Source organism: Pseudomonas sp. GL_091 (assembly GCF_057837725.1).
The window spans coordinates 2,487,501-2,543,918 of record NZ_CM174451.1 but is presented as its reverse complement, the minus strand read 5'-3'; the positions used below and the strand labels follow the sequence as shown (position 1 = coordinate 2,543,918).

Sequence of the window (56,418 nt, the reverse complement as noted above, 5' to 3'; positions counted from 1 at the left end):
CGCGTGCAAAAGCCATTTCATGAGTCACCAGGATCATGGTCCGGCCTTCTTCGGCGAGGGAGCGGATCACCCGCAGCACTTCCCCGACCAGTTCCGGGTCGAGTGCCGAGGTGGGTTCATCGAACAGCATGACCTTGGGCCGCATGGCCAAGGCTCGGGCGATGGCCACCCGTTGTTGCTGTCCCCCGGAGAGAAACGCCGGGTACTCGTTGCGCTTGGCCGCAAGCCCGACGCGTTCGAGCAGGGCTTCGGCCCGTTCAGTGGCCTCCGCACGGCTTTCACGCAGGACCTGGGTCGGCGCTTCGATGAGGTTTTCCAGCACCGTGCGATGGGGCCAGAGGTTGAAGTTCTGGAACACCATGCCCAGGCTGGACCTAATGCGCACAAGCTGTTTGGCGTCCGACACCAGCGGTGCGCCGGGGCGATTCTGGTTAAGGTGAATGCTTTCGCCATCGACCAGGATGCGTCCCTGGTCCGGCACTTCGAGCATGTTGATGCAGCGCAGCAAGGTACTTTTGCCCGAGCCGCTGGCACCGATCAGGGAAATCACGTCGCCCTCCCGGGCGGTCAGGGAAACGCCCTTGAGCACTTCGATATTGCCGAAGCGTTTGTGCAGGCCATCGACCTCGATCATGGTCTTGGCGGCGACCGGTTCGACGGTCGCGGTGCTGGTCACCGTGCCGATCACCGGCCTCGGCGCTTCACCGTTGAGTACCTGGACAAAGCCGCGAATACGCTGGCAGGCCTGGGCCAATCGCTCGTCACTGAGGGTGAACGACAGCCGTACAAACCCTTGGGCCGGTTCGCCGAATGCCGCCGCATCCAGCACCGAGACACCGGCTTCGCGCAGCAGGCGCCAGGCGAATTCCAGCGAGGTCAGGCCGGTGCCGCGCACGTCCACCAGCACGAACATGCCGGCATCGGGGTTGAGCACGCTGATGCCCGGGCAATCCGCCAGGCCGGACACCACCAGATCGCGGCGTCGACGATAGATCTCGCGCATGCCGTGGGTGACTTCGTCATGGGACTGCACGGCCTTGAGCGCCGCTTCCATGACAAACCCGGGCAAGCCGTACAGCATGCTCAGCACCAGGGTTTCGACATGATTGACCAGGGCTTCATTGGCCACGACCCAGCCGATGCGCCAACCGGTCATGGCATGGGACTTGGACAGGCTGCCGATCACCACGCAGCGCTCGGCCATGCCTGGCAACGCCGCCAGGCTTTGGTGTTCACGCTCGTAGGCGAGGCTCTCGTAGACCTCGTCCACCACCACCCACAGGTCATGGGCGATGGCGAGGTCAGCGATCGCTTGCAGCTCTTCGTGACCCAGCACCACGCCGGTGGGGTTGTTCGGATTGGAGAAGAAAATCGCCCGGGTGCGCGGGGTAATGGCCTTGGCCAACACGGCGGCATCGAGGCGGAAACCCGAGTCCGCCGCACAGGGCACCCGCACCAGCGTGGCGCCGGACGCCTTGAGCGTCGCTTCGTAGGTGACGTACATCGGATCGAAGGCAATCACTTCGTCGCCGGCACCGAGCAGGCACATCGAGGTGGCGAACAAGGCGTTCTGTGCACCGGCCGTGAGAATCACGTTCGACGCCTGCAGTTCGCGGTCGATCAGTTGGCTGTAGCGGCCGGCAATGGCCTCGCGCAAGGCCTGGCGGCCGGCGATTTCGGTGTAGTGGGTATCCCCTTCACGCAAGGCATGGATGGCGGCATCGGTAATGAAATCGGGGGTGGGGAAATCCGGGTCGCCGACGCTGAGGATGATCACGTCCTCGCCTTTGCGCTGTGCTGCGCTGGCCGCGTAGTGAATATCCCAGGCGGCAACGCCTTGGCCACTGATCCGTTCAACAAAGGGTGAAAACCGCATGCCAGTGCCTCGTTCGAATTGAAGAAACGCAAGCCCGCAACCAGCCGGGGGAAGGTGGCCCCCAACATAGTCCAGACTGAACACTCGTTCAATAGAAAACTCGCGAGGCTTCGCGTTCAGCGCAAACAGGTCGTTTTCACGACAGTCGCGCCGTTTTTCAGCACGGCGCGATCAAGCGACGTGAAACGATTTTGCTGACCGCTCCCAGCACCAGAGCTACGAGAATCAGCCCCGCAGCAACCGCAAACGTCAACCGCATCCCCTGCGCGATGGCCTCAGGTTGCGCCTGCAAAATATCGTCGCTGGCCGTGCCGAAGGCGAACACCGCGCCCATGACCGAGGCGCCGGTGATCAACCCGAGATTGCGCGACAACCCGAGCAAACCGGAAACCACACCACGCTGCTGCGACTCAATATCTGCCATCACGGCGGTATTGTTCGCCGCCTGGAACAGCGCATAACCGGCCGTGAGGACCACCAGCGGCGCGAGGTAGCCGAATACGCCGATGCTCATCGGCACGGCGGGAAGGATGCAAGCGCCGGTCAACATGGCAATCAGCCCGACCGTGCTCGAACGTTGTGCGCCCCATCGGTCGACCAGCCGCCCGGCGGGTACGCCGGCCAATGCCGCCACCAGCGGTCCGGCCGACATCACCAGCCCGACACTCACCGCGCTCAAACCCAGCGCAGCCGACAGATAGAACGGCCCGACCACCAAGGTGGCCATGACCACCGTGGTCACCAGGCTGCTCATGGCGAACCCTGCGCTGAGCAGCGGATTGCGCAACAACGCCAGTTTGACCAGCGGCGACGCGGCGGTTTGCTCGACGAACACGAACACCATCAAGCCGATTATCGCGACCAGCAGCAGCGCCGTATTGAGCGGGCCGAAGCTGCCGCGTCCAAGGGTCATTGCCAGTGCGTAAGCCAACAGGGTCAGGACCAATACCAGGGTGCCAAGCGCGTCGAAATCGGGTCGAGCGGACGCCATCTCGTGGCGATCTTCCGGCAAAAAGCGCCAGGCCAGTCCGATCGCCAAAACACCCAAGGGTAGGTTCAGCAGAAAAATCCCCTGCCAGCCCACTTGGGCAATCAACACGCCGCCGAGCGTCGGCCCCAGTGAGGTGCCAATCGCCGACATCGTGCCGAGCACACCCATCGCGCTGCCCATTTTTTCCTTGGGCACCGCCCCGCTCACCAGCGCCATGGTCAGCGCCATCATGATGGCCGCACCGACGCCCTGTAAGGCCCGGGCGCCAATCAGCAGACACAGATTGGGCGCCATGGCGCAGAGCAGCGAGGCGACGGTGAACAGCGCAATGCCGATCAGCAGCAATCGCCGCCGCCCCATGAGGTCGCCGAGCCGGCCGACGCTGACGATCAGCGCGGTGATGCTCAGCAAGTAGGCGAGGACCACCCACTGCACGGCCTGGAACGACGCTGAAAACGCCTCGGCCAGTGTCGGTAAACCCACGTTGGCAATGCTGGTGCCCAGGGACGACAGCAGCATGGATAACGACAGGCTGGCCAAGGCTCCCCGAATCGATATGGACTTCATTTTCTCGCGACTCCGCAAACAAGTTGTCCCGAGCCTAAGCCCGGCCATAACATGGCGGAAGACGCAGCATTTGCACTTTATACGTGCATATAACGCCATATCACCCACAAACCAGTGTGGGAGTGAGCCTGCTCGCGAAGAGGCCATCAGCTTCAACATTAACGTTGGCTGACACACCGTTTTCGCGAGCAGGCTCGCTCCCACAGGTACTTCCGATGCCCGATCTGAATCTGCTGATCACCCTGAACGTGTTGCTCGAAGAAGGCAGCGTGGCCCGCGCCGCGCAGCGTTTGCGCCTGAGCCCCTCAGCCATGAGCCGGGCGCTGGCGCGATTGCGCGAAACCACGGGAGATCCGCTGCTGGTGCGCGCCGGTCGCGGACTGGTTCCCACGCCCCGGGCGCTGGAGCTGCGTGAACGGGTCGGCGTGCTGGTGCAGGACGCCGAAGCCGTCCTGCGCCCCGCCGAGGTACTCGATCTCAATCAACTGGCGCGCACCTTCACCCTGCGCACCAGCGATGGCTTCGTGGAAAATTTCGGACCGCCACTGATCGCCCGTATCCACCAGGAGGCGCCCGGTGTCCGCCTGAATTTCGTGCAGAAGCTGAACAAGGACAGCACCCTGCTGCGCGAAGGCGCGGTGGATCTTGAAACCGGTGTGATCGGCGAATCCACCAGCCCGGAAGTGCGGACCCGGATGCTGTTTCGCGACCGGTTCGTGGGCGTTGTGCGCAAGGGCCATCCACTGGCTCGAGGCGAGATGACAGCGATTCGTTATGCCGCCGCCCGGCACATCCTGGTCTCGCGCCGGGGTCACGAAAAAGGCGTCATGGACGACGCCTTGAATGAACTGGGACTGAGGCGGGACATCGCCACCATTGTCGCCGGTTTCTCTTCGGCGATTGCATTGGCACGGGCTTCAGACCTGGTCGCCAGTGTACCGCAGCGGCACGTCGGCAACCTGTGCCAGGGGATGCACTGCTTTGCCCTGCCGTTCCCCACGCCGCCGATCACGGTTTCGATGCTGTGGCACCCGCGCATGGACGCCGACCCGGCGCATCGCTGGCTGCGTGGTTGTGTGTGGGAGGTTTGCAGCCGGCAATGACCCTCGCCTACTCCTTCAGGATCAGCAGCGGTTCGCCTTTTTTCACGATGTAGGTCGCCAGCTCCGAGGCCTTGCCCTGGCCCACGTTCTTCGCTACATGGGCGACGCCTTCGGGGATGTACAACGAATCGCCGGCCTTGAGCGTCACCGGTGCCCGCCCTTCCAGTTGATACTCAAAGGTGCCGCTGATCACGTGCGCCACCTCGACACCCGGGTGAGCATGTTTGGGCGACGTCACGCCCTGATCGAAGTCCACGAGCACCTGAAGGACTTCGCGATCGGCGGCGCCCAGGTCTTCGCGTACCAGGTCGGTGCGATGCAGGCCCTGCTGCCAGCTTTTCATTGCCGGGGCCGGCTGTGCTTCCTGGGCTTGGGAGAAGCTCGCTGCGGTGGCGAGCCCTGCGGCGGCCAGAACCAGACCAAGCTTGCCGAGGGTGTGACGGGGGTGGGTACGCAACATTGTCTTTCCTCCAGTTGAACCACGCCAGCCCGCGCCGAAAGTGGCGCGATGCCGGTGGTTCCATTTGAAGGCCGCCGTGTATCGCCCGTGTGTCGGGAAACGGCGGTTTTGTATGCCCGGGTAACGGCGGGCGTTGCGGATACCTGCTGATACAAACCCGTATCGGCGGGTATGCCATCGTGACCACCGGCATCGTGGTCAATGGCGAAGTGAAGTGACCGCGACCCGATCCCACTCAGGTCGCGGCAAGTTCAGGATTTTTGACTACGCCAGATCGAATCGGTCCAGGTTCATCATCTTGAAGGGCAACCCTGAGGGCCGCGCAGGCTGCGGTTTTCAGGCCCTCAAATATCCCTCTTTGGGGTCTGTATGGCTCAGTTTGGCTATGCAATGACAACGTTATGCCAGCCTGACATTCCCTCCCCGGCGATCTGTTGACCGCCAATCTCCCCGTTTTTTGATCGACCTTCTCTCCCCGTACCAGACCCGCAACCTTGAACGGGGGGAGTGCCCACAGGTCATAATTGATCAACAAGCGGCTGTGCTAATCACAGATTGGTTGATCCAAGTTTATGCACCGTCAAATATCTGTTGACCTGACTGATTCGTACCAACAAACTTTTCTTTTATTGTGTATTTCTAAAGGTTTGTCTGATGCGTAAATCATTCACTGTCGTTGCATTAAGCCTTCTTGTATCGCAGTACTCCCTCGCCGGCGAAGCCACCAACACAGCTATCGGTGGCGGTGTCGGTGGCGCCCTTGGAAGCGCGGTCGGTCAGGCTATGGGAGGTAGCACTGGCGCTGCGATCGGAGCCGGCGTAGGTGGCGCAGCTGGGGGCGCAATGACCGCGAAGAGTGGCAACAAGACCGAATCAGCCATTGGCGGGGGGCTCGGTGCAGCGGGCGGCCAGGTAATCGGCAACAGTGTTGGTGGTTCCACCGGTGGCCTGATCGGCGCTGGACTGGGCGGCGCAGCAGGTGGTGCTATCGGCAACAATCTGGCCAACGACAACGACAACGACAACGACAACGACAACGACCACCACTACGACCACAAGCATAAAAATAAGTACAAGAACAAACATAAACACAAGCATGACGACTGATCTCGGATTCCGAGATTGAGCAACTGGAAGCATTGTTTCAAAAGGGAGTGGACCCTCCTCACTGACACATTCATGACTTGCCCCGAACTGCTCCCCAGCTGCAGCTCGGGTTTTTTTCCTCCGGCGTTCTGCCGACTGAACACAATCCCCTCGTGCCCAATTTCTCGATGCTACGCTGAAATCTCCATGGAGAATTCGCGAGGCCAAACGCCGGACTGCTCCCTTCCCTACTATTCAAGCTCAATGAAAACCAACTCGCCCTCGAAGCGGCCATCATGGAGCTCTCCAACTGGGTCGAGCAGCGCGGCTCGGCCGATGTCGCCGATAACGTACGCGGCGCCTTGGAGGCGATCAACCGCAACGAGGAGTTCATCAAGATGACACTCTGACACTCGCGGTGATGATGACGCGGGAATGACTGCTCTCTCGAAAGCCGCTGCAGAGTTGTCTTTTAGAAGCCAACTTGTGAATAGGAATTCGAACTCCACCAGCCCACTCAGTCGGCCGCTGTAGACCGAATAAATACTCACAAATCGCTTTACTCCACAGACTGCAGCGGTCTATCGAGACCCAGTGCACTTTCCAACCTTACCGCCCTGATTAGTATTTAGCTTTAACCCCACCGGACATTGATCTGAGGCGTAAAGCCAGTCGCAACCACCTCTCTAATCCTGTCCGACTCTGTCCGGTTACTCAGCTCTAGAGCAGGGAAATAAATCTGCCCCCTTTTTGCTCGGGAGGTATTCGGCCCGTCCGCGCTGCTGGTGAAGGTCAGGGATGAAGATGAGCTGTTGCAGGTCGCGCGATCATTCAAGGGGCAACTCAGTGCGACTCTGCATCTGGAACAGGACGATTTGCCACTGGCCCGTCGCTTGCTGCCAATCCTGGAGCGACGCACCGGGCGCATCGTGGTCAATGCCTTCGCCCATCCGCAGGAAGTGTGTTTCGCCACCGTGCATGGCGGGCCGTTTCCGGCCACCTCGGACAGTCGCTTTACTTCGGTGGGTATGACCGCCATCGAGCGCTTCCTGCGTCCGGTGGCTTACCAAGGCTTTCCCGATGCCCTGCTGCCGGAGCCGTTGCGCGAGGGTAACCCTTTGGGGCTGCCGCGCGTTGTGGATGGTCAATAACGAAAAGTGCCTGGCCCGGTATGCCATTCCGGTGACTGTAGGAGCGAGCTTGCTCGCGATGGTCGTCAACGATAACGCGTGTGTCCTGACTAAACGCGGCGCTCTTGAGTCCATCGCGAGCAGGCTCGCTCCTACAACAACGGGTCATCCGGCGTTCTTTGCCAGCTTCGTTTCGCCGCTGTCCCAACCGCCGCCCAAGGATTTGTAGATCGCCACAATGGCGCGGTACTGATCGGTTTCACCCAATGCCTGGGCATCTTCGGCGTTCAGGCGCTCACGTTGCGCATCCAGCAACACCAGATAGTCCACCACCCCTTCCTTGTATTGCGTCGCCGCCAGATCGGCCGCTGCTCGACTCGACTCGCTTTGCTTGATCAACGACAGCAAGCGTTGCTGGCGTTTACCGTAGTCGCTGAAGGCGTTTTCCGATTCCTCCAGTGCGAGCAACACCTGTTGCTCATAGGTCGCCAACGCGCCCTCGGCGTCGGCGTTTGCGCCACGAATGCGCGCCCGCACACTGCCCAGGTCAAACGCGGCCCAGGTGATGCTCGGCCCCAGGCTCCAGGCGCGGGCGGCACTGGAACCGATTTGCGAACCACGCCCCGCCGTGAATCCCAGGAACCCACTCAAGCTCACCCGTGGAAACAGGTCGGCGGTGGCCACGCCGACATCGGCCGTTGAAGCCGCCAACCGGCGCTCTGCCGCGAGCACATCCGGGCGCCGACGCAACAGTTCGCCAGGATCGCCAATCGGCAATGCCTTGGCGATGGCCGGCAGGTCCTTTGGACTCAGATCGATGCTCAGCGTGTCCGGGCGTTCGCCCAGCAGCGTGGCGATGCGGTTTTTATGGCGCACCTGCTCCGCCTGCAGCTGCGGCACGCTCGCCTCGACCGCCGCCAACCGCGCATCGGCGCGCACCACGTCGAGTTCGTTGCCCACGCCAGCGTCACGCAGGCTCACCGTCACGGCGCGCGATTCACTTTGATTCTTCAGGTTGGCCAGGGCGATTTTTTCCCGCAGTTGCGCACCGCGCAGTTGACCATAGGCGTCCACCAACTCGGCGATCATGGTCACCCGCAGTTGGTACAGGTCCGCCGCCGTGGCGTCTTCCCGGGCATCACTGGATTCCAGTTCACGCTGGATGCGCCCGAACAGGTCGATCTCCCAGGCCATGTCCAGGCCCAGATCGTAGCGCTCGATGTTGACCCGATCCACGCTCTGCCCCGGTACTTGTGCCTTGCCCTGCTGGCTGCTGACGCGGCTGGTGACCACCGGCAGATTGTCGTTGCTGACGTCATCGCGGATGGCCCGGGCGGCTTTCCAGCGGGCGAAAGCCACGCGCAGATCACGGTTGCCATTGAGCGCTTTGCCAACCAACTGGTTCAGCGTGGGGTCGTCGAATTGTTGCCACCACACCGTTTCAAAACGCGATTGATCGTAGTGGGCCCCTTGCGCCGAGACGACATGGGCAGGCGCCGTGTCCGGGGTTTTGTAATCCGGCCCTACGGTGCAGGCGGCCAATGCCGCGACCAGGAGGCTGGGAAGGAAGAGCTTGAAAGCGTTCATCAGTGTGCCTCCGAATCAATAACGTTGAGCGAGTGAACCCGGGCCGCCTTGCGCGCGGCTTTACGTTCGATGTAGCGACGAATCAGGACGAAGAACACCGGCGTCAGCAGCAGCCCGAAGAAGGTCACCCCGAGCATCCCGGAGAACACGGCGACACCCATGGCGCGGCGCATTTCCGAACCGGCTCCGGTGGAAGTCACCAACGGAATCACCCCCATGATGAAAGCGATCGAGGTCATCAGGATCGGCCGCAAACGCATGCGGCAGGCGTCGAGCACGGCATCCAGTGGCGACAGGCCCTGGTCCTGCCGGTCCTTGGCGAACTCGACGATCAGGATCGCGTTCTTGCACGCCAGGCCCACCAGCACGATCAAGCCGATCTGGGTGAAGATGTTGTTGTCGCCCTTGGAAATGATCACCCCGGCAATCGCCGACAACAGGGTCATCGGTACGATCAGGATCACCGCCAGCGGCAGGCTCCAGCTTTCATACAGTGCAGCCAACACCAGGAACGCCAGCAGGACGCAGAGCGGGAACACCAGCAACGCGGTGTCGCCGGACAAGATCTGCTGGTAGGTCAGGTCGGTCCACTCGTAGGTCATACCGTTGGGCAGTTCTTCCTTGAGCAGTTTCTCGATGGCTTTCTGGGCCTGGCCGGAGCTGAAGCCGGGAGCCGCCGCACCGTTGATTTCCGCACTGATGAAGCCGTTGTAGTGCATGACCCTATCAGGCCCCGACGTCGGGCTGACCTTGATGAAGGTGGCGAGCGGGATCATTTCTCCATGGTCGTTGCGCACCTTCAACTGGCCGATCTGCTCCGGTTCCAGGCGGAACTGCTGGTCAGCCTGAACGTTGACCTGATAGGTGCGGCCGAAACGGTTGAAGTCGTTGGCATACAGCGAGCCCAGGTACACCTGCAACGTGTCGAAGATATCGCTGACGGCCACGCCGTGGGTCTTGGCTTTTTCCCGGTCGATCGCGGCATCGACCTGCGGCACGTTTACCGTGAAGCTGGTGAACAGATTGGCCAGTTCCGGAACGCTGCGGCTCTTGGCGATGACGTTCATGGTCTCTTTGTACAGGGCTTCATAGCCCAGGTTGCCGCGGTCTTCGATCTGCAGTTTGAAACCACCGATGGTGCCCAGGCCTTGAACGGGCGGTGGTGGGAACACGGCGATGTAGGCGTCCTGAATGCTGCCGAACTTGGCGTTCAGTGAAGCGGAAATCGCCTTCGCCGACAGGCTCGGGTCTTTGCGTTCATCGAAGGGCCGCAAGCCGATAAAGGCGATACCGGCGTTCGGGCTGTTGGTGAAGCCATTGATCGACAGACCGGGGAACGCCACCGCGCTGTCAAAGCCAGGCTCGTTCATGGCGATGCTGCTCATGCGCCGGATCACTGATTCCGAACGATCAAGGCTGGCGGCGTCCGGAAGTTGCGCGAAGGTCACCAGGTATTTTTTATCCTGGGTCGGCACAAAACCGGTCGGCGTGGTGCTGAAGCCCATGTAGGTCATGGCGATCAGCCCGGCATACACCAGCAAGGCCACGCTGCTGCCACGAATGACCTTGGCGACGGCAACCACATAGCCATGGCTGGCTTTTTCGAATACGCGGTTGAAGGGTTTGAACAGCCAGCCACCGAACAGGCGATCCAGAACTTTGGAGAAACGGTCTTTCGGCGCACCGTGAGCCTTGAGCAATACCGCGGCCAATGCCGGCGACAGGGTCAAGGAGTTGAACGCCGAGATCACCGTCGAGATGGCAATGGTCAGGGCGAATTGCTTGTAGAACTGGCCGGTCAATCCGGAGATAAATGCTGCCGGCACGAACACCGCGCACAACACCAACGCCGTGGCGATGATCGGGCCGGTCACCTCGCCCATGGCTTTCTTGGTTGCCTCGATCGGCTCCAGGCCCAACTCGATGTTGCGCTCGACGTTCTCCACCACCACGATCGCATCATCGACCACGATCCCGATGGCCAGCACTAGACCGAACAGCGACAGGGCATTGAGCGAGAAGCCGAACAGATGCATCACGGCAAAGGTGCCGATCAACGACACCGGTACGGCAACCAGTGGAATGATCGAGGCGCGCCAGGTTTGCAGGAACAGGATCACCACCAGCACCACCAGAATCAGTGCTTCGAACAGCGTGTGAACCACCGCTTCAATCGAACTGCGTACGAAGATGGTCGGGTCGTAGACGATCTCGTAGTCCATGCCCTCCGGGAAGTTCTTTTTCAGTTCGGCCATCTTCGCCCGCACCTGATCGGAGACGTCGATCGCATTGGAACCCGGGCGCTGGAAGATCGGCATCGCCACCGCTTCCTGGTTATTGAGCAAGGCGCGCAGGGCGTACTGGTTGGAACCGAGTTCAATCCGCGCTATGTCCTTGAGGCGAGTGATTTCGCCGTCCGGACCACTGCGGACAATCACGTTCTCGAATTCCTCCTCGGTGACCAGCCGCCCCTGGGAGTTGATCGACATCTGGAAGCTGGTGGCGTTGGGCGCAGGCGGTGCGCCCAGTTGGCCGGCAGCGACCTGACGGTTCTGTTCACGGACCGCATTGACCACGTCAGTCGCAGTCAGGTTGCGTGAAGCGGTCTTGTTCGGATCGAGCCAGATCCGCAGCGAGTAGTCGCCGATACCGAACATCTTCACGTCACCGATACCGTTCAGGCGCGACAGCTCATCCTTGACGTTGAGGATCGCGTAGTTGGACAGGTACAGCATGTCGTAGCGCTTGTCCGGCGAAGTCAGGTGCACCACCATCGTCAGCTCGGGCGACGCCTTGTCCACGGTGATGCCGATGCGCGTCACTTCTTCGGGAAGCTTTGGCTCGGTGCGCGTGACACGGTTCTGCACCTGCACCTGGGCGTTGTCCAGGTCAGTGCCGAGGGCGAAGGTCACCGTGAGGGTAAGCCTGCCATCGGCCGTGGACTGCGAATACATGTACAGCATGTTCTCGACGCCGGTGATCGCTTGTTCGAGAGGTGCAGCTACGGTTTCGCCAATCACCTTGGGGTTGGCACCCGGGTAGTTGGCGTGGATGACCACGGTCGGTGGCACTACCTCGGGGTATTCGCTGATCGGCAACTGGAACAGCGCGATGGCGCCGGCGATCAGGATCAGCAGCGACAACACCGCGGCGAAGATCGGCCGCGTGATAAAGAACCGGGAGAACTTCATGACAGTGTTCCTTTATCCGCGAGGTGAAACGGCAGCATCCGTTTTCACCAGTGCCGGGGACGGAGCGACGGGCTGATTACCCGCCTCGATGGCCTGGCGTTGACGGGCCAGGGTGGCGACGGTTTGCGCATCGGCCATCGGCGCGTCCTGCGGCGCGACCACCGCGCCGGGACGAACCCGTTGCAGACCGTTGATGACGATGCGGTCTTCTTTCTGCAAACCGCTGCGCACGATGCGCAAGCCTTCGAGCTTCGGTCCCAGATCGACGCTGCGGTACACGGCCTTGTTGTCCTGGTCGATCACCAAAACGAACCTCTTGCCCAGGTCGGTGCCCACCGCCTCGTCCTTGATCAGCAGGCCGGCGTAGGCTGCGCTGCCCACCAGTTTCAATCGGGCATACAGCCCCGGGGTGTATTGGCCATCGGCGTTGTCGAACACCGCGCGGCCACGAATGGTGCCGGTCTTGGGATTGACCTGGTTGTCGACGAAGTTCATCTGCCCCAGGTGGCTATTGCCCTCCTCGTTCGACAAGCCCATGTACACCGGCGTGGATTGACTGCGCTGGCCTTGACGGGAGAGCTGGCCGTACTTGAGGAACAGGCGCTCGTCGGCGTCGAAATAGGCGTAGACCTTGTCGGTGGAGACCACGCTGGTCAGCGCCGAGGTGTCGGCGGTGACGATGTTGCCGGCGGTGATTTCGGCTCGGCTGACCCGGCCGCTGATCGGCGCGGTGACGCGGGTGAAGCTCAGGTTCAGGCGTGCCAGATCGAGTTGCGCCTGCACGGCATCGACGGCGGCCTTGGCTTCCTGGGCGGTGGTATTACGCGTGTCGGCCAGTTCCGCAGAGATGGCATTGCTGCTCAGCAGGCGCTGGCCGCGTTGCGCTTCATTGCCAGTTCGAACCAGCGTGGCGCGAGCTTGTTGCAACTGTGCTTCGAGGCGATGCACTTCGTGTTCGAACGGGCGTGGATCGATCTGGAAGAGCAAATCCCCTTTCTTGACCGACTCGCCATCCGTGAAGGCGACACGATCGATCTGCCCCGAGACCCGCGGGCGAACCACAACGGTTTCCGGCGCTTCCAGACGGGCGGTGACTTCATCCCATTCGGTAATGGGTTGCTCGAGCACTTTGGCGACCGTGACAGGCGGCGCACCCGGAGCCTTGGCGGCATCGGGTGCGTGGCCGCAAGCAGTGATGGCCGCCAGGGTCAGGACAGCAAGGGGATAACGCAAAGGTTTGAGTGACTGTTCCATGGGTAGTGTCCGCCTGACGGTTTAGGGGTTGGAGAATTCTCGGCCGCACAGGGGGCAGCGACGAATTGAACGGAGTGAACTTGGCTATCATCATTAATGATGACTATCATGTATAAGCACAAAAAAAATTAATACTCAGATCAAGCCTTTGAATTAACCGGTTTTTTTACTGCAAGCCGTCAGACTGACGACCGAGCAAATGGAGTCCAGTGCGGGCCCAAGCGTTTGCGCCACCTGCAAGGCTCGAGTGGTCGGTTCCATTTTGTGGCCAATGCGCTTAAACAGAGGGTCGTTGAACAGCGTACGCAATCGACTCAATGCACCGCTGACCGCCGGCTGGCCCAGGGCAAGCTTTTCTGCGGCGCGGGAGACATTGCGCTCCTGTATGAGCGCCTCGAAAACCACCAGCAGATTGAGGTCGATACTGCGCAGATCATTACGTTTCATGGGTCAGCACCCTGTGAGATGTTTTGACTGGAGCCACGGGCCCGGAACCTGCAAAGCAATTGCCGCGAATTTATATTATGATCATCATAAATACCAGCCCCTCAGCAAAAATTTGCCAGGGCGCTCATCGGATGACAGGACCCACTCATGAAAGTGACGAAAGACCAGGCAGCAGCCAACAAGGAAGCGATCCTCGGCGCGGCCTCGAAGATGTACCGGGAAAAAGGCATTGATGGCATCGGTATCGGCGAACTTTCCCGCTCGGTGGGCCTGACCCACGGCGGCTTTTACGGACAGTTCCCCGGCGGCAAGGAGCAGTTGGCGTCAGAGGCGGTCAGCCGCACGTTCGAAACCAACATCGAAGACTGGCGAGCGGCTAAATCGATCCCTGAACTGCTCAAGGGTTACTTGAGCCAAAGCCACCTGAGCAACTGGACCGAAGGCTGCCCGATCCCCGCCCTGGGCGCCGATGTCGCGCGTAATGGCGGTGCCATCAGCCACTCGTTCACCCAAGGCGTGCAGACCCTGATCGAAACGCTGCTGCCATTGGTCGACGGCGAAACCGATGATGAAAAGCACGAGGAAGCCTTGCGTATCCTGTCCTCGATTACCGGGGCCATACTGATCGCCAGGGCCCTGGACAACCCTCGGTTGTCGGAGCAGTTTCTGCAATCGGTGATTAATGCCTGGCCTGCCAGCCCCGAGGCTTGATAAGCCTGGATGATTGCCAGAGCCCTGGGTGTCTCGGATAGACCGCACCTTGCTCTGCAAAAAACCAGAGATACAAGTCATAAATGAGGAGTCGCCATCAGCGCTCCAGGCAGCTTCAACAAGTCTGAACTAGCTTTACCTGCAAGTTTCGAGTGCCGGAGTTCTTCCTGCTAGCGATCCACTGCCTACCGGCAAGGAGTTGTGATGCGCGCCACAGCGTTTTCAGTCGGTGGACCTGCCCCTTGGTTCCAGTGCCGCACTCAACAAAGAGAGCGCTTTCATTTCGACACTATTGCCGGTCGGTATGTAGTGCTTTCTTTTTTTGGTTCTGCGGCTGATCCCGCATCAATTAAAGTTCTGGAAGGTGTTCGGGCCCATCGCCAGCGGTTCAATGACGATCACGTCTGCTTCTTCGGTGTTTCCGTAGATCCAGATGATGAAAAGCTCAAGCGGGTAGAAAGTTCGATACCTGGCATGCGCTTCATCTGGGACTTCGATCGGTCAGTCAGTAAGCTCTACGGTACATTGCAGATAGACGGCAGCATCAGGCAAATGACCTATGTGCTGGATCCTGCGTTACGTGTCCTGGCCATCGTCCCGATAGAGACGCCGGTTGATAACCATGTACCCTCTTTAATGCGTTTTCTGGATAGATTACCCGCACTGGCACCGCCACATGCCGCCACTCCACACGCACCAGTCCTGGTGATTCCCCGTATATTTGAGCCCAAGCTGTGTAAAGCACTAATAAGTTACTACGACGAACGTGGCGGAGAGGAATCCGGGTTTATGGTGGAGCAGTCGGGTAAAACCGTCCACATCACCGACCATGGCCACAAGCAACGTCGTGACTGCAATATTGAGGACGAGGCTCTATCCAAAGCATGTTCGTTGCGTATAGCCAGCCGTCTGCTTCCAGAGCTACATAAAGCGTTCCAGTTCAATGCCACTCGAATGGAGCGCTATCTGGTGGCCTGCTACAACAGCGATGAAGGCGGGCATTTCCGGCCCCATAGGGATAACACCACGAAGGGAACAGCGCATCGCCGTTTTGCCGTTTCCCTGTTTCTTAATACGGGAGAGTACGAAGGCGGTTTTCTGCATTTTCCAGAGTTTGGAAAAGCGCTTTACAGCGCTCCAACAGGAGGGGCTGTGGTGTTTTCGTGTTCACTTTTGCACGAAGCCACTCCTGTAACCCAAGGTCGCCGTTATATGTTTCTCCCGTTTCTATACGATGATGCTGCTCGCGTCGTTCGAAAAGAGAATCTCCCATTTCTTGACCGCTGACTCGTGCTCAACACAATTGTTCATGCGGTTGCGAATGGTCCAGGCCACGGCGATCTGGCCGGCCAGGGATTCGCCGCCGGCCTCGCCCCACAGCGTGTGGGCGAGGATTACAGCTGCTTGATCGGACGCCTCTTCGATAGTCTCGGCGTCAGTGACCGCTTTCGATTGCCTCCCAGTCGGGTTACCTGGTTGTCATAGGGGTTCTCTAATGCTTGAAATTGTGGCGGGTTGAGACTATCAGTGAGGTTCAATCCTTCGAGGGCAAAGCAATGCCAACGACTGAAGAAGCTGTGTACGCAGCAGCCAGGCTTCGCGCCCGCAATCGAGGAGAAAACGAAACTATGGCCGCAGTTAAGGCACTCGATGCGGTGGCGATACTTAAAGAAACTCTATCTGGAGATAAGTACCAAGAAGCGCTTGAGAAACTCTATCTTGAGTACTCAACACCTTGATTTATCTGTGCCGCATTCACCTGCGGCACACCTCGCCAGCGCAATCAGGCCCTGAGGGAGGCCCTCTGCCTTTGCGGCATTGACCACTTTGGCGATGGCTGCATCCAGATCCGCGAGAGCCTTGTTGATCTCGGCACTCATGGATAGCGCGTGGCGCAGGCAGGTTGCGTTCGTCATGCTGACTCCAATGTCGCGACACTTGCCATTGGGCGATGAACACCTGGAGCGCGCCTACACTGAGATGCACAACGATTGAGCGGACATGGAGCTCCTCGCATGCGGACTAGCGCAATTGTGATACTCCTTATCAGTTATGCCGTGCTGTTCGTGCTTTTTCTCAAGCTGAATGCTCGAAACAATCGACGCCGCCGAGAAGTTCTTTACGAAGCCTTTGAAACCACAATGCGACAGCATGGGATCAAGTCTTTCGAGATCCTCAAGGAAAGTATTTTTATCGGCAACAACTTTCGGCCATCAGAACTGTATCGGGTATTGTTAGTCGAATCCGGGCACTACTTTCTTTACCTGCACGCCAGCAATACACAGCCAATTTTCATGCCGCTGACCGAGGAGCGAGCGTTGCAAGCTGCACAGGGTGAGATAGGAATTCAGGCATAGTGAATCGCCACACCTATGCCTCGATGATGCTATCTGCTGGCGAGAATCCAATGTGGGTAGCCAGGCAACTCGGCCACAAGGACTGGACCATGATCGCCAAGGTTTATGGCCGCTGGACGCCCTCAGCAGTCGTTGGGGCCGGCACTCGTGCCGGCCCCAACGTTACGTCAACCTCTCCTATTTCAAGTCAAAGCGATCCAGGTTCATCACTTTGGTCCACGCAGCGACGAAGTCCTTGACGAATTTCTGCTGTGCATCGGCGCTGGCATAGAATTCGGCCAAGGCACGCAACTGCGCATTGGAACCAAAGACCAGGTCAACCCGGGTACCCGTCCACTTCACTGCACCGGTTTTGCGATCACGCCCTTCATACTCTTGCTGGGCATCCGATACCGGCTTCCACTCCACGCCCATATCCAGCAGGTTGGTGAAGAAGTCGTTGGTCAAGGTTTCCGGACGCGTGGTGAACACACCATGTCTGCTCTGGCCGACATTGGTGTTCAACACGCGCAAGCCGCCCAGTAACACCGTCATTTCCGGCGCGCTGAGCGTCAGCAGTTGCGCCTTGTCGATCAGCAATTTTTCGGCCGGCACACGGTACTGTTGCTTCAGGTAATTACGGAAGCCGTCGGCAATCGGTTCAAGGAATCCGAAGGAGTCGACATCGGTCTGTTCCTGGCTGGCGTCCATGCGCCCTGGGGTGAACGGCACCGTCACGCTATGACCGGCATTTTTCGCCGCCTGTTCCACGCCCACGCCACCGGCGAGCACGATCAGGTCGGCCAGGGAGATTTTCTTGCCGCCACTGTTGAACTCGCCCTGGATGCTTTCAAGTTTCGCCAGCACCGTCGCCAATTGCGCCGGCTGGTTGGCCTGCCAGGACTTCTGTGGCGCCAGGCGCAAGCGCCCACCGTTGGCACCGCCGCGTTTATCGGAGCCACGGAACGTCGACGCTGCCGCCCAGGCTGTAGATACAAGCTGCGAGACTGACAGCCCCGAGGCCGCAATTTTGCCCTTGAGCGCGGCGACATCGCTGTCGCTGACCAGCGGATGATCGACGGCAGGGATCGGGTCTTGCCACAGCAGCTCTTCGTTCGGCATTTCCGGGCCGAGGTAGCGTGAGAGCGGCCCCATGTCACGGTGAATCAGCTTGTACCAGGCGCGGGCGAAGGCGTCGGCCAACTGGTCTGGATTGGCCAGGAAGCGCCGCGAAATCGGCTCATAGATCGGGTCGAAGCGTAGCGACAGGTCCGTGGTCAGCATGGTCGGATCACGCCGTCTGGACGGATCATGGGCATCCGGAATGGTGCCGACGCCAGCGCCGCTTTTCGGCTTCCACTGGTTTGCCCCCGCCGGGCTCTTGGTCAGTTCCCATTCGTAACCGAACAGATTCTCCAGGTAGTTGTTGCTCCACTGGGTTGGCGTGGTCGTCCAGGTCACTTCCAGGCCGCTGGAGATGGTGTCGCCACCTTTACCGGTACCGAACGTGCTCTTCCAGCCCAGGCCCTGCAGTTCGAGGCCGGCGCCTTCGGGCTCAGGTCCGACATGGTCGACAGTACCGGCACCGTGGGTTTTGCCGAAGGCGTGACCGCCCGCGATCAGGGCGACGGTTTCCTCGTCATTCATGGCCATGCGCGCAAAGGTTTCACGGATGTCCTTCCCGGCGGCGACCGGATCAGAGTTGCCTTCAGGGCCTTCGGGGTTTACGTAAATCAGGCCCATCTGCACGGCTGCGAGGGGGGTTTCCAGATTGCGCTCTGCGGGAGCTTGCCCGGCATCTTTGCCATAACGCACGTCGCCACCCAGCCACGTGCTTTCCGAACCCCAATAGACATCTTCGTCCGGTTCCCAGACATCCGGGCGGCCACCGGAAAAACCAAAGGTCTTGAAGCCCATGGAATCCAGCGCAACGTTGCCGGCGAGGACGATCAGGTCAGCCCAGGAGATTTTGTTGCCGTACTTTTGCTTGATCGGCCAGAGCAGCCGACGGGCCTTGTCGAGGCTGACGTTGTCGGGCCAGCTGTTGAGCGGTGCAAAGCGTTGCTGGCCGGAGCCGGCGCCGCCCCGGCCATCACCGGTGCGATAGGTGCCTGCGGCGTGCCAGGACATGCGGATAAAGAAAGGCCCATAGTGACCGAAGTCCGCTGGCCACCAGTCCTGGGAATCGGTCATCAGCGCAGTCAGGTCTTTTTTCAGCGCCTGGAAGTCCAGGCTCTTGAAGGCTTCGGCGTAGTTGAAGTCGCCCCCCAACGGGTCAGACTTGGGCGAGTGTTGACTCAAGATCTTCAGGTTCAGTTGGTTCGGCCACCAGTCGCGGTTCGTCGTGCCACCGCCAGCGGCGTTATTGAACGGGCATTTCGATTCAGTTGACATGGCATCTCCTCTTGATTTTGTTTTCAGCTAACCATCCTTAAGCGTGGATCCGGATCACCGATTGAAGAAATAGCTTTTCGGTATGGGATCCATAGCCTTAAGGCTATGACGGCCCAGTGATCAGTCGCTCCAGAACATCCATTAAAGTACCGGTCCGGGAAACTGTCGCTTCATCTTGGGAGATAGCTGATAAACAGTTCAAATCAGCAAGGAAATGCAAGATCATGAACACCTGCCACAATGGATAGGTAGCCTTTGCTGCATGGACGCTGGCGATCGTAAGAATTGTTTGCCGCGAGAGGTTTCGCCATGCTCCTCAAAGCCATTGTCATCTGGTCAATGCTGTCGATCATCATCGCCGCCGTGTTCTGTCGCCTGATGCATAACGCCAAGGTCGCCGACCGGGCGCTCAAGATCGCCAGGCCGGATCATGAGACTCATGAACGAAACGTTGGCAATGCGTCCATGCCCCAGGACAAAAGTGGCAGCGACGACTCGGATTACCACGCGGCCTGAGCCATTCAGGGCGCTCCCGCACTCAATAAAAAACCGGCTATTCCAGGCTGTGTGAAAACACGCTGATGACGGTTCCAACAAACGCCCCGACTTGTTCAGGGCGTTTGCTTTTGTGCTCACAGCAGACGAAAAAAGGCCTTTCAGCCCATCAACGCCATCATCTGGCGCACGCCTAACACGTTAATCGCTCTTTTCAGGTTGTAGGCGTTCACTGCCAAGGCCATTTCAGCTCTCGCGCCTTCAAGCTGTCGCAGCAAGAAGCGAGCATTACCAAATAACCACTGTTTAAGGTTGCCGAAGGGATGTTCGACGATGGATCTGCGGTTGACCATCATGTCGGGATGCGCCTGCATTCGCTGCTCCATTCGCTCGAATGCCTTTTCGTGCAGATGGCGTGAGAGGTATCGGCGCTGGGCTTCGGTGCATTGCGCTTTTAACGGGCAGCTTGCACAGTCGCTGAGCGCCGACTGGTAGATCCGGCCTTTGTTGCTGATCTGTTTAAAGATCAGCCATTTTCCGGCAGGGCATTGATATCGATCTTGCGACGCATCGTAGGCAAATGCTGTTCGATCGAAAAGTGCCTGTTCCTTGCCGCAGGAGTTGAGTGATCGCGCCACAGGCACATAAGCGGTGATGTTCTCATCCTCACATGCCTGGAACTGCTTGCCATTGGAGTAGCCCGCATCTGCAGTGACCGTCAGTTCATCTTGCGAAAGTTGTTCCTTGGCGGCCTTGGCCATCGGTTCAAGTTGCTTGCGATCATCGCTGTCCTGAGTCACTTCATGGTGCACGATCATGCAGTTCTCAGCGTCCACGGCTGTCTGTACGTTGTACCCGACCCGAGGCCCTTTGTGCGTTCGCAGCATTCGCGCATCGCTTTCGTGGGTATTGAATTGCTCAAGCTCCATCGATTTCATCAGCGCCTGGCACGTCAAGTTATTGGAATGCCTGACTTCAAGTTGCGTCAAAGTCGTTCTGATCGCACTACGGTTAATCTTTTCGCCGGCTTCGGTTTTATCTGCCTCGTCCAGCTCTGCCAAATATTGGGCGATGCGCTTCTCCAGCTTCTGCTCTTGATGTTGGAGCCGCTTCAAATTCGTATGACGCCGTGAAGAGGCGACCGCCTGAAACTTGCTGCCATCAATGGCCACCAACTCGCCGGTTATCAAACCCGCCGTGCGGCAAAACTGGACGAAGGCCCGGCACGTCGCGATGAAAGCGGGTTTGTTGTCTTTACGAAAGTCGGCGATGGTCTTGAAATCGGGCTTGAGTCGATTGATCAGCCACATCACTTCGATATTGCGCTGACACTCGGCTTCGAGGCGCCGTGATGAACGGATCCGCTGGAAATAACCGTAGAGGTAGAGTTTTAGCTGATCGGCTGGATCGTAAGAGGGCCGGCCGGTACTTTTAGGAAGTGCTTTATCAAAGCCCAGTCGCGCCAGATCCAGCTTGGCGACGTAAAGGTCGATAACGCGAACGAGGTGATCCTCGGGGATCAACTCTTCCAGCGAGACCGGAAATAGGCTGGTCTGACTGCGGGACTGTCCCTGGATGTAGGCCATAACGAAAAATGCTCCGTATCTTTCGATACGAAGCATTTTCTTTGAGTGCCGCGCAGATTGCTAGGTTTTCACACAGCCTGATTCAGCCGGTTTTTTTATGTCACTCAACAGCACTTCGGTCCGGCTTTACTGCCGTAACGGGCCTCCTGGCGTTCGCGGAAGAACGCCTCGTAGTCCATCACCGGTTTGTCCGGGTGTTTGGTCTGCATATGCTCGACGTAGTTGTCGTAGTCGGGCATGCCGACCATCAGGCGCGCGGCCTGACCAAGGTATTTACCCAGGCGACTCAAGTCATTGAACATGATCAGGCATCCGGCAGCGCGTGGAATGGCGCTTCCTTGTCCGTACGCTCCTTGGTGCCCCAGGCGGCAATACCGACCTTGAGCGCAAAGAACAGGATGCTGAACACCACGAACAGGAACAGCGCGGTCAGCGTTGCGTTGGTGTAGGCATTGAAGATCACGTGTTGCATCTGGTCAATGGTCTTGGCCGGGGCCAGCACCTGACCGTTGGCCAGGGCATCGCTGTATTTCTTCGCCAGGGCGAGGAAGCCGATCGCCGGGTTGGCATCGAACAGCTTGATGAAACCTGCGGTGGTGGTGCAGATCAGCAACCAGACCGCCGGCAGCAAGGTGACCCAGACATAACGCTGGCGCTTCATCTTGATCAGCACCACGGTGCCGAGCATCAGCGCGATACCGGCCAGCATCTGGTTGGAGATACCGAACAACGGCCACAAGGTGTTGATGCCGCCCAGCGGATCGATCACGCCCTGGTACAGCAGATACCCCCACATGGCCACGCAACCGGCGGTGGCGATCAGGTTGGCGGTCCAGGACTCGGTGCGACGCAGGGCCGGCACGAACGAGCCGAGCAAATCCTGGAGCATGAAGCGCCCGGCACGGGTACCGGCGTCGACCGCCGTCAGGATGAACAGCGCTTCGAACAGGATCGCGAAGTGGTACCAGAACGCCATGGTGTTCTCGCCCGGCAACACGTGGTGCAGGATCTGCGCGATCCCCACCGCCAGGGTCGGCGCGCCACCGGCACGGGCCAGGATGGTGGTTTCACCGATGTCGTGGGCTACGGCTTGCAGGGCTTCAGGGGTAATGGCGAAGCCCCAGCTGCTGACGGTTTGTGCAACGGCCACCGCATCGGCACCGACTACAGCAGCCGGGCTGTTCATGGCGAAGTACACACCCGGATCGATCACGGAAGCCGCGACCATGGCCATGATCGCCACGAAGGATTCCATCAGCATGCCGCCATAACCGATGTAACGGGCATGCCCTTCACTGGCGAGCAGCTTCGGCGTGGTGCCGGAAGCGATCAGCGCATGGAAACCCGACACCGCGCCACAGGCGATGGTAATGAACAGGAACGGGAACAGACCGCCCTTCCACACCGGGCCGGTGCCGTCGATGAACTGGGTCAGGGCCGGCATTTTCAGCTCGGGCATGGTCACCAGGATGCCAATGGCCAGGGCGACGATGGTGCCGATCTTCAAGAAGGTGGAGAGGTAATCACGGGGCGCCAGGATCAGCCACACCGGCAACACGGCTGCGACAAAACCGTAACCGATCAGCATCCAGGTGATCTGAAGACCGGTAAAGGTAAAGGCCTTGGCCCACACCGGGTCAGCGGCAATCTGCCCGCCCAGCCAGATCGAACCGAGCAGCAACAGCACGCCGATCACCGAGATCTCACCGATGCGGCCCGGGCGGATGTAGCGCATGTAGATGCCCATGAACATCGCGATCGGGATGGTCGCCATCACCGTGAAAATCCCCCACGGGCTCTCGGCCAGGGCTTTCACCACGATCAGCGCCAGCACCGCGAGGATGATGATCATGATCAGGAAGCAGCCGAACAGCGCGATGGTCCCGGGAATGCGGCCCATTTCCTCGCGGACCATGTCGCCCAGGGAGCGGCCATTGCGGCGGGTGGACATGAACAGGACCATGAAGTCCTGCACCGCACCGGCCAGTACCACGCCGGCGATCAGCCACAGCGTGCCGGGCAGGTAGCCCATCTGCGCCGCCAGAACCGGGCCGACCAGCGGACCCGCGCCGGCAATGGCGGCGAAGTGGTGACCGAACAGCACGTGTTTGTTGGTCGGCACGTAGTCCAGACCATCGTTGTTGAGCACAGCCGGCGTGGCCCGATTGGGATCGAGCTGCATCACTTTATTGGCGATGAACAGGCTGTAGTAGCGGTAGGCAACAAGGTAGATGGCGACGGCTGCGACTACGATCCACAGGGCGTTGATCGCTTCGCCGCGGCGCAAGGCCACGACACTCAGCGCAATCGCTCCCAGGACAGCCACGGCAAACCAGGCGAGGTGTTTAGCCAGACGGGGCATAGCGTGTCTCCTGCCGACAGCCAGTGACTGCGGCGGTAATTTTTATAATTGTGTCCGCGGTGCGGAGCTGGCCCAATATCTGCGCATGCCGTCCACAAATAAATCCGCGTTACTACGTACGTGGTGTCTACGTAGTTCTACGTAGATGAGCCGTTCCGACCCTGAATTCCACCGGTCACTCCGTCCAGCAACGCTACTCGGCCAGCTTGTCTTTGGCCTATGATGCCGACCTTCGCCTGATGCCAGAAACCTGTAGGAGCGAGCTTGCTCCGGGCGGCGTTCCGACGATGGGCTCAGGAACACCGCGCCTATCCCGCGAACATGCGTTTTCGTTAACGACCATCGCGAGCAAGCTCGCTCCTACAGGCCTTCGTTTCCCATCAGTTCGGGCAGGAGTCAACATGCAGCTCAAACACAAGATCGTCGCCCTCGGGATTCTGCCGCTGGTGCTGGCCATTGCCGTCATCTGCGCGCTGGTGATTTCCCTCAACCGTCAATTGGGCGATCAACAGGCGCAGTTGATCGAAGACAGCATTCTGGCGAGCAAGCGCGCGGAACTTAAAAACTACGTGGAAATGGCCCAGAGCCTGATCGCGCCGCTGTACGACGACGGCCACGGTGATGTCCACGCCCAGCAACAAGTGCTGGAAGAACTGCGCAAGCTCAGCTTCGGCATCAACGGCTACTTCTTCGTCTACGACCACGAAGGCCGCAGCCTGATGCATGCGCGCCAATCGGAATTGGTGGGCCAATACCTGTGGGACATGAAAGACCCCCACGGCCTGCCGGTGATCCAGGCGCTGCTGCAAAGCGCGCAATCCGGCGAAGGTTTTCAACGCTACGCCTGGAACAAACCCTCCTCCGGCCAGGTGACCGACAAGCTCGCCTACGTGGTGATGCTCGATCGCTGGGGCTGGATGCTCGGCACCGGCATCTACCTCGAAGACGTCGAGCGCGCCACCCAACAAGCCCGTGCCGAAGTGGCCATGGGCATCCGCAAGACCATGATGGCGATTGCCGTGGTCGCCCTGGTCGCGGTGCTGTTCGTGTTCGCCACCGGCATGACCCTCAATGTCAGCGAACATCGGCTGGCGGACAAGAAACTGCAGCGCCTGACCCAGCGCATTGTCAGCCTGCAGGAGGAAGAACGATCCCGGGTGTCCCGTGAACTGCACGACGGCATCAGTCAGGTGCTGGTCTCGATCAAGTTTCAGTTCGAACTGGCCAGCCATCTGCTGGAACGCGGACAAGCCCACGACAAGGGCTTGAACACGCTGAAAGAAGCCACAGAGCGCTTGGGCGATGCCATCGGCGAAGTCCGCAGCCTCTCCCATGACCTGCGCTCATCCTTGCTCGACACTCTCGGCCTGCCGGCGGCCATCGGCCAATTGGCTGCCGAATTCGAGCAGCGCAGCGGGCTGACCGTGACCTATGACGAAAATGAATTCGACTGCCAACTGGTCGACGGCGCGGCTGTTTCGCTGTTCCGCATTGTCCAGGAAGGCCTGACCAATATCGAACGCCATGCGCAGGCGAAGAACGTATCCATTACCCTGCGCGGTTGCGACGAATCCGTGCGGCTGACGGTGGTCGATGACGGCATCGGTTTCAACGTCGCCCAGGTCGAACGTCGTCAGGCGGGCATTGGCTTGCGTAACATCCGCGAACGCGTCGAACATTTTGGCGGACGCTTCGATTTGATCTCGATGCCGGGCAGAAGTGAGCTGGACGTACGGCTGCCAATGAAACCTGACGCAAAACCCTGAGCCGGCCCAAAACTACAAGAGTGAAACCTCCCATGAACCTGCCCTCCCCGATCCGCGTTGCCCTGGTCGACGATCACTCCCTGGTCCGCGACGGCATCAAGGCGCTGCTGGCGGTGATGTCGCCTTTGGAAATGGTCGGCGAAGCGGAAAACGGCGCCGAGGCCATCGAGATGGTCGGACGCTGCCAGCCCGACCTGCTGCTGGTCGACATCAGCCTGCCGGACATGAACGGCCTGGAGCTGACCCGCGTGCTGCGCAGCCAGTACCCGTCGCTCAAGGTGCTGGTGCTGAGCATGTACGACAATTACGAATACGTCAGTGAATCGGTGCGCTCCGGCGCCAGCGGCTACGTGCTGAAGAACGCCCCGTCACGGGAAATCATCGCCGCCATCGAAGCCATCAGCAGCGGCGGAACCTTCTACAGCGCCGAAATCGCCCAACGGCTGATCGCCGACAGGAACACCGACAACGAACTGACCCCGAGGGAAAGCCAGGTACTGTCGAAGATGGCGCAAGGGTTGAACAACAAGGAAATGGCGCGGGAGTTGGACATCAGTGTGCGCACGGTCGAAACCCATCGCCTGAGCATCCGCCGTAAACTCAACATTGACAAACCCGCAGCGCTGGTCAAATACGCCATTGATCACGGGATTATTTCGCGGTGATGGGCAAACCAATAACAGGCGTGCTCACACGGCCGATTTGAATCCGTTGAGCGACGCAGCTACCAGTATCAACTCCAGATCCGGTAAAACGCTTGGGATCCTCTGCCCATCCGAGGTGACTGGCCAAAAATTAACTACATTTCACGAGGCCAATGTAGGTAGCATCGGCCAATTGCCGCTTTGCAATGGGGTGGAAGCTCAAATGAGCCGTGAACACAACGTGTTGGCACTGTTGCTGATTGTTCCGCTATCGGGCTGCTCCAATGCCCCTTCGATTCCAGTTCTGGGGGCCTACTTCCCCGATTGGCTGTTCTGCATTCTCGCCGGCATGCTGCTGGCCTTTGTGCTTCAGGCACTGCTTGCACGGTCAGGTTACGCAGCCTGGCTGGTGCCGTCAGTTCTGACCTATCCGGTTTTGACCGCGTTGTTGTCGATGAGCACCTGGCTGCTGTTTTTCCAGAATTGATCGGGGACTTGCATCATGAGCGAATCCGCTGTGAACAAACTGCCCCGACGCTTGATCGTTCTCGTATTGCTCGGGTTGACGCTGGTGATGCTGCTGTGGGTGGTCTGGCGGTTGGACACCACCCCACGTACCGATGATGCCTACGTGTATGCCGACACCATAAACGTCACCCCCGAAGTGAGCGGCAGCATCGAAGAACTGGCCGTGCGCGAGAACCAGCAGGTGAAACAGGGAGACGTACTCCTGCGCATCGACGCGCGGGTGTATCAGGACGTGCTGGACCAGGCTCAGGCCTCACTGCAAGCGCTGAACAAGGAAATCATTCTGAGCCAGCGTCAGGTTGATGCCCAACAGTTCAACTCCGAAGCGGTGACAGCCAGTGTCGAACGCGCCAAGGCTGCCGCCGCGCAGAGTGCCGACACGCTGCGGCGCATGGAGCCCTTGCTGAAGCCTGGTTATGTCTCCGCGGAACAGGTGGATCAGGCCCGCACCGCCGCCAAGAGCGCTCGTGCCGAATTGAATGCGGCGCTGTTACAGGCCAAACAGGCTGCCGCGGCTGTCAGCGGGGTCGATGCACTGGTGAGCAAGCGCGCAGTGATACAAGCGGAGATAGCCCGCGCCGAGCTGGACCTGGAACACAGCGTGGTGCGTGCGCCCTTCGACGGGCTCATCGTCGGTTTAACCACCTCCAACGGCCAGTTCGCTGCCGCCGGTCACCCCCTCTTCAGCCTGATCGACACGCGTCGCTGGTACGTGGTGGCGAACTTTCGCGAGACCGAACTGGACAAGATCCGCAATGGCAGCCGCAGCACCCTCTACCTGATGGGCAACAGCGGCCGCACCTTCAGCGGTACCGTCGATTCCATTGGTTTCGGCGTGTTCCCGGATGACGGCGGCGCCCAGGCCGCAGGGCTGCCGAAGGTCGCTCGGACCATCAACTGGGTGCGGGTGGCACAGCGTTTTCCGGTACGCATCCGCGTCGACCAACCCGATCCGAACCTGTTCCGCATCGGCGCATCGGCGCATCGGCTGTAGTCTTGATCCATGCGGGTCAAGATGGGGACTCGCCGCAATGAGTGCTGCGCTAACCTGGGAGCGACGCTTCTGGCGCTTCCTTGACGCAGAGCTTGCGCCCTTTCCAGGACGTGGCAACGCACTGTTGCGTAACGTGTTGGCCTGCGCGCTGGTGATCATCCTCTCCATGAGCCTGGAAGTGCCGCTGCTGGCGCTGTCGCTGATCCTGGTGTTTTTCGTCAGCCAAAGTAACCTGGTGCTGACGCGCATGGCCGGCATCCTGTTCATGGTCAGCGCGACCATCGCCATCGGCATCGCCATCCTCCTGCTCAAGTTCACCTACGGCTACCCGTTGCTGCGCATCCTCTGCGCGAGCGCGGTGTTCCTCGTCAGTGTGTTCGCCATGCGCGCAACACGCCTCGGCCCGCTGTTTTTCGTGGTGGCCATCGTCACCATTTACGTGCAGAGCCTGGTGGACCTCACTGCACAACCGGAACTGCTGTTGCGTGGTTGCCTATGGGTGTGGATGGCGGTGGTCTACCCGACCCTGGTGACTTTGCTGGTGAACACCGTGTTGTTGCCCAAAGAGCCCCAGCGGCAATTGCGCGAAACGATGCGCAGGCAACTGGCACAGGTCGATGCGCGCTTGGCCGCGCTGGGTGAAGGGCATATGGAAACGGCGCGGATCAGCGCGGTGGAAGTCCAGCAAGGGGTGCTCAGCCTGCACAAACTCCTGAAGTTCGCCAGCATGCGCGCCCCCGTGAAGGAAACCCGGGAGATCGAACAACTGGCGTTGATCACCTGTGTTTCTCGTTTGTATGCGGCAGCTGCCGCGCTGAAGTCCAATGGCGACGACACCGAGGCCCTTGTGGCGTTGCGCCAGGATTGCGCGGCTCTGGCCGCAGCCATCGACACCGATAACCTGTCGCAACCGCCAGTACTGAGCAGTGAAGCCTTGCAACGGTTACTGGCCCCCCCGGCACTGGAAGAAATGCGCGACGCCTTGCGCGCCTTGGCCACTGTCGAACATGCCACGCCCTCCGGTGCTCCGACCGCCAAGGACCCCTTGCTCGTACGCGATGCTTTCAGCAACCCCAATTACCTGCGCTTCGCCTTCAAGACCTGGCTGGCCACGCTGATCTGTTACGTGTTCTACAACGGCGTGGACTGGCCGGGCATCCACACAGTGATGCTGACCTGCGTCATCATCGCCTTGCCCAGCCTCGGCGCCTCGACCCAAAAGGGCTTGCTGCGGATCGGCGGCTGTCTGATGGGCAGCGCGCTGGCGCTGCTGTGTATCGTTTTCGTTGTTCCGCACATCGAGACGCTGGTCGGCCTGCTGGCGATGAGCCTGCCGGTAATCGCCCTCGGCGCATGGGTCGCCGCGGGCTCCGAGCGCATCAGCTATGCCGGTCTGCAGATCATGTTTTGCTTCGCGCTGGCCCTGCTCGAACAGTTTGGCCCGAGCAACGACCTCACGGAAGTCCGCGACCGGTTGGTGGGCATCCTGATCGGCGTGCTGGTCAGCACTCTGGTGCACGGCGTGCTTTGGCCGGAAAGCGAAGGCGACAGTCTGCGCCGACGCCTGGCGGATGCCCTGCACGAGATCGCCGCGCTGTTGCGCCCACCGGCATTGGCACCGGGAGACCCATCTGACCGCCTGCACGAGCAGAGCCTGCGCAGTTGGCGCCAGCTCGCCGAGTGCGAGGCCATGCTGGCGCGGGTAGCCCTGGAGCCCGGCTGGCATCAGGGTGAGCATGAGGAGCTGACGCTGTTCACCCAGACGCTGCTCGCCAAGGCGCGGGAGGTCCTCCTGCTGACTGACCAATTGCAGCGCAATCGGGTAGTGCTCGAAGCACAGCTCCCGGCACCAACGCAGCGCTGGCTGGACGAGCAGCAACAGGAAATGAGTGACTGGCTGGAGCAATATGCCTTGCACCTGCAAACCCGGGGCACAGCGCTTGAGGCCTTGCCTGCGCTCGACGTTACGATGGCGGGAGTTGGCGTGAACGCCGAAGCCCTGTTGCATGGCCTGCGCACGTTGCACCACCTGCTGGATTCGCTACCGGACTGGCAACGCTATGAGCAGGGTGCCCTCTCGGAGCCGAGCCCATGAACAGACACGCTCATTGTGCATGGCTGCTCGGCCTGTGCCTGTTACTGGGTGGCTGTGCACTGATCCGCGAAGAAGGCCACCTGGCAGCGCAACGGGACCCGACAGAACTCCGTCTGGCTGACGACCTGCACCTGGCCCGTGAGGGTTGGCCAGAGGCGAGTTGGTGGAAGCGATACAACGATCCGCAACTGAACCAACTGATTGAAATGGCCTTCGCCCAAGCCCCCGGCATCGCGATCGCCCGCAGCCATATCGACCAGGCTCGGGCCCAGGCCGACACCGTGAAATCCTTGACGGGCGTGCAGGTCCAATTAATCGCACTGGTCAACCGCCAACACGTCTCCGCCAACGGCTTCCTCGGACCCTTCGCCCAGAATGAGCCCGCCCTCGGGCTCACCGGCCCTTGGTACACCGAGGGTGTGGTGGGTCTCGGCGGAGCCTACCAACTGGATCTCTGGGGACGCCAACGAGCCCAGGTCGACGCCGCCCTGGGGGTTCACAATGCGCGTCAGGCTGAAGAGGCCTGGGTCGAACTGGAGGTCTCGAGCAATGTGGCCATGCTGTATTTCCAGATCCAGACCGCACAGCAGCTACTCGACGACTTGCAACACATGTCGGCCATCACTGCCGAGGTGGTGGCCGCCCATCAGGCACGTATCGAGCGTGGTCTGGAGTCGCAGCCGCTGAAACAGCAGGCGTTGAGCAACCAGGCACTGATCGATCGCCAGGTGGTCTCCCTGCGCAGCCAGGTATGGCAACTGCGCGAGGCCATGCGCGCACTGCTCGGCGTGGGGGCCGACGTCACCTTGCCGCTGGCACCGCGCACGTTACCGGAGCACATTTATGGGGTGCCCGATAGCCTGGGTTACGAACTGTTGGCCAGGCGACCTGACCTGCAGGCCTTGCGATGGCTGGTGCAGGCGTCCTATTCGAACATCGACGCGGCCAAGGCGGCCTTCTACCCCAGCTTCGACATCAAAGCCTTTTACGGCGCCGACGCCCTGCACATGGGCGATTTGTGGGCCCATGGCAGCCGGCAGATCAACCTCATACCGGGGCTGACCCTGCCGATCTTCGACGGCGGCCGCCTCAATGCCGAACTGGCCACCGCCCGTAGCTTGAGCAATGGCCTGGTGTATCAGTACAACCAGGCCGTACTCGACGCCGTACGCGATGTCGCCGTGGCCGGCAGCAAGCAGCAGGGGTTGGAGACGCAGGAGCAACTGCAGCAATCGCGCATCGGCAATATGCGCTTCAATCGCGACAGTGCCACGGCGCATTATCAGCGCGGCCTGCTGGACAGGGTGACAGCGCTTGAGTCGAACCTGCCGCTGTTGGCCGAGCATAGCGGCCTTGCCTTGTTGCAGGGGCAGCGGCTGGAAAGCGAGATTGCCCTGATCAAGGCGCTGGGAGGTGGGTATCACTCCAGCAACGTCATTGCAGCGGATCATTGACTACGTCGATAGTCACCATTGATTCAATGAAGTTCTCTTAAAAAATCTCCGGCGTAACATCTGCTCCATACCCACCCAATAAGACCCGGAGCACACCATCATGAAACGCCAAACCATCCTCAGTATCGCTTTCTCGGTTTTTGCAGTGAACGCTTTTGCCGCTACTTCTGCTCAGCCTGTAGTCGCTGAAGGCGGCTCGGATCGTCTGATTGAAAGCCGTGTGGCCGAGGGTGGTTCCGATCGCCTGATCGAGAATCGTGTAGCGGCTGATGGTTCCGACCGTCTGATCGAGAATCGTGTAGCGGCTGATGGTTCTGATCACCTGAACGGCAACCGCGTTGCAGCTGACGGCTCCGATCACCTGAATGGCAACCGCGTTGCCGCTGACGGCTCCGATCACCTGAATGGCAACCGCGTTGCCGCTGACGGCTCCGATCACCTGAATGGCAACCGCGTTGCCGCTGACGGCTCCGATCACCTGAATGGCAATCGCGTCGCCGAAGGTGGTTCCGATCACCTGATCCAGAACCGCACTGCCTGAATGCTTGGCTTGACTGCGGTACCCAACGAAAAACCCGGCCTCATCAGCCGGGTTTTTTTATAAGTTTTTTTGCCCCCCCTCCCTTTTCATCGCCATCCGACCAGAAACTCATCCGAGGGGCTTGCGTCATCGGTATTATGGTATACCATCAGACGCACAGACACCCAAACCTCTACGGAGCAGCTCATGAGTTTCGAAATCCGCAAGATCGTCAGCTATGTCGAAGAAACCTTTATTGAAGGCGGCAAAGCCACCGATAAGCCCGTGACCATGGTCGGTCTGGCCGTGGTGATGAAGAACCCCTGGCTGGGCAACGGTTTCGTCGAAGACCTGAAACCACAGATCCGCGCCAACTGCTCCGACCTCGGCGCGCTGATGGTCGAGCGCCTGGTGGGCATCATTGGCGGAGCCGAGAAAATCGAGGCTTACGGCAAGGCTGCGGTGGTCGGCGCCGACGGCGAAATCGAACACGCTTCGGCGGTGATCCACACCCTGCGCTTCGGCAACCATTACCGCGAAGCGGTCAAGGCCAAGAGCTACTTGAGCTTCACCAACAAGCGCGGCGGCCCGGGCACCTCGATCCAGATCCCGATGATGCACAAGGACGACGAAGGCCTGCGTTCGCACTACATCACCCTGGAAATGCAGATCGAAGACGCCCCGCGTGCCGACGAAATCGTCGTGGTCCTGGGTTGCGCCGACGGCGGCCGCCTGCACCCGCGCATCGGCAACCGCTACATCGACCTGGAAGAACTGGCAGCCGAAAAAGCCCAGTAACCGGCCAGCAGAACGACAACAAGAAGGCATTGCAGGAGCGCTCCATGATTCGGCTCACCGCTGAACTCACCCCGGCTGGCACCAGTTACCTGGCGACCGGCCAAGGCCAGCCCGTGGTCTTGATCCACGGCGTGGGCCTGAACAAAGAAATGTGGGGCGGCCAGATCGTTGGCCTGGCCACGCAGTACCGCGTCATCGCCTACGACATGCTCGGCCATGGCGCCAGCCCGCGCCCGGAAAGCGGCACGCCGCTGCTCGGCTATGCCGACCAGTTGCTGGAGTTGCTCGACCACCTGCAATTGCCCAAGGCAACGGTGATCGGCTTTTCCATGGGCGGGCTGGTGGCGCGGGCCTTTGCCCTGCACTACCCGCAACGCCTGGAAGGCCTGGTGGTGCTCAACAGTGTGTTCAACCGCAGCGCCGAACAGCGCGCGGGGGTCATCGCCCGCACCAGCCAGGCCGCCGAACACGGGCCGGACGCCAATGCCGAAGCGGCGCTGTCGCGCTGGTTCAGCCGCGAATACCAGGCGGCGAATCCGGCGCAGATCGCCGCGATTCGCCAGACCCTGGCCGGCAATGACCCGCAGGGTTACCTGACCACTTATGAACTGTTCGCCACCCAGGACATGTACCGCGCCGACGACCTGGCCAGCATCCAGGTGCCGACGCTGATCGCCACCGGCGAACTGGACCCCGGCTCGACCCCGGAAATGGCCAGACAACTGGCCGAACGCATTCCCGGTGCGACCGTTGCCGTGCTCGCCGAGCAACGGCATATGATGCCGGTAGAGTCGCCGCGCCTGGTCAACCAGCTGTTGCTGGAGTTTCTGCAGACCGCGCACTCCAAACAAAACCAGATCAAGGGGATCGTTGCATGACACTCGCACGCTTCCAGATGTGCATCGGCGGTGAATGGGTCGATGCCCTGTCCGGCAAGACCTTCGAAAGCCTCAACCCGGCGCTGGCCGAGCCTTGGGCCGAACTGCCCGATGCCGACGAAGCCGACGTCGAGCGCGCCGTACAAGCTGCGCAAACCGCTTTCGACAGCCCGGCATGGCGCGGTTTGACCGCCACCGCTCGCGGCAAATTGCTGCGACGCCTGGGCGACCTGATCGCCGAGAACAAAGAACAACTGGCGCAGCTGGAAAGCCGCGACAACGGCAAGCTGATCCGCGAAACCCGTGGCCAGGTTGGCTATCTGCCGGAGTTCTTCCACTACACCGCAGGCCTGGCGGACAAGCTCGAAGGCGGCACCCTGCCGCTGGACAAGCCGGACCTGTTTGCCTACACCGTGCACGAAGCCATGGGCGTGGTCGCCGCGATCATTCCGTGGAACAGCCCGCTGTACCTGACCGCGATCAAACTCGCCCCGGCCCTCGCGGCGGGCAACACCATCGTGATCAAGCCGTCGGAACACGCCTCGGCGACCATCCTCGAACTGGCGCGCCTGGCGCTGGAAGCCGGGATTCCGCCAGGGGTGGTCAACGTCGTCACCGGTTACGGCCCGAGCACCGGCGCCGCCCTCACCCGCCATCCGCTGATCCGCAAGATCGCCTTCACCGGCGGCGCGGCCACGGCGCGGCATGTGGTGCGCAGCAGCGCGGAGAACTTCGCCAAACTGTCGCTGGAACTGGGGGGTAAATCGCCGAACATCATCTTCGCCGACGCCGACCTCGACAGCGCGATCAACGGCGCCATCGCCGGGATCTATGCCGCCTCCGGGCAGAGCTGCGTGTCCGGTTCGCGCTTGCTGGTGCAGGACGAGATCTACGACGAGTTCGTCGGTCGTCTGGTGGAACGCGCCCAGCGCATCCGCATCGGCAACCCGCAGGACGACAGCAGCGAAATGGGCCCGATGGCCACCGCGCAGCAACTGGCCGTGGTCGAAGGCCTGGTGGCCGATGCCATCGCCGAAGGTGCGCGCCTGCGCCTGGGCGGCAAGCGTCCGGAGAATCTGGGCGATGGCTGGTTCTACGAACCGACGCTGTTCGAATGCGACCGCAATTCGATGAAGATCATGCAGGAAGAAGTCTTTGGCCCGGTGGCCTCGGTCATCCGTTTCAAGGACGAAGCCGAAGCGCTGGCGATTGCCAACGACTCGCAGTTCGGCCTCGCGGCCGGCATCTGGACCCGCGACCTGGGCCGCGCCCATCGCCTGGCCCGGGACGTGCGTTCGGGGATCATCTGGGTCAACACCTACCGCGCAGTCTCGGCCATGGCGCCGATCGGCGGTTTCAAGAACAGCGGCTATGGACGCGAAAGCGGCATCGATTCGGTGCTGGCCTACACCGAGCTGAAAACGGTGTGGATCAACCTGTCCCAGGCGCCTATGCCTGATCCCTTCGTGATGCGCTAGGAGTCCTGGAAAATGATCGAACCCGGCATTTACAAAGACGTGATGAGCTCGTTCCCGTCCGGGGTCACGGTGGTCACCACCCTCGACCCGGACGGCGGCATCGTCGGCATCACCGCCAGCGCCTTCAGTGCGTTGTCGATCGACCCGGCACTGGTGCTGTTCTGCCCCAACTACGGCTCCGACACCTACCCGGTACTGCGCGACAGCAAGCAGTTTGCGATTCATCTGCTGTCCGCCGACCAGACCGCCGAAGCCTATGCCTTCGCCGGTAAAGGCAAGGACAAGGCCAAAGGTATCGAGTGGCACCTGAGCGATCTGGGTAACCCGATCCTCGCCAAGGCCACGGCGATCATCGAGTGTGAACTGTGGCGCGAATACGACGGAGGTGATCACGCGATCATCGTCGGCGCGGTGAAGAACCTGATCCTGCCCGCGCAACCGGTCACGCCGATGATCTACCACAAAGGCAAGCTGGGGCCGCTGCCCACCCTGGCCTGATGCATAGTTTTTTGTAGGAGCGAGCTTGCTCCGGGCGGCGTTCCGACGATGGTCGTGAACGATAACGCGTGCTGACTGACAGCCCTTGGCGTTCTCGGTTTTTTCGCGAGCAAGCTCGCTCCTACAGGTAATCCCCCTTTTTTCAGGAGCCGGCATGAGCCCAGCAGCCTCGTTACTGTTCCGCCAGCAAGCCTTCATCAACGGCCAATGGCTGGACGCGCCGGATGGCGCCTGTCAGGACATTTTCAACCCGGCCACCGGAGAACTCATCGGCCGGGTGCCGAACCTCGGCGCCGAACACGCACGCCTGGCTATCGAGTCCGCCGACAAGGCCTGGCCGGCCTGGCGCGCACTGACCGCCAAGGAGCGCAGCAATACGCTCAAACGCTGGCATGCCTTGATGCTGGAGAATGCCGACGCCCTGGCACAAATCCTCACCCTCGAACAAGGCAAGCCACTGGCTGAAGCCAAAGGCGAAATCCTCTACGCCGCGAGCTTCATCGAGTGGTTCGCCGAAGAGGCCAAGCGCATCTACGGCGACACCATTCCCAGCCACAAGGGCGACGCACGCATCGTGGTCAGCAAGGAGCCGATTGGCGTCGTCGCCGCCATCACGCCGTGGAACTTCCCGGCGGCGATGATCACCCGCAAGGCCGGCCCGGCGCTGGCGGCCGGCTGCCCGTGCATCGTCAAACCGGCGCCGGAAACGCCGTTCTCGGCACTGGCCATGGCCGCACTGGCGGAACAGGCTGGCATACCAGCGGGCATTTTCAACGTGATTACCGGCGACGCCATCGCCATCGGTGGCGAGCTGACCAGCAGCAGCCTGGTGCGCAAACTGTCGTTCACCGGCTCCACCGCCATCGGCAAGCTGCTGATGGCCCAGTGCGCGCCGACCCTGAAAAAAGTCTCGCTGGAACTGGGCGGTAACGCGCCGTTCATTGTCTTCGATGACGCCGATCTGGAACGTGCCGTTGAAGGCGCGCTGATCGCCAAATTCCGCAACGCCGGGCAGACCTGCGTCTGCGTCAATCGCTTCCTGGTGCAGGACGGCATCCACGACGCCTTTGTCGCACGCCTGGCCGAGCGGGTTTCGCAACTCAAGGTCGGCAGCGGTTTCGATGATGGCGTCACCCAAGGGCCGCTGATCAACGAGCGTGCCGTGGCCAAGGTCGAAGACCACGTGCAAGACGCACTGGCCCAGGGTGCACGACTGCTGTGCGGCGGCGAACGCCATGCGTTGGGCAACGGCTTCTTTCAGCCAACCGTTTTGGCGGGCGTTACCACGCAAATGAAAGTCGCCCAAGAAGAAACCTTCGGCCCGCTGGCAGCGGTGTTCCGTTTCGACACCGAGGCCCAAGCCGTCGAGATGGCCAACGACACCGAATTCGGCCTCGCCGCCTACTGCTACACCCGCGACCTGGGCCGCGCCTGGCGCATGAGCGAGGCGCTGGAATACGGCATGGTCGGGATCAACGAAGGGCTGATTTCCACCGAAGTCGCGCCATTCGGCGGCATCAAGTCCTCAGGGCTGGGCCGTGAAGGGTCGAAATACGGCATCGAGGATTACCTGGAACTCAAATACACCTTGATGGGCGGCCTCTGAGCCCACGGGAGCTACGCAAATGAACAACGAAAAGTATGAAAAAGGCCTGAAGATCCGCACCCAGGTGCTGGGTGAGGCCTACGTCAATCGTTCCATCGAGAACGCCGACGACTTCACCCGACCGTTGCAGGAAATGGTCACCGAGTATTGTTGGGGTCATGTCTGGGGTCGTGAGGGTTTGTCGCTCAAGGAGCGCAGCATGATCAACCTGGCGATGATCTCGGCCCTCAACCGGCCCCATGAACTCAAGCTGCATGTGCGCGGCGCCTTGCGTAACGGCCTGAGTCGTGAGCAAATACGCGAAATACTGCTTCAGGTCGGCATTTATTGCGGTGTCCCCGCTGCCGTAGACAGTTTCCGGCTCGCCCGTGAAGCCTTCGCCGAAGCCGATGCCGAGGCCTCCAGTTAACCCTTGGCTGTTTGATCCGACCGAGCACATGGATTCCCGTAATCGAAGTGCTCTTTTTGCATGGACAGCCACAATCAGAGCGGACCCCATGAAACGCCTGCCACTCGACGACAGCTTCAAGGTCAATCGCAACCCCGTTACCCTGCGCGAAATCGTGCTGGATAAACTGCGAAGCGCCATCATGAACTTCCAGCTCCTGCCGGGAGACCGTCTGGTCGAACGCGATCTGTGCGATCGCCTGGGCGTCAGCCGTACTTCCGTGCGCGAAGCCTTGCGTCACCTGGAATCCGAAGGCCTGGTGGAATTCGCCGACGCCAAGGGCCCGCGTGTCGCGATCATCACCCTGGCCGATGCCGTGGACATCTACGAGCTGCGCTGCGTACTCGAAGGGCTGATCGTTCAACTGTTCACCCTGCGCGCCAAGGCCAAGGACATCAAGGCCCTGGAAAAAGCCCTCGAAGAAAACCGCAAGGCGTTGAAAGACGGCGAGCTGCAACAGGTCATCGACTCGGTGCAGGGTTTCTACGATGTGCTGCTCGAAGGCTCGGGCAACCATGTCGCGGCCACTCAGCTGCGCCAGTTGCAGGCACGCATCAGCTACCTGCGCGCGACCTCGGTGTCCCAGGAAAACCGTCGCGGCGCCAGCAACCAGGAAATGGAGCGTATGGTCGAGGCGATCAAGGGCGGTGACCCGCTGGCCGCCCACCAGGCGTGCGTCGACCACGTGCGTGCAGCCGCGGCCGTGGCCCTGGACTACCTCAAGCGCAAGCAGGAAGAAACCGGCGACATCCCGGCGATCACCCTGCCCATCGCGCTGAAAGAACCGCGCATAGGTCGCTGAAATGTTCAGCCCGAGCTTTTGCCCCAAGTGCGGCAGTGCTGACCTCAGTCAGCAGCTGCCGCCGGGCGATACGCACGAGCGCCTGATGTGCCGCGGTTGCGGCTACATCCATTACGTCAATCCGAAGATCATTGCCGGCTGCATCATCGAGCAGGACGGCAAGTACCTGTTGTGCCAACGCGCGATTCCGCCGCGCCCGGGCACCTGGACGCTGCCGGCGGGCTTCATGGAAAGCGGCGAGACCACCGAGCAGGCGGCCTTGCGCGAGGTCTGGGAAGAAAGCGGCGTGCGTGCGGAAATCGTCTCGCCCTATTCGATCTTCAGCGTGCCGCAGATCAGCGAGGTGTACATCATCTTCCGCGCCATCGCGCTGGAGATTACCGGGCAGTACGGGCCGGAAACCCTCGACTACAAGTTCTTCGCGCCTGAGGACATTCCTTGGGACAGCATCTATTATCCGGCGATCCGGCAGATCCTTGAGCGCTATATCGAGGAGCGTCAGGCTGGGGTGTATGGCATCTACATGGGCAATGACGACAGCGGGAAGATTCACTTTATTCGCTGATAGTCTTTGCTTTTGATCGTGTACATATCCGTTGCTGCGGTAACGGCCGCTTAGGGTTCCGCTCTTACAGCGGGTTACTTGGAAAAGCCCCAAGTAACCAAGGGCTCTTGCCCCTTACGTTCGGTGCCTCGCCAAGGCTCGGCATGCCCTCGCTCCGGTCCTGCTCCGTGGGCCTCACGAGGGGGCAAGAAGATCAAAAACCAAAACCAAAGCAAAAGCGAGGCGGCCTACCGGCCGGCCTGATTGTTGGGTTCGTTCGTCTGTGATGTACCTGGTCGACTGGCAGGCTGCCTTCGCGAGCAGGCTCGCTCCCACAGGAGGGCGGGGATGTACATGGATTTTGCGCCTGACACTGCTCAACTAATGAAATGGGAGCGGGCTTGCTCGCGAAGAGGCCGGCACATTCAACATTGATGTTGCCTGAAAAGCCGCATTCGCGAGCAAGTCGGATCGCCGCACCGCCGCTCCCACAGAAAAGCAAAGGCAGAGCGGCGTACACCCACGCTCTTCACCACTCAACAGGCCGAGCGTTAGCTCGCCTGCAGCTCTTGATCTTGATCCACCCGCCCCCTCGGCAGGCTGAGCGGAGGTGTTCATCCGGGGATTGGCGCGCAGCGCCGTTCGACGCAGTCGAACACATTGCATGTAGGTCGAGCGAAGCGGACCGGAGGGCAATGCCCCCGGATGAATGCCGGAGCGAAGGAACCCCGAGCCTAAGCGAGGGGCCGTACGTAAGGGGCGAGCGTTTTTTTGGTTACTTTTTTTAGGCGCTTGTAAAAAAAGTGACTCGCCGTAAGGGCCAGCCCTTTCAAGGTCTTCGTTTAGAATCCCCTAAAAACCAGTCAGGGTGACGAAAACGATGTGGGCAGAAGTTCTAGCGCGGTTTGAAAAAAAGACACCGGCCAGTGTCATGACGAAATTGATACTGGAGCAGGCTGTTCCTGCCGAATGGGTTGATCAGGTGTTTGAAGAACACCGTCAACGCCAGTACCCGCGTGAGCTTTTGTTTTCGACCATCGTTGAGCTGATGTCCCTTGTTTCATTGGGTTTGCGCCCTTCTTTGCATGCCGCTGCCCGGCAAATGGAGGGGCTGCCGGTTACGTTGGCGGCGCTCTATGACAAGGTCAGCCGCACAGAGCCCGCGTTGCTGCGGGCGTTGGTTACAGGAAGCGCCGAGCGCCTGGCTCCGACGATAAAAGAGTTGGGCTGCTCAGCCATTTTGCCCGGCTGGCAGCTGCGCATTGTCGACGGCAACCACCTGCCTTCTACTGAAAAACGCTTGGGGGCTTTGCGGCGTGAGCGAGGTGCGGCGCGACCAGGGTTTTCAGTAGTGGTCTACGACCCGGACCTCGATCAGATCGTCGACTTGCAGCCATGCGAGGATGCCTACGCCAGTGAGCGCGTCAGCGTGCTGCCGCTGTTGGCCCACGCCACTAAGGGCCAGCTATGGATGGCCGATCGGCTGTACTGCACGCTGCCCGTCATGCAAGCCTGCGAGGAAGCGGGGGCTTCGTTCATTATTCGCCAGCAAAGCAAACATCCACGGTTGATTGAGGAAGGCGGCTGGCAAGAATCTGTGGCCATCGAATCCGCAACGGTGCGCGAGCAAATCATCGAACTCAAAGGTGGTCACCGCTGGCGTCGAGTTGAACTGAACCTACAGACACCTACTGACTCAGGCGACACTGTGATGTGGTTCTGGAGCAACTTGCCAGACACCGTCAGCGCCGGGCAGATCGCCGAGTTATACCGTCGTCGCTGGAGTATCGAAGGGATGTTCCAGCGCCTGGAATCGGTGCTGGACAGTGAAATCGAAAGCCTTGGCGCTCCGCGGGCGGCGTTGCTGGGTTTTGCCTCGGCGATCCTGGCCTACAACGTCCTGGCAGTGCTCAAACGCAGCGTGGAACAGGCTCATCGCGAGACATTGCCCGAAGGCTGGGAAGCTTCGATCTTCCACCTGACGGTACAAGTGCGTAGCGGATACGAGGGCATGCAGATCGCACTGCCCTCAGATTACCTGACACTTCAAACGACCTTAGAAACGCTGGCAACGCGACTGTTGGCGCTCGCCAGGAATATCAAGCCCAAGCAAGTGGCCAAAAGCATACGTGGTCCCAAAATCGCCAAACCCAAGGAGTGGCTGGACGGCAAAGCTGCGCACGCTCATGTGTCGACGGATCGGGTGCTTAAGGCCCATAAAGGGAAAACACCTTGAAAGGGCTGGCCGTAAGGGCGAAACCGCCAGCCGCCGTTACCGCAGCAACGGATATGCACTCGGTCAGGAAGGAATATCCAAAGCCAAAGACATGAACTGACCAATCCGCGACCGCAACCACCGTTCCGCCGGATCATTGTCATGCACCCCGCTCCAGGCCATCGACAAGTGCGCCGCCTCAATCCCGAACGGCGGATCCTCGGCCCGCAACCCACACCCCTCGACCAACGCACACGCCGCATAATCCGGCACGGTGGCAATCATCTCGGTCCCCGCGAGCAACGCCCGCAATCCACTGAACTGCGGCACCCCCAGCACCACACGACGACTACGCCCGACCTTCGCCAAATCCAGATCGATGTTGCCGCTCAGGTCGCCGGAAAACGACACCATCGCATGGGGCCGCTCACAGTACTCATCCAGGGTCAGCGTCCCCGGCCGGGTGTCGCCACGCAGCACCTTGCAGGGGATATCGCGCAGCTTCTTGCGCTTGGCATTGGCCGGCAGATCCGTGGTGTAACTCACGCCCACCGAGATTTCCCCCGACGCCAGCAGCGCCGGCATCAACAGGTAATTGGCCCGCCGCACGACCACGACGATGCCCGGCGCTTCCTCTTGCAACTGACGCAGCAACGGTGGAAACAAACCGAACTCGGCATCGTCCGACAGCCCGATGCGAAACACATCGCAACTGGTCGCCGGATCGAACTCCCTGGCCCGGCTGACCGCGCCGGAAATGGTATCCATCGCCGGTTGCAACTCCTTGAGAATCGCCAACGCACGCGCCGTCGGTTCCATGCCGCGACCATTGCGCAGCAGCAACGGGTCGTCGAACAGATCGCGCAAACGCCCCAGCGCGGCGCTCACCGCCGGTTGGCCCATGAACAGTTTTTCCGCGACGCGGGTCAGGTTCTTTTCGAACATCAGGGCCTCGAAAATCACCAGCAGGTTCATGTCGACGCGACGCAGATCGTTACGGTTCATAGGCACGGGTTCCTTGTGTGTGTTCGGCCAGGCGCGAGGATGAGAATTGTGTCTGACTTTACCCAAGACTTCCCGCGGTGAGCGAGGAATTAACAACGATTAACTCGCAAGCCAGAGCCTTCGGGTCCAAGAATGAAGCCTACCGACACGGACATTCGCCATGGCTCACGTTCAGCAAAATGCCGCCCCCGCGTCATTCACGACTATGCCAAAGAAAAGCACCGGTGGCCTCAGCCCGCAACGCGAAAAACGGGTTAAAAAACTGATCCTCGAACGTCTGGGCGACAGCCTGGAAGTCACTGAACTGGCACAGGCCTGCGCCCTCTCGCGCAGTCACTTCTCCCGCGCATTCAAGTGCAGCACCGGTCTCTCGCCGCAAGAATGGATTCGCCAGCAGCGCATTGCCCTGGCCAAGCAATTGATCCAGTACACCGACATGAGCCTTACGCAGATCAGCCTCGAATGCGGCTTCTGCGATCAGGCGCACTTCTGCCATATCTTCACCCGCAGCGAAGGCATCAATCCGTTTGCCTGGCGCTGTCAGGTGGTGCATGGCCTTAAAAGCAAAAGATCGCAGCCTTCGCCAGCTCCTACGGGCATGCACGCTACCGTGTAGGAGCTGGCGAAGCCTGCGATCTTTTGATCCGGCTTTTTAACCTTTCAAGAACGCCAACAGGTCAGCGTTGAGCTGATCCTTGTGGGTGTCGGTCAACCCGTGAGGGGCGCCCGGGTAAATCTTCAGGGTCGAGCCCTTCACCAGTCTGGCGGAAGAAACGCCCGCCGCTTCGTATGGCACCACCTGATCCGCATCGCCATGCACCACCAGAGTCGGCACGTCGAACTTCTTCAAGTCTTCGGTGAAGTCGGTTTCCGAGAATGCCTTGATGCAGTCATAGGCGTTCTTGTGGCCGGCCATCATGCCTTGCATCCAGAACCAGTCGATCATGCCCTGGGACGGTTTCGCATCGGGTTTGTTGAAGCCGAAGAACGGGCCGCTGGCAAGGTCGATGTACAGCTGCGAACGGTCGGTCAGCGAGGCCTGGCGGATGCCGTCGAAAACCTCCAGCGGCAGGCCGCCGGGGTTGGCTTCGGTCTTGAGCATCAGCGGCGGCACCGCGGAAATCAGCCCGGCCTTGGCCACGCGTCCGGTGCCGTGGCGACCGATGTAACGCGCCACCTCGCCACCGCCGGTGGAGAAGCCGAACAGCACGGCGTTTTGCAGATCGAGCAGCTCGATCAACTGCGCCAGATCGTCGGCGTAATGGTCCATGTCATTGCCCGACCATGGCTGGCTGGAGCGCCCATGACCGCGACGGTCGTGGGCGATGACCCGGTAGCCCTTGGAGGCCAGGAAGATCATCTGCGACTCCCAGCTGTCGGCGTTCAGCGGCCAGCCGTGACTGAAGACAACCGGCTGACCGGTGCCCCAGTCCTTGTAGTAGATCTCGACGCCGTCGCGGGTAGTGAAGGTGCTCATGGGTGATGCCTCCTTAACGAGGGTTGGGGGTGAATCAAACCGGTAGCGGGTTCATGCGATCGGCCAGGCGCGCCACTCGCTCGCCCAGGTGCGCGGCGGTGCAGCGATCCTCGGGCGGTGGGGCATCGTCGGGGGATTGCTCGACATTCGACTGGGCCATGGCACCGAGGGAGCTGCCCAATCGGTTCAGCTGTCCGTTGAACGCGCCGGTGCTGGAACGCGCCGGCAGCAGGTCGAGGCCGACCCAGATCATCGAGTGCTGGGCGGCGAACACGGCCATCTGCAGCAAGGTATTGAGTTTGTCGCCGCACAGGCAGCCGGAATTGGTGAAGCCGGCCGCGAGTTTGTCGCGCCAGGGCTGGGCCAGGTAGAACGCCGCCGTGGCCTCCATGAACGCCTTGAAGGCCGCCGAGGCACTGCCCATGTAGGTCGGCGCGCCGAAGATGATGGCGTCGGCGTTGTGCAGCCGCGCCCAGTGCTCATCCACCTCCTCGACCGGAATCAACTGGCAGGTGCTGCCCAGGTGCCGTTCCACGCCCGCGGCCACGGCTTCGGCCATGACCCGGGTGTGCCCGTAGCCACTGTGATAGACCACCACCACGTTGCTCATTGCTCTGTCCTTGCGATGGATGGGAATCCCTTTGTAGGAGCGAGCTTGCTCGCGATGCTGTGTCAGCCGCATTGGTGTCGACTGATACTCCATCGCGAGCAAGCTCGCTCCTACAGCAAGAGAGTTTTGGCGCAGACCGGACGCGCGACGAGTTAAACGTTGTTAATTTTCCTTGGCGCGCAAAAAGCCCCGGCAAGTCCTGTCCATCTGTCGCACCCAATGTTTTCGGGACCGCCAGCCGCTGGCCGATACGCTAGAGTCAATGCCTGCCCCTTCAGTCACCCGGGCGGCGCATTGCGCTACGTAATAAACCTGAGGAACATGCTCAAAAACCGCGTACTAGACGGATGCAGCAGGAGCGACTCGTTGACCCTTTCCCCCGAACAGGCTGTGCATTTCGGCCCCTACCGGGTCTACCCCGGACAACGCCTGGTGATGGAGGCCGACCAGCCTTTGCGCCTGGGCCGGCGCGCCATGGACATCCTGTTGATCCTGCTGGAGCACGCTGGCAACGTGGTCAGCAAGCAACAACTGATCGCCCGGGTCTGGCCCAACAGCGTGGTCGAAGACATCAACCTGCGGGTGCACATGGCCGCGTTGCGCAAGGCGCTCGGCGACGGTCAGGCCGGCCAGCGCTACATCGTCACCGTGGCCCAGCGCGGGTACAGCTTCGTCGCTCCGCATTCACTGGAACAGGCCGAGCAACTGCCAGCGCCCGTGGCCTGCGCGCCGAGCCGGCATAACCTGCCGGTGCGCCGCACGCGCATGATCGGCCGGCAGACCCTGGTCGACAATCTGGTGGTGCAACTGCCACGCCAGCGCTTCATCACCCTCGTCGGCCCCGGCGGCATCGGCAAGACCACCGTGGCCTTGCGGGTCGCCGAACAAATGATCGGTCGCTACCGGGACGGCATTCGCCTGCTGGACCTGGCCCCGATCAACTGCCCGCTGATGATCGACGGCCACTTGGCGAAGTTGCTCGAACTGGCCCTGCACGACGACGAGCCCCTGAGCGGTCTTGCGGACTGTCTGCGCGACAGGCAAATGCTGTTGGTCATCGACAACTGCGAACACCTGGTCGATGCCATCGCCCAGCTCTGCGAAAACATTCTGCGCAGTGCGCCGCACGTGCATATTCTCGCCACCAGCCGCGAGAGCCTGCGGGCCGAAGGGGAATTCGTCCAGCGTCTGGAGTCACTCGACTGCCCGCCGCCCATCGCCATCCTCGACTGCGCCCAGGCCATGACCTTTTCCGCCTTGCAACTGTTCGTAGAGCGGGCCATGGCCAGCCATGACAGCTTTGAACTGAAGGACGATGAGCTGCCGCTGTTGATCGACATCTGCCACCGACTGGACGGTATTCCGCTGGCCATCGAACTGGCGGCGGCGCAAGTGGGCACCTTCGGATTGCCCGGCTTGCTGGCGCAGTTGCAAAGCAGCTTCCGGGTGTTGGCCCAGCCCTGCCAGACGCCCCTGGCACGCCATCAGACCCTGCGCGCAACGTTGGACTGGAGCTTCGAACTGCTCAACGCCTGTGAAAAGACCTGCCTGCGCCGACTGAGTGTGTTTCGCGGCGGCTTCACCCTGGAGTCGGCAGCGGTGGTGATTGTCGGCGAACACATCGAACCCCGCGAGGTGTTCGGCTCGATCACCCAACTGGTCGCCAAGTCGCTGTTGAACGTGGAGGTGGGCGACGAGGATGTTTACTACCGCCTGCTCGATACCACACGCAGCTATGCCCTGGAAAAACTCGCGCAAACCACCGACCTGCCCGGCACTCGGGAGCGGCATGCCGAGCGTTGCCTGGCGCTGATGCAACAGGCGCAGGACGACTGGGAGAAAACCTCGACTGGCCTGTGGCTCGAGCGCTATGGCCGGGCCCTGGAGGACATCCGCGCAGCCCTCGACTGGGGATTGCACGCTAAAGGGCCGCAGGCACTGGCGATACGCCTGGCCGCGACGTCCACGCCCCTGTGGCAGGAGTTGTCACTGCTCAAGGAGCACGGCGGTTATGTGCGCAAGGCGCTGGCCTTGCTCGAGCAGTCTGCCAAGCCTTGCCCGCGCTTGCAGATGGCCCTCAAGCTGGCCCTGGGCAGTGCCTGTTACCACGCTCAAGGAGGTAGCGCCGAAACCATTGGCGCCTTTGTCAGCGCCAGGGCTCTGGCCAGGCAACTCAACGATGTGGCCGGTCAGCTGCGGGCGATTTCCGGGCACCTGGCAGTCAATCTCAGCTGCGGCCATTATCAAATGGCCCTGGAACAAAGCCGGCAATTCGATCAGCTTGGGCTGCATGACGACGCCCTGACGTCCCTGAGCATGCATCGATTGCGGGTGCTCGCCCTGCACTTCTGCGGCGACCAGCAACAGGCCGGGGAGCATGCCGAACAGGTGCTGCAACGCATGACCCACAGTGGTCATCTCAACCGTTTCACCCATGGCTTTGGCGTGCAATACGACCAGAGTGTCGCGGCGCTGACCATCCACGCGCGCATCCTCTGGCTGCAAGGCCAACCGGAACAGGCCTGGCGTACAGCCCGGCAGGCGCTGGACATCGCGTTGCAGATCAACCATGGCACGTCGATCTGTTACACCCTGGCTCTGTCCGGCTGCCTGATCGCTTATTACAACGGCGACACCCGCAGCGCCCGCGAACTCCTGCGCCTGCTGCTGGAACAGACGCAGAAACACTCGGTTCCACTGTTCTATCACTGGGCGCAACACTACGCGCAGGTGATCGGCGGCACCGATGTTCGGCCATCCGGCCGCCAAAGTGTCGGATTGATCAAAGACATCATGGTCACGCTGGATTCGTCCTACATCGACGATGGTTTGCTCGAACGCGCGCAAAACGGTGCGTCGGGCTGGAGCACGGCAGAGATTCTGCGGGCCAGGGCCAAGACATTGCTGGCAACGGATTGCCCGCTCAAAGCCGCGACGGCAGAAGCGGTGCTGCTCAAGGCACTCCATGTAGCAAAGACCCAGGGCGCCCTGGCTTGGGAGCTGCGCAGCGCCACCTCGCTGGCACAACTGTGGCAACGTCAGGGCCGCCACCAACAGGCGCATCAACTGCTGGCACCGATCTACCAGCGCTTCACCGAAGGTTTTGCCACGCCTGACCTGATGGCAGTGCGCCGCTTACTTGGTGAGTTGCAATGTCACCTGCCGGCCTGAAGTCCAGCGTGTCTGGCTGATGTAACCGGCATAACGCACTTCAAGGGCGCGCAAATCACCACTGAGTTCGAGTTTTTCCAGGGCGTAGGTGCGGGTGGTGTTGAGAAAGCGATAACGGGTCACTTCCCTCCCCTGCTCCAGGGACAGTAGCGACTTGAGGGCCAGGTTTTCCATCACCTCGACCAGGTCGGCGGCTGGCAGCCTGTCGCAGCAGATCACGCCGATCGCTGCGTCCTGGGTAAACGCCATTTTGAACACCGCCAGGCGCTGCAACACGGTTTGCTCCACGGCAGTCAACCGTTCGTAGCTCCAGTCCAGCGCAGCTTTGAGGGTCTGGTGCCGGGGAACGGCTGTGCGGCGGCCGTGGGACAGCAGCTGAAAACAGTTGTCGAGTTGCGCTTGCAACCCCACCAGCGCCAATGCATCGATTTGCGCCGCGGCCAATTCAATCGCCAGCGGCAGGCCGTCGAGGCGTCGGCAGATTTCCCGTACGGTCTTGAGGTCTTGCTCGCGCAGGGTGAACCCTTGTTGGCGAGCCCCGGCACGGCTGACGAACAACTGCACCGCGGAATAGCCCATGACCTCGGCAACACTGCGCAGCGCTGACGCCGGCGGCACCGCCAGCGGTGGCAGACGCAAGACGGTTTCGCCCTCCGCCTTGAGCGGCTCGCGGCTGGTGGCAAGGATCGACAGCCGCGGCATCGAATGCAGCAGCGTGTCGACCAACGTCTGGCAGCGTTCGAGCAGGTGTTCGCAGTTGTCCAGCACCAACAAGGCATGCCGCTGCGCCAGCGCCTCCAGCGTGGTGCCGACCTTCAGTCCAAGGGTTCGTGTGAGGTGATCGGTCACTTGCGCCGGGTCATCGATCGCCGCCAGGTCCACCAGCCACACGCCGTGCCGATAGTGCTGCAACAACAGTTCGGCCACGCGCAGCGCCACGGTGGTCTTGCCGATCCCGCTAGGCCCGACCAGGGTCATGAATCGGCGCACCGGTAACTGCCGCACCAGACTGCCGACAATCGCATCGCGCCCGGTGATCGGCGTGAGCCGCGCCGGCAAGTTGTGCAGGGGCTTTTGCAGGGTCTCACTCGGGAACGCTACGGGCTCTGGCGAATGCTGTACCGGGGCGACAAAACTGTAGCCGCGCTGGGGAATGTTGACGATGTAGCACTGGCCGTTCTGCCCGTCGCCCAAGGCACGGCGCAGGGCGGCAATGTGCACCCGCAGGTTGATCTCTTCGACCACGGAGCGCGGCCAGACCTGCGCAATCAACTCTTCCTTGCTGACCACCGAGCCTGCGTGTTCGACCAACACCTGCAACACATCAAGGGCGCGGCCGCCCAGGCGTAGCGGTCGATCGCCCTCCAGCACCAGTCGCTGACTGAGGTGGAAGGCATAGGGACCAAATCGCAGTACCGCTTCGCTGTTTATATCTCTGAGGCTGTTCATGCGCTGTCACCCGCTGGAAGCCTGGCTCGGTACGCGAGTCCATCAGGCTTCGTACCTTCCTTGCATTGAGTTCAGCGGTATCTTGGCAGGCCTCGGTGACGGTACAACTGCCACGGGGGGAGCGTCACGGCCATTGCGGTGCGCAGGACGGACACGCGCGCTAGCTGAACTGCTCGCGGTATTGAGTCGGGGTCAGGCCAAGTTTTTCACTGAACAGAAAACGCATATGCCGCACGCTGCCGAAGCCACTCTTGAACGCCACGGTCTTGAGTGGCAACTCGGTGGTTTCCAGCAGATTCCTGGCGCAATCGATGCGCGCGCTTTGCAGAAACTCCATCGGCGTCATGTTCACTTCCCGGGCGAACACCCTGGCGAAATGCCGCGGGCTCATGTTGGCCAGACCGGCCATGCGCTCGATGCTGTAGGTTTCATCGAGATGTTCAAGCACACGGTTCTGCACCCGGGTAATCGCCGTTTCGTGGGGGGCCACCGCCGCCATCAAAGGGCTGAACTGCGCCTGCCCGCCTTGGCGTTTCATCACCACCAGCAACACCTTGGCCACATCCTGGGCGACTTTTTTGCCATGGTCCTGGGCCACCACCGACAAGGCCAGGTCGATCCCGGCGGTGACGCCACCGGAAGTGATCAGGTTGCGGTCCTGGACGAAGATCTGATCGGTCTCGACGGTCACCTTCGGAAAGCCCTTGATCAGCCGCTCGGTGTAGTGCCAGTGGGTGGTGACGCGATAGCCATCGAGCAAACCGGCATGCCCCAACACAAACGCCCCGGTGCAGATCGAGCCATAACCGGCGGACCGGCTGACGTTGTGCCTGAGCCAGTCGAGCAACGGCGGATGCTTTTCGTTGTAGGCACCGGGACCACCGGGCACCAGCAGCAGATCAAAACCTTCACAGACCTCGTCGATGTGCCGGTCGGCGTGCACGCTCACGCCATTGGACGCCCGCAATGCGCCGGGCTCGGTGCCGATGGTCGACAACACATAGTGATCGTCGGGTTTCAGATAACGATTGGCGATGGAAAACACTTCCATGGGCCCGGCCATGTCGAGCAGGAGAAAGTCGGGAAACAGCACCATTGCCACGGTTTTCATGGATTGGAATTCACTGGGATCAATAGGGTCGGCAGACCAATCCTTGTGGGAGCGGGCTTGCTCGCGAAGGCAGTGAGTCATTCACCATTATGTAGCCTGAAACGACGCCTTCGCGAGCAAGCCTGCTCCCACAGGATTCTTGCTGTGCATTATGGCCAAGTACGACGTAAAGATCGGAAAAGAATAGCTGATTCCCACCCAGACACTGTCAACCTGATAGAGACAGTATTTCAATTTTCATCTACTTATTGCATCAACCAGTAACCATTAACCTTCTCCTCACTCGGACGAATTCACGTCCCCACAGGAGATTTCATCATGCTGACTCTTCGCAAAGCCTCGGATCGTGGCCTGGCCAATCACGGCTGGTTGAAGTCGTTCCATACCTTTTCCTTCGCCAACTATCGCAACCCGAAAGAGCAGGGTTTTTCCGATCTGTTGGTGATCAACGACGACCGCGTGGCCGCCGGTAAAGGCTTCGGCCAGCACCCGCACCGCGACATGGAGATTTTCTCCTATGTGCTTGAAGGTGCCCTGGAACACAAGGACACCCTGGGCACCGGTTCGGTGATCCGCCCCGGCGACGTGCAACTGATGAGCGCAGGCAGTGGCGTGGCCCACAGTGAGTTCAACCACTCCGGCACTCGGGCGGTGCACTTTCTGCAGATCTGGATCGTGCCCGACGTCAGCGGCGCCAAACCGCGCTATCAGCAAGAGCACTTCAGCACCCAGAAGAAACGCGGGCGCCTGCAACTGATCATCTCGCCGGACGGCGCCAAGGGTTCGCTCAAGGTACGTCAGGATACACGGGTGTATGCCGGCCTGATCGACGGCAAGGAAAGCGCCACCCTGGAGCTCGCCGCCAACCGCTACGCCTATGTGCACGTGGCCCGGGGCAGCGTCGAACTCAACGGTGTGTTGTTGCAGGAAGGCGACGGTGTACGGGTTCGCGAAGAACAGGCGCTGACCTTGAGCAACGGCGTGGATGCCGAAGTACTGGTGTTCGACCTGCGCCCACAGGAACTGCCGGAAATGCCATGACAAAACCCCGCGACAACCTCATCGATCACCGCCCGGACCCTGGCCGTATGCCGCAGGTCCGCATGGGTCACCAGCCTGATGTCATAGGGCATCGGCCGCGCTCACGGAAGCGGCGCAGGCCCATGCCCGGATGGAAGCGGGCGATCACATCGGCAAGATCGTCCTGCGCGTGGATAGTTGATGGTTCAGGGCTCGCAGGATTCCTCAAGGTTGGCGACCTCTGCGCCCTGCTCCCCCTGATAACGGGCCCGATAGCGCCCGGGGCTTTCCCCGGTCCACTTCTTGAACGCCCGATGGAAGGCGCTGGGTTCCTGGAATCCCAGTCGCTCGGCGATATCGCTGATGCTCGCGTCGCTCTGACGCAATTGCTCAAAGGCCACACCACGGCGTACTTCGTCCTTGATCTCCTGGTAGGAACAGCCTTCACGCTCCAGTTTGCGGCGGAAGGTGCTGGGGCTCAGGTGCTGTTCCAGGGCAAAGGCCTGCAACGTCGGCCACTCACTGTAATGACTGCCGCGCAAGCGCTGATGAACCTGGGATGCCAGGCCATGCTGGTTACGGAAGCGGATCACCAGCCATTGCGGCGCGGTACGCAGAAATACCTTCAGCGAAGCCAGGTCCTGAACCACCGGCAGGCGCAAGTAGTGACTGGCAAATTCGATTTCGGTGCGCTCGGCACCAAAGGTCAGGTTGGGGCCCCATAGCAGGCGATCGTCACCCAGCGACAGGCGCGAATGGCGGAAGTCCGCACGGTCAATGGGAATGCGCCGCCCGCCCAGCCAGCACAGCAGACTGATCATCAACACCAGGAAGGTTTCTTCACCAAACCGGCTGGCATCGTTGTCCGTCGAACGGGTTTCCAGGCTGATGACCGCACGCTTGCCACGCACGGCCAGCGAGCCGCGAAAGTCGCGCAGGAACAAGCCGAAGTTGGCCAGGCACTGACGCATGGCCTTGTGCAGATCGGGTTCCTGAATCAAGGCGCGGCAAATCAGGGCGAAACTGCCCGGCGGCATGCCATGGGAGTCGAGCCCGAAAAACTCATCGTCGAGTTCGCGGATCTGGATCAGCCACAACGCCGCAAACGCGTTGGCCGGCACCCGCGCCGTGGGTTGGTGCATGACCGCCGGATCAATGCCCGCCTGTTCGAGCATGGCCGTCACACGCTGCGGATCATCCCTCAGCCCATGGATCATTGCCTGCACGAAATAGGCGGCAACCGAGTCCTTTTCCCGCATTGGTTCGTTTCTCTCTCATCACCCGAATGGCAAAAAACATCAGTGCCGTTGAACAGTTTTGGCATAGGACAACCGCCCTGCCGGCTCTAGACTCGCGGCAATAGTACGCCTTCGGCAGCAGTCGCGGCCAAGGTATCGCAGGGTTTGATCGAAGGATGGGAAGATGAATCTGCAAAACATCGGGGTGATCGGTGCGGGCACCATGGGCAACGGCATCGCACAAGTCTGCGCCATGGCCGGTTTCAACGTGACCTTGCTCGACATATCCGAAAGCGCTTTGCAAAAAGCCGTCGCAACGGTCGGTAAAAACCTGGATCGGCAGATCGCCAAGGAAACCCTGACGCCGGAGCAGAAACAGGCGACCCTCGACAAGATCCGCACCAGCACCGATTACAGCGTCCTGCGTGACGCGCAACTGGTCATCGAAGCGGCCACGGAAAATCTCGACCTGAAACTGCGAGTGCTGCAACAGATCGCCGCGCAGGTCAGCAACGAATGCGTCATTGCCTCCAATACCTCGTCGCTGTCGATCACCCAACTCGCCGCCAGTGTCAGCCAGCCTGAGCGCTTCATCGGCCTGCACTTCTTCAACCCGGTGCCGGTAATGGGCCTGATCGAAGTCATCCGTGGCCTGCAAACCAGTGACGCGACCCACCAACTGGCGCTGGACATGGCGACCACCCTCGGCAAAACCGCGATTACCGCGGGTAATCGTCCGGGGTTCGTGGTCAACCGGATCCTGGTGCCGATGATCAACGAAGCGATCCTGGTGTTCCAGGAAGGCCTGGCCAGCGCCGAAGACATCGACGCCGGCATGCGTCTGGGCTGCAATCAGCCTATCGGCCCATTGGCACTGGCGGACCTGATTGGCCTGGACACCCTGTTGTCGATCCTCGAAGCCTTCTATGACGGCTTCAACGACAGCAAATATCGCCCGGCGCCGTTGCTCAAGGAAATGGTCGCCGCCGGTTACCTGGGACGCAAAACGGGGCGCGGCTTCCATGCCTATGCCTGAGCGTTGCTCGCGCTTTGCCGAGTACCGGGACAAGGTCCTGGAGCTGTTTGCCTGCAAGGGGTTCGGCCAGGTCGGCATGCGTGAGCTCGCGACGTGCCTGGGGCTCTCCCCAGGCTCGCTGTATCACCATTACCCCAGCAAACAGCATCTGCTGCTCGACCTGATCGAGGAGTTCTACGAGGAGCTGCTGGCCACTCTGGGACGTATCCAGCAAAAAGCCCCGGGCAAGCGCGACAAACTCAACAGCCTGATCCGCGCCCATTTGAATCTGCATCGGGAGATGCCCTGGCATTTCCGCCTGGTGGAACGCGACAGCGGTTGCCTGAACGAAGAACAACAGGCTCGGGTCCGGCAATTGCGTGAGCAATACGAACGCACGTTGCTGAGGATACTGGGCGCGAAGTCTCGTTTCAGTGAACAAGGCCTGCTGGCGGCCGGACATGCCATTGGCGTCCTGCTCAACAGCGCCCCCAGCTGGCTGACACCACATGTGCTGGACGAGCAGGAACGTGATGAGCTGCTGGAGAGCATGGTCAGCGGCGCCATCGAACGTGTTCTTGCGCCACGGCGTGCGCCGGAGGCAATAAGCCTCGCGCGTCCTATCGAAAAAACATCTAAAGAAACACAAGCACCGACAAAGATTTAGCGCTTTGCTTGTCGGCTCGACACAATCGGAATTCGCCGAAAAAACTGGCGTCCAAACCGATGTATGTACTCGAGCACCTGGAGCCGACCATGAAAATCAATCCCTACCTTATCTTCAACGGCGACTGCAAAGCTGCCTTCACCTTCTATGCGCAATGTCTGCAAGGCCAGATCGAAGCCATGCTGACCTTCGGCGAAACGCCTGCCGCTGAGCATGTCCCCACGGATCTGCACAACCTGATCATTCATACCCGCCTGATCGTGGGCGATCAGGCGATCATGGGGTCGGACACCACACCGGATCGCCCCGTGGATAAAATGAGTGCCTGTTCGATTTCACTCAACGTCGACAGCATTGCCGAGGCCGAGCGGGTCTTCAATGCACTGGCGGGTGGTGGCACTGTGCAAATGCCACTGGAGACCACGTTCTGGGCGGCGCGCTTCGGCATGCTGGTCGACCGTTTTGGTGTGTCGTGGATGGTCAACTGCGAAAAGGATCAGTGAAAAGCCTTGGTCGATTGACAGTCTTCAAGGCACAAAAAAGCCCAACCTGAAAAGGTTGGGCGTTCTGGCAACGTTCTGGCAACTCCCGGCCTGTCTGCTACCGTCAACTAGCCACATGGATAGCAGCGAACCAGAGGAGCGAACCCACTATGCCGGCCCACGACCTGTCCTGGTCCACCCGTTTCAAATGCTTGCTACTGGCCGGTGGACTGATCACCAGCCTGCTAGCCCTCAATGGTTGCGCCACTGTCGATGCACAGACCACCGCCTATGTCGGCGTAGAACATCCGGCACCGACATCGCCGGACGAGGTTGTCGTGCTGCGCTCGGAGCCTCCTCGTCCGCATGTTCGCCTGGGTGAAGTGTTGATCGACGCCAGCGTCGACCCTGCCCCGCCGATTACCGAAGTCGAACAGAAGCTGCGGGAAGAGTCCGCCAAACTCGGTGGCGATGCGGTGGTGGTGGTCTATGACCATATTCAGGCGGTGGGTGCCTATGCCAGCGGACCGCTGTGGGCTCGCGACGTAACGACCATCGAGGGACGTAAACTCAAAGGCATCGTGATCAAGTACCAGTAGATATCTCCCCACGGAAGACAGCGTCAACGGAGGTTGAATTTGAATGACGTGGTGATCGCCCTCATCGTCTTCGCCTGCCTGTCCGCCAGCGCACTGCTGGGCTCGTACGTGAGGGAGCGATTACCGAGCCATCATCTGAGCGACGACTCCGTGGCGGTGGTGAAGCTGGCCACCGGCCTCATCGCAACGATGTCGGCGCTGGTCCTCGGCCTGCTCGTTTCCTCCGCCAAAGGCACCTTCGATACGGCCAATGCCGAACTGGAGGGCGCGGCGGCGAAAGTGGTTCAATTCGATCGCTTGCTTGCCCGCTACGGCACCGACACCCAGGGCATCCGTACCGAGCTCAAGCACAACTACGCAGAAGTCACCGAGGTACTCGCTTCCCGCGATCACCATCAGATTGCAAAACTCGATAGCCCCGAAATGATCCGTCGCTCCGAAGGCCTGCAACGCCAGGTCGAATCACTGACGCCCGGCAACGATGATCAGCGCTCGCTCAAAGCCAAGGCATTGCAAGACATGGACACGGTTTTTGCCACCCGCTGGCTGACGCTGCTTCAGGCCAATCAATCGATTCCACCGGTGATGCTGGTGATCCTGGTGACGTGGCTGGGGATTATCTTCGGCTCGTTTGGCCTGTTTGCACCACGCAACGGCACCATTGTCGTCGTATTGCTGATGTGTGCCCTGTCGACGGGGGCAACCATCTTGCTGGTAGAGGAACTCAATCGTCCGCTTGATGGTTTTATCTGTGTGTCGCTGGAACCCTTAGAGCACACGCTGGAGCGGTTGGGGCAATAATTTCCATTTCCTGTGGACAAAACAAAACCCCAACTGCTTTCGCAATTGGGGTTTCGGAATTTAATCTTGACGATGACCTACTCTCACATGGGGAAACCCCACACTACCATCGGCGATGCATCGTTTCACTGCTGAGTTCGGGATGGGATCAGGTGGTTCCAACGCTCTATGGTCGTCAAGAAATTCGGGTACTGAGTCGTGACCGGCTGGCCTCGCTTCAGCAAATTGGGTATGCGATAGTTTGGTGTTTTGTGAGTATCTCGAACTTTCGGTTCGTTTCGTCTTCACACACCGCAATCTGATGCTCTTTCGAGTAGTCAAATTGCTTGGGTGTTATATGGTCAAGCCTCACGGGCAATTAGTATTGGTTAGCTCAACGCCTCACAGCGCTTACACACCCAACCTATCAACGTCGTAGTCTTCGACGGCCCTTCAGGGGACTCAAGGTCCCAGTGAGATCTCATCTTGAGGCAAGTTTCCCGCTTAGATGCTTTCAGCGGTTATCTTTTCCGAACATAGCTACCCGGCAATGCCACTGGCGTGACAACCGGAACACCAGAGGTTCGTCCACTCCGGTCCTCTCGTACTAGGAGCAGCCCCTCTCAAATCTCAAACGTCCACGGCAGATAGGGACCGAACTGTCTCACGACGTTCTAAACCCAGCTCGCGTACCACTTTAAATGGCGAACAGCCATACCCTTGGGACCGGCTTCAGCCCCAGGATGTGATGAGCCGACATCGAGGTGCCAAACACCGCCGTCGATATGAACTCTTGGGCGGTATCAGCCTGTTATCCCCGGAGTACCTTTTATCCGTTGAGCGATGGCCCTTCCATACAGAACCACCGGATCACTAAGACCTACTTTCGTACCTGCTCGACGTGTCTGTCTCGCAGTCAAGCGCGCTTTTGCCTTTATACTCTACGACCG

General features: G+C 60.4%; 50 protein-coding genes, 2 rRNA genes and 5 pseudogenes (2 of these 57 running past the window's edge). 35 read left to right on the top strand and 22 right to left on the bottom strand.

Going from position 1 to position 56,418, the window contains the following annotated elements; genetic code table 11:
* A protein-coding gene (locus AC3ITY_RS11650) for an aminotransferase class I/II-fold pyridoxal phosphate-dependent enzyme (RefSeq protein WP_489309204.1) crosses the window boundary here: on the bottom strand, positions 1–1,876 show its 5' portion. The gene continues 128 nt to the left of window position 1, outside the view; the window shows 1,876 of its 2,004 coding nt (coding positions 1–1,876); its start codon is at positions 1,874–1,876; its stop codon lies off the left edge, out of view.
* Between the two features lie 157 nt (positions 1,877–2,033).
* Positions 2,034–3,434, bottom strand: a complete 1,401-nt coding sequence (locus AC3ITY_RS11645; protein WP_489309202.1) for an MFS transporter — start codon at positions 3,432–3,434, stop codon at positions 2,034–2,036.
* Positions 3,435–3,649: 215 nt separating this feature from the next.
* Here AC3ITY_RS11645 and AC3ITY_RS11640 point away from each other — a divergent pair, with 215 nt between their 5' ends.
* Positions 3,650–4,537, top strand: coding sequence for a LysR family transcriptional regulator (locus AC3ITY_RS11640; RefSeq protein WP_489309200.1), 888 nt, complete (start codon positions 3,650–3,652; stop codon positions 4,535–4,537).
* 7 nt (positions 4,538–4,544) lie between these two features.
* Here the strand turns inward: AC3ITY_RS11640 and AC3ITY_RS11635 are convergent, their stop codons facing one another.
* Positions 4,545–4,997, bottom strand: coding sequence for a cupin domain-containing protein (locus tag AC3ITY_RS11635; protein WP_489309198.1), 453 nt, complete (start codon positions 4,995–4,997; stop codon positions 4,545–4,547).
* Between the two features lie 89 nt (positions 4,998–5,086).
* Here AC3ITY_RS11635 and AC3ITY_RS11630 point away from each other — a divergent pair, with 89 nt between their 5' ends.
* From AC3ITY_RS11630 to AC3ITY_RS11620, 3 genes and pseudogenes are all read left to right on the top strand, one after another.
* The gene (locus tag AC3ITY_RS11630) at positions 5,087–5,215 is read left to right on the top strand and encodes a hypothetical protein (RefSeq protein WP_489309196.1); all 129 of its coding nucleotides are present in this window, start codon (positions 5,087–5,089) and stop codon (positions 5,213–5,215) included.
* A 436-nt stretch (positions 5,216–5,651) separates the two neighbouring features.
* Entirely contained in the window at positions 5,652–6,104 is a 453-nt protein-coding gene (locus tag AC3ITY_RS11625; protein ID WP_489309194.1) for a YMGG-like glycine zipper-containing protein, read from the top strand.
* A 722-nt stretch (positions 6,105–6,826) separates the two neighbouring features.
* Positions 6,827–7,234: pseudogene (locus tag AC3ITY_RS11620) on the top strand (aldehyde dehydrogenase (NADP(+))); the annotation flags it as partial.
* A 144-nt stretch (positions 7,235–7,378) separates the two neighbouring features.
* On the opposite strand, the gene AC3ITY_RS11615 reads toward AC3ITY_RS11620, so the two are convergent.
* From AC3ITY_RS11615 to AC3ITY_RS11600, 4 genes are all read right to left on the bottom strand, one after another.
* The gene (locus tag AC3ITY_RS11615) at positions 7,379–8,800 is read right to left on the bottom strand and encodes an efflux transporter outer membrane subunit (protein ID WP_489309192.1); all 1,422 of its coding nucleotides are present in this window, start codon (positions 8,798–8,800) and stop codon (positions 7,379–7,381) included.
* Entirely contained in the window at positions 8,800–11,991 is a 3,192-nt protein-coding gene (locus AC3ITY_RS11610) for an efflux RND transporter permease subunit (RefSeq protein ID WP_489309190.1), read from the bottom strand. Before AC3ITY_RS11610 ends, AC3ITY_RS11615 begins: the two co-directional genes overlap by 1 nt.
* A 12-nt stretch (positions 11,992–12,003) precedes the next feature.
* Positions 12,004–13,245 carry a multidrug efflux RND transporter periplasmic adaptor subunit MexE gene (gene mexE, locus AC3ITY_RS11605; RefSeq protein WP_489309188.1) on the bottom strand — a complete coding sequence of 414 codons (1,242 nt, stop codon included), beginning with the start codon at positions 13,243–13,245 and terminating at the stop codon, positions 12,004–12,006.
* 153 nt (positions 13,246–13,398) lie between these two features.
* Positions 13,399–13,692, bottom strand: coding sequence for a LysR family transcriptional regulator (locus AC3ITY_RS11600; protein WP_477783842.1), 294 nt, complete (start codon positions 13,690–13,692; stop codon positions 13,399–13,401).
* Positions 13,693–13,839: 147 nt separating this feature from the next.
* On the opposite strand from AC3ITY_RS11600, the gene AC3ITY_RS11595 reads away from it, so the two are divergent.
* Positions 13,840–14,403, top strand: coding sequence for a TetR/AcrR family transcriptional regulator (locus AC3ITY_RS11595; protein ID WP_223458194.1), 564 nt, complete (start codon positions 13,840–13,842; stop codon positions 14,401–14,403).
* Between the two features lie 204 nt (positions 14,404–14,607).
* Entirely contained in the window at positions 14,608–15,690 is a 1,083-nt protein-coding gene (locus AC3ITY_RS11590; RefSeq protein WP_489309185.1) for a 2OG-Fe(II) oxygenase, read from the top strand.
* Between the two features lie 21 nt (positions 15,691–15,711).
* Here AC3ITY_RS11590 and AC3ITY_RS11585 read toward each other — a convergent pair.
* Positions 15,712–15,828: pseudogene (locus AC3ITY_RS11585) on the bottom strand (cell wall hydrolase); the annotation flags it as partial.
* A 131-nt stretch (positions 15,829–15,959) separates the two neighbouring features.
* Here AC3ITY_RS11585 and AC3ITY_RS11580 point away from each other — a divergent pair.
* Positions 15,960–16,142, top strand: a complete 183-nt coding sequence (locus tag AC3ITY_RS11580) for a hypothetical protein (protein ID WP_223458196.1) — start codon at positions 15,960–15,962, stop codon at positions 16,140–16,142.
* Here the strand turns inward: AC3ITY_RS11580 and AC3ITY_RS11575 are convergent.
* Positions 16,131–16,319 carry a hypothetical protein gene (locus AC3ITY_RS11575; protein WP_489309183.1) on the bottom strand — a complete coding sequence of 63 codons (189 nt, stop codon included), beginning with the start codon at positions 16,317–16,319 and terminating at the stop codon, positions 16,131–16,133. The genes AC3ITY_RS11580 and AC3ITY_RS11575 overlap by 12 nt on opposite strands.
* A gap of 99 nt (positions 16,320–16,418) precedes the next feature.
* Here AC3ITY_RS11575 and AC3ITY_RS11570 point away from each other — a divergent pair, with 99 nt between their 5' ends.
* A complete protein-coding gene (locus AC3ITY_RS11570) occupies positions 16,419–16,760 on the top strand; it encodes a hypothetical protein (RefSeq protein WP_489309181.1) in 342 nt (113 codons plus the stop codon).
* A 5-nt stretch (positions 16,761–16,765) separates the two neighbouring features.
* Positions 16,766–16,999 (top strand): annotated as a pseudogene (locus AC3ITY_RS11565) (hypothetical protein); the annotation flags it as partial.
* Here AC3ITY_RS11565 and katG read toward each other — a convergent pair.
* A complete protein-coding gene (gene katG, locus AC3ITY_RS11560) occupies positions 16,938–19,133 on the bottom strand; it encodes a catalase/peroxidase HPI (protein ID WP_489309179.1) in 2,196 nt (731 codons plus the stop codon). The pseudogene AC3ITY_RS11565 and the gene katG sit on opposite strands and share 62 nt — an antisense overlap.
* A 309-nt stretch (positions 19,134–19,442) precedes the next feature.
* On the opposite strand from katG, the gene AC3ITY_RS11555 reads away from it, so the two are divergent.
* Positions 19,443–19,649, top strand: a complete 207-nt coding sequence (locus tag AC3ITY_RS11555) for a hypothetical protein (RefSeq protein WP_489309177.1) — start codon at positions 19,443–19,445, stop codon at positions 19,647–19,649.
* Positions 19,650–19,789: 140 nt separating this feature from the next.
* Here the strand turns inward: AC3ITY_RS11555 and AC3ITY_RS11550 are convergent, their stop codons facing one another.
* From AC3ITY_RS11550 to AC3ITY_RS11540, 3 genes are all read right to left on the bottom strand, one after another.
* Positions 19,790–21,214 carry an IS1182 family transposase gene (locus AC3ITY_RS11550; protein ID WP_489305654.1) on the bottom strand — a complete coding sequence of 475 codons (1,425 nt, stop codon included), beginning with the start codon at positions 21,212–21,214 and terminating at the stop codon, positions 19,790–19,792.
* 104 nt (positions 21,215–21,318) lie between these two features.
* Entirely contained in the window at positions 21,319–21,516 is a 198-nt protein-coding gene (locus tag AC3ITY_RS11545; protein ID WP_007976534.1) for a YbdD/YjiX family protein, read from the bottom strand.
* A gap of 2 nt (positions 21,517–21,518) precedes the next feature.
* A complete protein-coding gene (locus AC3ITY_RS11540) occupies positions 21,519–23,576 on the bottom strand; it encodes a carbon starvation CstA family protein (RefSeq protein WP_489309175.1) in 2,058 nt (685 codons plus the stop codon).
* 401 nt (positions 23,577–23,977) lie between these two features.
* Here AC3ITY_RS11540 and AC3ITY_RS11535 point away from each other — a divergent pair, with 401 nt between their 5' ends.
* The 16 genes from AC3ITY_RS11535 to AC3ITY_RS11460 all read left to right on the top strand — a co-directional run bounded on the left by AC3ITY_RS11535 (position 23,978) and on the right by AC3ITY_RS11460 (position 40,865).
* A complete protein-coding gene (locus tag AC3ITY_RS11535; RefSeq protein WP_489309173.1) occupies positions 23,978–25,342 on the top strand; it encodes a cache domain-containing protein in 1,365 nt (454 codons plus the stop codon).
* Positions 25,343–25,374: 32 nt separating this feature from the next.
* Positions 25,375–26,007 carry a response regulator gene (locus AC3ITY_RS11530; protein ID WP_223458262.1) on the top strand — a complete coding sequence of 211 codons (633 nt, stop codon included), beginning with the start codon at positions 25,375–25,377 and terminating at the stop codon, positions 26,005–26,007.
* A gap of 202 nt (positions 26,008–26,209) precedes the next feature.
* The gene (locus AC3ITY_RS11525; protein ID WP_223458264.1) at positions 26,210–26,473 is read left to right on the top strand and encodes a YtcA family lipoprotein; all 264 of its coding nucleotides are present in this window, start codon (positions 26,210–26,212) and stop codon (positions 26,471–26,473) included.
* A 15-nt stretch (positions 26,474–26,488) separates the two neighbouring features.
* Positions 26,489–27,508 carry a multidrug transporter subunit MdtN gene (mdtN, locus tag AC3ITY_RS11520; RefSeq protein WP_489309170.1) on the top strand — a complete coding sequence of 340 codons (1,020 nt, stop codon included), beginning with the start codon at positions 26,489–26,491 and terminating at the stop codon, positions 27,506–27,508.
* Between the two features lie 37 nt (positions 27,509–27,545).
* Positions 27,546–29,603 carry an FUSC family protein gene (locus tag AC3ITY_RS11515; protein ID WP_489309168.1) on the top strand — a complete coding sequence of 686 codons (2,058 nt, stop codon included), beginning with the start codon at positions 27,546–27,548 and terminating at the stop codon, positions 29,601–29,603.
* Entirely contained in the window at positions 29,600–31,057 is a 1,458-nt protein-coding gene (locus AC3ITY_RS11510; RefSeq protein WP_489309166.1) for an efflux transporter outer membrane subunit, read from the top strand. The genes AC3ITY_RS11515 and AC3ITY_RS11510 overlap by 4 nt, the downstream gene beginning before the upstream one ends.
* 100 nt (positions 31,058–31,157) lie before the next feature.
* The gene (locus tag AC3ITY_RS11505; RefSeq protein WP_489309164.1) at positions 31,158–31,598 is read left to right on the top strand and encodes a hypothetical protein; all 441 of its coding nucleotides are present in this window, start codon (positions 31,158–31,160) and stop codon (positions 31,596–31,598) included.
* 186 nt (positions 31,599–31,784) lie between these two features.
* The gene (locus tag AC3ITY_RS11500; protein ID WP_007978708.1) at positions 31,785–32,375 is read left to right on the top strand and encodes an amino acid synthesis family protein; all 591 of its coding nucleotides are present in this window, start codon (positions 31,785–31,787) and stop codon (positions 32,373–32,375) included.
* Between the two features lie 44 nt (positions 32,376–32,419).
* Positions 32,420–33,253: an alpha/beta fold hydrolase gene (locus AC3ITY_RS11495; protein ID WP_489309161.1), complete on the top strand. Its 834-nt coding sequence runs from the start codon at positions 32,420–32,422 to the stop codon at positions 33,251–33,253.
* Positions 33,250–34,731, top strand: a complete 1,482-nt coding sequence (locus AC3ITY_RS11490) for an aldehyde dehydrogenase (protein ID WP_056723954.1) — start codon at positions 33,250–33,252, stop codon at positions 34,729–34,731. The genes AC3ITY_RS11495 and AC3ITY_RS11490 overlap by 4 nt, the downstream gene beginning before the upstream one ends.
* A 12-nt stretch (positions 34,732–34,743) precedes the next feature.
* On the top strand, positions 34,744–35,229 hold the full coding sequence (locus AC3ITY_RS11485) for a flavin reductase family protein (RefSeq protein WP_489309159.1): 486 nt from the start codon (positions 34,744–34,746) through the stop codon (positions 35,227–35,229).
* A gap of 154 nt (positions 35,230–35,383) precedes the next feature.
* The gene (locus tag AC3ITY_RS11480; RefSeq protein ID WP_489309157.1) at positions 35,384–36,835 is read left to right on the top strand and encodes an NAD-dependent succinate-semialdehyde dehydrogenase; all 1,452 of its coding nucleotides are present in this window, start codon (positions 35,384–35,386) and stop codon (positions 36,833–36,835) included.
* A 19-nt stretch (positions 36,836–36,854) separates the two neighbouring features.
* A complete protein-coding gene (locus AC3ITY_RS11475) occupies positions 36,855–37,244 on the top strand; it encodes a carboxymuconolactone decarboxylase family protein (protein ID WP_007991919.1) in 390 nt (129 codons plus the stop codon).
* A gap of 88 nt (positions 37,245–37,332) precedes the next feature.
* Entirely contained in the window at positions 37,333–38,085 is a 753-nt protein-coding gene (locus AC3ITY_RS11470; protein WP_015095667.1) for a GntR family transcriptional regulator, read from the top strand.
* Position 38,086: 1 nt separating this feature from the next.
* Positions 38,087–38,650: an NUDIX hydrolase gene (locus tag AC3ITY_RS11465; protein WP_489309155.1), complete on the top strand. Its 564-nt coding sequence runs from the start codon at positions 38,087–38,089 to the stop codon at positions 38,648–38,650.
* Positions 38,651–39,560: 910 nt separating this feature from the next.
* Entirely contained in the window at positions 39,561–40,865 is a 1,305-nt protein-coding gene (locus tag AC3ITY_RS11460) for an IS4 family transposase (protein WP_489305208.1), read from the top strand.
* 63 nt (positions 40,866–40,928) lie between these two features.
* Here the strand turns inward: AC3ITY_RS11460 and AC3ITY_RS11455 are convergent, their stop codons facing one another.
* A complete protein-coding gene (locus tag AC3ITY_RS11455; RefSeq protein WP_489309153.1) occupies positions 40,929–41,849 on the bottom strand; it encodes a LysR family transcriptional regulator in 921 nt (306 codons plus the stop codon).
* 160 nt (positions 41,850–42,009) lie between these two features.
* Between AC3ITY_RS11455 and AC3ITY_RS11450 the strand changes: the two genes are divergently transcribed.
* The gene (locus AC3ITY_RS11450; RefSeq protein WP_489309151.1) at positions 42,010–42,465 is read left to right on the top strand and encodes a helix-turn-helix domain-containing protein; all 456 of its coding nucleotides are present in this window, start codon (positions 42,010–42,012) and stop codon (positions 42,463–42,465) included.
* A gap of 36 nt (positions 42,466–42,501) precedes the next feature.
* Here the strand turns inward: AC3ITY_RS11450 and AC3ITY_RS11445 are convergent, their stop codons facing one another.
* Positions 42,502–43,326: an alpha/beta fold hydrolase gene (locus AC3ITY_RS11445; protein ID WP_489309149.1), complete on the bottom strand. Its 825-nt coding sequence runs from the start codon at positions 43,324–43,326 to the stop codon at positions 42,502–42,504.
* A gap of 34 nt (positions 43,327–43,360) precedes the next feature.
* On the bottom strand, positions 43,361–43,936 hold the full coding sequence (locus AC3ITY_RS11440; protein ID WP_489309147.1) for a flavodoxin family protein: 576 nt from the start codon (positions 43,934–43,936) through the stop codon (positions 43,361–43,363).
* 366 nt (positions 43,937–44,302) lie between these two features.
* Here AC3ITY_RS11440 and AC3ITY_RS11435 point away from each other — a divergent pair, with 366 nt between their 5' ends.
* Positions 44,303–47,107 (top strand): ATP-binding protein, encoded by a 2,805-nt coding sequence (locus AC3ITY_RS11435; protein ID WP_489309145.1) that lies wholly within the window; start codon positions 44,303–44,305, stop codon positions 47,105–47,107.
* Here AC3ITY_RS11435 and AC3ITY_RS11430 read toward each other — a convergent pair.
* Positions 47,072–48,556 (bottom strand): ATP-binding protein, encoded by a 1,485-nt coding sequence (locus AC3ITY_RS11430; RefSeq protein WP_489309143.1) that lies wholly within the window; start codon positions 48,554–48,556, stop codon positions 47,072–47,074. The genes AC3ITY_RS11435 and AC3ITY_RS11430 overlap by 36 nt on opposite strands.
* A gap of 160 nt (positions 48,557–48,716) precedes the next feature.
* The gene (locus AC3ITY_RS11425) at positions 48,717–49,667 is read right to left on the bottom strand and encodes a GlxA family transcriptional regulator (protein WP_489309141.1); all 951 of its coding nucleotides are present in this window, start codon (positions 49,665–49,667) and stop codon (positions 48,717–48,719) included.
* A gap of 318 nt (positions 49,668–49,985) precedes the next feature.
* Between AC3ITY_RS11425 and AC3ITY_RS11420 the strand changes: the two genes are divergently transcribed.
* Complete coding sequence (locus AC3ITY_RS11420; protein WP_489309139.1) at positions 49,986–50,708, top strand: pirin family protein; 723 nt, start codon at positions 49,986–49,988, stop codon at positions 50,706–50,708.
* Positions 50,709–50,710: 2 nt separating this feature from the next.
* Here the strand turns inward: AC3ITY_RS11420 and AC3ITY_RS11415 are convergent.
* Positions 50,711–50,806 (bottom strand): annotated as a pseudogene (locus AC3ITY_RS11415) (LysR family transcriptional regulator); the annotation flags it as partial.
* Between AC3ITY_RS11415 and AC3ITY_RS11410 the strand changes: the two are divergent.
* Positions 50,806–50,889 (top strand): annotated as a pseudogene (locus AC3ITY_RS11410) (zinc-binding dehydrogenase); the annotation flags it as partial. The pseudogenes AC3ITY_RS11415 and AC3ITY_RS11410 sit on opposite strands and share 1 nt — an antisense overlap.
* A 4-nt stretch (positions 50,890–50,893) precedes the next feature.
* Here AC3ITY_RS11410 and AC3ITY_RS11405 read toward each other — a convergent pair.
* Positions 50,894–51,946, bottom strand: a complete 1,053-nt coding sequence (locus tag AC3ITY_RS11405; protein ID WP_489309137.1) for an AraC family transcriptional regulator — start codon at positions 51,944–51,946, stop codon at positions 50,894–50,896.
* 163 nt (positions 51,947–52,109) lie between these two features.
* Between AC3ITY_RS11405 and AC3ITY_RS11400 the strand changes: the two genes are divergently transcribed.
* From AC3ITY_RS11400 to AC3ITY_RS11380, 5 genes are all read left to right on the top strand, one after another.
* Entirely contained in the window at positions 52,110–52,961 is an 852-nt protein-coding gene (locus AC3ITY_RS11400; protein WP_489309135.1) for a 3-hydroxybutyryl-CoA dehydrogenase, read from the top strand.
* Positions 52,948–53,607 (top strand): TetR/AcrR family transcriptional regulator, encoded by a 660-nt coding sequence (locus AC3ITY_RS11395; protein WP_489309133.1) that lies wholly within the window; start codon positions 52,948–52,950, stop codon positions 53,605–53,607. Before AC3ITY_RS11400 ends, AC3ITY_RS11395 begins: the two co-directional genes overlap by 14 nt.
* Before the next feature lie 89 nt (positions 53,608–53,696).
* Complete coding sequence (locus tag AC3ITY_RS11390) at positions 53,697–54,110, top strand: VOC family protein (protein WP_489309131.1); 414 nt, start codon at positions 53,697–53,699, stop codon at positions 54,108–54,110.
* 149 nt (positions 54,111–54,259) lie between these two features.
* Positions 54,260–54,688, top strand: a complete 429-nt coding sequence (locus AC3ITY_RS11385; RefSeq protein WP_489309129.1) for a hypothetical protein — start codon at positions 54,260–54,262, stop codon at positions 54,686–54,688.
* A 48-nt stretch (positions 54,689–54,736) separates the two neighbouring features.
* On the top strand, positions 54,737–55,489 hold the full coding sequence (locus AC3ITY_RS11380; protein WP_489310844.1) for a bestrophin-like domain: 753 nt from the start codon (positions 54,737–54,739) through the stop codon (positions 55,487–55,489).
* A gap of 64 nt (positions 55,490–55,553) precedes the next feature.
* Here AC3ITY_RS11380 and rrf read toward each other — a convergent pair.
* Positions 55,554–55,669 (bottom strand): 5S ribosomal RNA (gene rrf / locus AC3ITY_RS11375).
* Positions 55,670–55,826: 157 nt separating this feature from the next.
* Positions 55,827–56,418, bottom strand: a 23S ribosomal RNA gene (locus AC3ITY_RS11370) (it continues 2,302 nt past the right edge of the window).

Coding starts and splice junctions, on each gene's coding strand:
- AC3ITY_RS11500 (WP_007978708.1), top strand. CDS start 31,785: ATGAGTTTCGAAATCCGCAAGATCGTCAGCTATGTCGAAGAAACCTTT.
- AC3ITY_RS11425 (WP_489309141.1), bottom strand. CDS start 49,667: ATGAAAACCGTGGCAATGGTGCTGTTTCCCGACTTTCTCCTGCTCGAC.
- AC3ITY_RS11405 (WP_489309137.1), bottom strand. CDS start 51,946: ATGCGGGAAAAGGACTCGGTTGCCGCCTATTTCGTGCAGGCAATGATC.
- AC3ITY_RS11640 (WP_489309200.1), top strand. CDS start 3,650: ATGCCCGATCTGAATCTGCTGATCACCCTGAACGTGTTGCTCGAAGAA.
- AC3ITY_RS11440 (WP_489309147.1), bottom strand. CDS start 43,936: ATGAGCAACGTGGTGGTGGTCTATCACAGTGGCTACGGGCACACCCGG.
- AC3ITY_RS11635 (WP_489309198.1), bottom strand. CDS start 4,997: ATGTTGCGTACCCACCCCCGTCACACCCTCGGCAAGCTTGGTCTGGTT.
- AC3ITY_RS11400 (WP_489309135.1), top strand. CDS start 52,110: ATGAATCTGCAAAACATCGGGGTGATCGGTGCGGGCACCATGGGCAAC.
- mdtN (WP_489309170.1), top strand. CDS start 26,489: ATGAGCGAATCCGCTGTGAACAAACTGCCCCGACGCTTGATCGTTCTC.
- AC3ITY_RS11645 (WP_489309202.1), bottom strand. CDS start 3,434: ATGAAGTCCATATCGATTCGGGGAGCCTTGGCCAGCCTGTCGTTATCC.
- AC3ITY_RS11540 (WP_489309175.1), bottom strand. CDS start 23,576: ATGCCCCGTCTGGCTAAACACCTCGCCTGGTTTGCCGTGGCTGTCCTG.
- AC3ITY_RS11385 (WP_489309129.1), top strand. CDS start 54,260: ATGCCGGCCCACGACCTGTCCTGGTCCACCCGTTTCAAATGCTTGCTA.
- AC3ITY_RS11550 (WP_489305654.1), bottom strand. CDS start 21,214: ATGGCCTACATCCAGGGACAGTCCCGCAGTCAGACCAGCCTATTTCCG.
- AC3ITY_RS11545 (WP_007976534.1), bottom strand. CDS start 21,516: ATGTTCAATGACTTGAGTCGCCTGGGTAAATACCTTGGTCAGGCCGCG.
- AC3ITY_RS11590 (WP_489309185.1), top strand. CDS start 14,608: ATGCGCGCCACAGCGTTTTCAGTCGGTGGACCTGCCCCTTGGTTCCAG.
- AC3ITY_RS11580 (WP_223458196.1), top strand. CDS start 15,960: ATGCCAACGACTGAAGAAGCTGTGTACGCAGCAGCCAGGCTTCGCGCC.
- mexE (WP_489309188.1), bottom strand. CDS start 13,245: ATGGAACAGTCACTCAAACCTTTGCGTTATCCCCTTGCTGTCCTGACC.
- AC3ITY_RS11525 (WP_223458264.1), top strand. CDS start 26,210: ATGAGCCGTGAACACAACGTGTTGGCACTGTTGCTGATTGTTCCGCTA.
- AC3ITY_RS11475 (WP_007991919.1), top strand. CDS start 36,855: ATGAACAACGAAAAGTATGAAAAAGGCCTGAAGATCCGCACCCAGGTG.
- AC3ITY_RS11530 (WP_223458262.1), top strand. CDS start 25,375: ATGAACCTGCCCTCCCCGATCCGCGTTGCCCTGGTCGACGATCACTCC.
- AC3ITY_RS11575 (WP_489309183.1), bottom strand. CDS start 16,319: ATGACGAACGCAACCTGCCTGCGCCACGCGCTATCCATGAGTGCCGAG.
- AC3ITY_RS11510 (WP_489309166.1), top strand. CDS start 29,600: ATGAACAGACACGCTCATTGTGCATGGCTGCTCGGCCTGTGCCTGTTA.
- AC3ITY_RS11465 (WP_489309155.1), top strand. CDS start 38,087: ATGTTCAGCCCGAGCTTTTGCCCCAAGTGCGGCAGTGCTGACCTCAGT.
- AC3ITY_RS11445 (WP_489309149.1), bottom strand. CDS start 43,326: ATGAGCACCTTCACTACCCGCGACGGCGTCGAGATCTACTACAAGGAC.
- AC3ITY_RS11490 (WP_056723954.1), top strand. CDS start 33,250: ATGACACTCGCACGCTTCCAGATGTGCATCGGCGGTGAATGGGTCGAT.
- AC3ITY_RS11600 (WP_477783842.1), bottom strand. CDS start 13,692: ATGAAACGTAATGATCTGCGCAGTATCGACCTCAATCTGCTGGTGGTT.
- AC3ITY_RS11460 (WP_489305208.1), top strand. CDS start 39,561: ATGACGAAATTGATACTGGAGCAGGCTGTTCCTGCCGAATGGGTTGAT.
- AC3ITY_RS11505 (WP_489309164.1), top strand. CDS start 31,158: ATGAAACGCCAAACCATCCTCAGTATCGCTTTCTCGGTTTTTGCAGTG.
- AC3ITY_RS11485 (WP_489309159.1), top strand. CDS start 34,744: ATGATCGAACCCGGCATTTACAAAGACGTGATGAGCTCGTTCCCGTCC.
- AC3ITY_RS11625 (WP_489309194.1), top strand. CDS start 5,652: ATGCGTAAATCATTCACTGTCGTTGCATTAAGCCTTCTTGTATCGCAG.
- AC3ITY_RS11495 (WP_489309161.1), top strand. CDS start 32,420: ATGATTCGGCTCACCGCTGAACTCACCCCGGCTGGCACCAGTTACCTG.
- AC3ITY_RS11535 (WP_489309173.1), top strand. CDS start 23,978: ATGCAGCTCAAACACAAGATCGTCGCCCTCGGGATTCTGCCGCTGGTG.
- AC3ITY_RS11450 (WP_489309151.1), top strand. CDS start 42,010: ATGGCTCACGTTCAGCAAAATGCCGCCCCCGCGTCATTCACGACTATG.
- AC3ITY_RS11615 (WP_489309192.1), bottom strand. CDS start 8,800: ATGAACGCTTTCAAGCTCTTCCTTCCCAGCCTCCTGGTCGCGGCATTG.
- AC3ITY_RS11480 (WP_489309157.1), top strand. CDS start 35,384: ATGAGCCCAGCAGCCTCGTTACTGTTCCGCCAGCAAGCCTTCATCAAC.
- AC3ITY_RS11430 (WP_489309143.1), bottom strand. CDS start 48,556: ATGAACAGCCTCAGAGATATAAACAGCGAAGCGGTACTGCGATTTGGT.
- AC3ITY_RS11470 (WP_015095667.1), top strand. CDS start 37,333: ATGAAACGCCTGCCACTCGACGACAGCTTCAAGGTCAATCGCAACCCC.
- AC3ITY_RS11395 (WP_489309133.1), top strand. CDS start 52,948: ATGCCTATGCCTGAGCGTTGCTCGCGCTTTGCCGAGTACCGGGACAAG.
- AC3ITY_RS11610 (WP_489309190.1), bottom strand. CDS start 11,991: ATGAAGTTCTCCCGGTTCTTTATCACGCGGCCGATCTTCGCCGCGGTG.
- AC3ITY_RS11595 (WP_223458194.1), top strand. CDS start 13,840: ATGAAAGTGACGAAAGACCAGGCAGCAGCCAACAAGGAAGCGATCCTC.
- AC3ITY_RS11390 (WP_489309131.1), top strand. CDS start 53,697: ATGAAAATCAATCCCTACCTTATCTTCAACGGCGACTGCAAAGCTGCC.
- AC3ITY_RS11570 (WP_489309181.1), top strand. CDS start 16,419: ATGCGGACTAGCGCAATTGTGATACTCCTTATCAGTTATGCCGTGCTG.
- katG (WP_489309179.1), bottom strand. CDS start 19,133: ATGTCAACTGAATCGAAATGCCCGTTCAATAACGCCGCTGGCGGTGGC.
- AC3ITY_RS11515 (WP_489309168.1), top strand. CDS start 27,546: ATGAGTGCTGCGCTAACCTGGGAGCGACGCTTCTGGCGCTTCCTTGAC.
- AC3ITY_RS11455 (WP_489309153.1), bottom strand. CDS start 41,849: ATGAACCGTAACGATCTGCGTCGCGTCGACATGAACCTGCTGGTGATT.
- AC3ITY_RS11420 (WP_489309139.1), top strand. CDS start 49,986: ATGCTGACTCTTCGCAAAGCCTCGGATCGTGGCCTGGCCAATCACGGC.
- AC3ITY_RS11555 (WP_489309177.1), top strand. CDS start 19,443: ATGCTCCTCAAAGCCATTGTCATCTGGTCAATGCTGTCGATCATCATC.